This is a genomic window from Bacillus sp. CH_70, assembly GCF_038007045.1.
In the GTDB taxonomy this organism is placed as follows: Bacteria; Bacillota; Bacilli; order Bacillales; family Bacillaceae_G; genus Bacillus_A; species Bacillus_A cereus.
In genome coordinates this window covers 2,705,904-2,763,574 of the sequence record NZ_JBBOWL010000001.1, presented here as the reverse complement: position 1 = coordinate 2,763,574, position 57,671 = coordinate 2,705,904, and the positions used below count along the sequence as shown (strand labels likewise).

Below are 57,671 nucleotides of genomic sequence, written 5' to 3'. Positions count from 1 at the left end.
TACCGTCGGCAACTTTTAAAGCTTGCTCTGATGTAAATGAATTACCATAATCAATGTGATATACATTAGAATTTTTGACAAATGAGCCTTTATATAAATCGTCTTTATTCTTTGTGGTTTGCATTTCTACTAAATTTTGCACAATTTCCTCTTTATTCTCTTTTTTGACAACTGTTTCAAATTTATAATATACAGGGCATTCACCATTTTTATTGTCAACGACTTCCCAAGAACCGTATATATCGTTATTGCTGCATCCACTAAGTAGGATGATTAGTATAGGAATTGTAAGTAGAACCTTTTTCATTTTGTGCTCCTTTCTTTTAAATTTGAATAAACGTGCGAATACGATAGGGATATTATAATAAATAAAGTTTAAATTTTTTTAAAGAATTATTTAATTTCATATAAAAATTTAGGAGAAATTAAATAAGCATGAATCTAGTGTAAAGTCAGATTCATGCTAGTACCATAGCCTATGTTATGTCTTTTTTGAGGATAAATAAAGAGGAAAGCAGAAGCACTATTCCATTTAATATATATACGCTTGCGATCATAAAGGCTAACGTACCTGCGCCAAATCCTGCTTTATCGAATATAGAAGCAAATGTTGCGATAGTCAAAAAGATAATGGGAGTCAGTAGTAAAAATATGAAACCTGCCACGATTCTTTTTTTAAAACTATGTCCAGATAAGGAAATGGCTAAAAAGTTTAGGATGCTAAACAGCGCAATTGCAAAGAGCAGGACAATAAATACTTCAATGCCATCAGACATTTTACCACTCCTTTTATAAAGAGTCCTCTTTATAATCTATTCGAAATAAAAGAGGGATACTCCTTTAGGTAATTTCAATAAACGTAATAAATAGGCGTATTATAAAACAAAGAAGTATGGCTTCAATATTATATCCATACTTCTTTGTTTATTTTATAAATTCGCAGATTGCGAATGCTGTTTTTCATAATGTTTCTGCTTAGAAAGGGAAATAGAAATAATCAATAATGAAACGACTCCGAAGATGAGAACCATATATTGTAACCCAATTGTATCTAAGAAGAACCCTGTGCCAAGTAAGACGATTTGGAACATAACCCTTTCAAACATATTACGGAATGAGAAGAGGCGACCATGATAACTTTTTTCAACTTTCGTTTGGAAAATCGTCGACATAATAGGGAAGAAGCAGCCAACACTAAACCCAAACAAACCAAATGATGTAAGAGCCATCCATTTTATATCGCTAAAGAACAATGATAGGTGTGCAAAAGCAGTACAAACTGCGAAGAAATATAGTAATTTTTCAGGTTTGAAATGATCAGATAGACGTTTAATTACGAAGGCACCTAACATAAATGCGACACCTTCAATTGTATATATGAACCCTTTAATCGTAGGATCATGTTGCATTTCGCTAATGTTAATAACCATTAAATTAAACCCAGCTATAAATAATAGAGGGATAATACTTAATATAAGTGCTGTAAAAGCAATAGGAATTCCTTTTAAAATACGAAATACTTCCATAAAGCTATTATCTTTTGCAGCTTGTTTACTTGGTGTTGTTGATTTCTTATCTTCGAATTGTAGGAAGAAAGTCGAGAGGAATAATAAGGCGTATGCTGCCATTGAGAAGGCATACATGTACTGTAAACTCATCACAACTAAAAGAATTCCACCTAGTGAAGTACCCGCAATACGAGCGATTGTACCAACATTCATATGTACACCGTTCATTTGTAATAACTCATGCTCACTTACGATGAGTGGAATCACAGATTGTAATGCAGGGAAATAAAATGCTGCTGAAATTTGAAGAGCAACCATAAATGCAATCATAAATGCGATACTTTCAAATTGAATAGCGAAAAACATAAAAATAACACTTAAAACTCGACCAAACCCAGCGTAAAGAAGAACTTTTTTCTTCTCATACTGATCGATGACACGGCCAGCCATAGGTCCAACTAGAACACCGGCTAATAGTCCGATAAATAATATAACTGATTTCATGAAATCAGAAGGGACATATTTTTGCATAAATTCAAGGTTGCCAAGAATACCAAGCCATAATCCTAGACCTGCAATAAACTCCCCAATTAAAACAATCCAAACGTTTTTATTACGCCACATAACATAAAACCTCTCCGTCTTTTAAAATGAAAAACTCGTATATAAAACCTCCTTATTTATGTATTATTTTCATACGAACTTTTTTAGAGTCAGAGTCTATATTACGTGTTTCATAATTGGATTTCAATCTTTTTGATTTGCCGAAAATTTGATTCGTTAATTGATGAAATAAGCAATTAAAATGTAAAAGACATATGGTTAAAAATAGGGAAAATAAAAAAGCAAGAACGTATAACTACGTCTTGCTTTTCTCAAGTGCAAAATTAAAAATTAATTTCACTTAGCAACATTTACGCTCTTGTCCAATAGCTAAAGCGCTAAAAGATAGTGGGCCAACAACTTCTGCGCTTGCACCACTAGTAAGGTTTTCTACAGTTAATGAATATTCGTGTGTTCCACTGCCAACGTTTTGATCTATAGCTTGAAATGTTTGTACATAAAATTGTTCAGAATCTGTAGATTCAATACCTACTTGTGCATTAAAAATTTCAATGTTATCACGGAAAATTCGGAATAAAACTTGTGAAGTCCCAGTTATACCTTCTACACCAATTGTAGCGATTAATTCTACTCGATTATTACGTGAATCTCTACTTGAAATTCTCAATTTCAAATTTGCTAAAATTGCTTTATTTGGAGAAGAGGGGATTGCAAAAGTTGTTTCACCAGTTTTACTTATAGGTTGAGTAGCTTGGTAATCAATGATATGAGTCATATTCGTCACCTCCTCATATACTAGAATATGAGGAGGTGACGAATTAGCTTGGAAAAATACTAGATTATTTAATAGAGTCAACAACAATTGTTGAAAAGAAGCAATTTACATAAAAGCATTAAGAATATATCACAATAAGATGATATTTTTCTTAATGCTTTTTGTAATTAAGCGGAATATTCTTCTTTACGTACTTCAAAAAATTCATTACGTCGTAAGTAATTATAGATTTTCTCTGAAACCTTTTCTTCTTCAGACACTAAGAAACGATGATCAAAAGCGTAGAATGATTGACCTTTAATTAATTTTACGTAATACATATTAAACGCCTCCTGACACTTGATTATTACTTGCTTCATATTATGATGGCCTATATGTCTGCTAAAAATACTTGGAGTTTCAAAGGGGGGAAAGTAAAGGGATGAAAGAGCTTACAATTCTGTAAGGTTTATGTCACCTTTTTCGATAGTTTACATTCACCAATTTCTTCTATACTACAAATAAGTTACATAAAATAAGGGGGTAAAAAGATGGATGAAGTAATTGGAGAAGTTGTAGCAGGTATTTGTGAATTTGTAGTGGAAGTAACAGCAGATGCTATAGGAAGTTTAGTTTCTGGAAATGATGAGGAAAAAGAAACATTATAATAATTTGTAAAAGTATAAAGTTGATCAAATTATAAAGGCTGATTTCTAAAGGGAAGTCAGCTTTTTTATTTTTTACATTATATTAATCTGATTTGAATATTCATTTGTTATTATATTGAAGAGACCTATATAAGGAGGTGAATAAACAAATATGTCGAATTCGGGGGCTGATTTATCTGTTTCTCGTTTGATTGTGGCAAATGTAGAGGAAAAGGAATATCATTTTATTGTTCGTGAACATCCGATTGTAGGGAAATTTATATCGCTATTTGAAAATGGAAAAGAATATGGTTTACTAGATAAACAAATCGCTAATAAAGATAAATTTATTACATCGGAGCTTACTAAATTAGATTATTTTAACATAGATGTTTTATATCATACACCTGGATGGATATGGATTGGTATGGATCAATTTGGATTACATGCTCGTGAGGCTACTTATAACGAAGTAGATGTTATTATGAAGTTGAAAGAGGATTTATATTATATAGACGTATATGAAGAAATAAAAATGTAATAAATATTTAATCAGGTTAGGGGAGAAGTTCCCGTAGCCTTTTTTGTTTAATAGTAAAAGTAAAATTTATATTATGTTGATGATAGGACAGCACGATAAGAAGTGAGATGAAAAGAGGATTTGAAAATACATGAAGAGAATTGTAATAATTATATGAATCGTATATGTAAATTACAATAGAAAGAAGATGATAAAATGAGTAAAGAGGAGCTTGTGAAAAAACAGTTTGGCAGTAATGCAGATAAGTATGTGAATAGTAAAATACATGCTAAAGGACAGGACTTACAGCATGTAGTTCAACAAGTTGAATCTCGCCATAATAATCGTCTTCTTGATGTTGCTACTGGTGGCGGACATGTTGCGAATATGTTAGCACCTATGTTTGAAGAAGTAGTTGCACTTGATTTAACAGAACAAATGTTAGAAAAAGCAAAAAGTTTTATAAAGCAGAATGGTCATGAAAATGTGTCTTTTGTAGCAGGAAACGCAGAGGATTTACCATTTGCAGATCATTTTTTTGATACAATTACATGCCGGATTGCAGCCCATCATTTTACGAATCCGGCTCAATTTATTTATGAAGTAAATCGTACGTTGGAGGATAATGGATTATTCATCTTAATAGATAATGTTTCGCCAGAAAATAATGAATATGATACATTTTATAATTTTATAGAAAAGAAGCGGGACCCAAGTCATGAACGAGCTCTAAAAAAGACAGAATGGCTTACTTTATTAGAAAAAAACGGTTTGCAAATGCAGTCATGTCTTACTTTTGATAAGAAGTTTGATTTTGACTGGTGGTGTAATATGATGGATGTCCCTGTACAAAAGCGTGAAAAATTAACAGAATGTATGATGAAAGCACCAAACGAAATGAAGGAATATTTTAATATTCAACTTAAAAATAATAAAGTAGATTCGTTCTATACTGAAATGGCTATGTTTATATGTAAAAAAAGTACAACATTAAAAAGATAAATGTGTTGCAGTCTTTCTGAAGTACGATATACTTAGTACAGAGAAACTGTGAATTGAGGAATAGTTATTATGATTCGTGTACGCATTGAAGGTACTGAGGAAGAAATGCTTGAATTTATGGGGAAAATGCCAGACATTCCTGGATTTGAAAAGACACATATGAGAGAGCCAAGAAAAGGAAATAACCCGAAATACGATTCAAGTAAAAATGTACTAGCATATTTGTCTTATAAAAAGATTGAAGTCGCCAATAAATAGGCGGCTTTTTTAGTTTGCGCTGTTTCACCGCCTTGTCTTTTTCACATAATAATAATAGTAGATTATTCTGAAGAGGGGTGAGAATAGTTAATAAGAAAATCATCTTTTTTGGAGACTTTGGTATTGATGACGCCGTAGCGTTAATTTATGCAAATAAAACATGTAAATTAGATATTCTAGGTATTGTTGCAGAGTACGGGAATGTATCACGAGATATCGTTACGGAAAATGTTTATTTTTTAGAAAGGTACTATGCTACACAAGTGAAAATTATTGAAGGTGCGAGTAGGCCGATGACAGCTGAAGAACCTTTGTTTTTCCCTGAAATCCATGGGGATCACGGTTTAGGTCCTATTATTCCACCTGAAATGAGAATTTGTAAACGAGAAAATTTTTGTGAATTAATCAAATTAATCGAACCTTGTCCAGAAGATATTATAATTGTGGCGACAGGAAGACTAACGACGCTTGCTACGTTATTTTTATTGTATCCAAATATAATGGATCGTATTTGTTCGTATTATATAATGGGCGGTGCTTTCCTATTTCCAGGTAATGTTACACCAGTATCTGAAGCGAATTTTTATGGTGATCCAATTGCAGCAAATATTGTTATGAAATATGCGAAAAACGCTACTATATACCCGTTAAATGTAACACAGGGTGCGCTTATTACGCCTGAAATGGCCAATATAATAGATAAACAAGGAACTGGACAGGCGAAACTCATTAAACCAATGATTGATTTTTATTATGAGAATTTTTATAAAAAAGAATATCCAGGTATTGGTGGAAGTCCCATACACGATTTACTACCGTTTGTCTCGTTTATAAACGATAGTATTTTCGAATATAAAAAATCGGCAGTGTGGATTAGTACGACAAATGATGTTACTAGGGGCCAAAGTGTAGCTGACTTTAGAAAAATAGCTGAACCAACAAGGTTTGATGATCGGCCGATTCAGAGAATTGCTGTTGGTTTTAACTATCCTGCTTTTAAAGAAGAGTTTATGCGAACAATATTGAAGCCAGATTGTCCTTAATGTGTGTAATAACAAGTCGGATAAATCGTTAGTTCGAAAAATAGTTTATCGGTGTGTATTATTCTCAAAAATCTTATAGTTGAGCAGCATGAATAACTTATGAAAAATGTCACATAACTAATGGTAAGCAATTGTTTCTAATTATATTTTGATTGGTTAAATATAAAGGAGGTTATTATATGATTTGGTCTTTAATTGTTGGTGGTTTATTAGGATGGTTTGCAAGCTTAATTACTGGAAGGGATGTACCAGGTGGTGTAATTGGTAATATTATTGCTGGTATTATCGGTTCTTGGATTGGTACGAAATTACTTGGTAGTTTCGGTCCTGTAATAGGCGGATTTGCAATCATTCCTGCTTTAATTGGTGCGGTTATTTTGATCTTCATTGTGAGTTTTTTACTACGAGCAATGCGGAAATGAATGTAGCAGGACTGTTTACATTTGTAAGCAGTCCTTTTTATATGTTATGCTAGTATTATACAATCAGGAGGTGTCAGCATTGAAATCATTTACAGTAAATTTCCATCAAGAAGATAATGCAAAAGCGACAACAGTACATAAATTAAGTGAAGAGGACTTCAATAAAGCAACTGAAAAAGGTACTCGTCATTTATTTGATTTAGACACAAACGTTGGCTTCTTCGTATTCTTTGATGCAGAAGATGCAGAAGGAAATGATCAATACTTAATGTTACAATATGAAGGAGATCATGAAGAACCAACTGCGTGTTATGGATTTGATTTAAAACTATACTATCAATTTTTAGCACTATACTTAAATGATCTGGAATACCAAGGTGAAACAGATGAGGAAGAGGAAGAATATGGTCCAATTCATCATTTAGCTCACTTACTTTATCATATTGTTGAAGACGGTAAGTCAATCGAAGTGTAATATACATATTTAAAGCTGTCCTTTTGGGGCAGCTTTTTTATATGACATTGAAATGGTGTACTTTGAGCTAAATAAAGTGAAGCTTTAATCAGTGGGGGGTTCATCCCCGCTGATTATTAGCCCTACCAATCGGGCTTTTACGGGCAGCCCTTACCCCCATCTAACTTCTTTGCTTCGACGTGGGGATCTTACTGCCCGGCAAATAGCGGGATAAATTAATAATAGAAATTTATTTATTAAGTAGGATTATTTATTACTTTCATGTTAGTATCGTAAAACACCTGTTATAATGATTGTAATTAAATTCATGGAGGCTAATTCTATGCTTGTAGATGTAAAAGCTTTTATTAAAGCTGCAGGTTTAACATGTATTTCATCATTAAGTGGAGATAATACATTTGCTTATCATTTTGAAACTGTAAAAAGCACTATCGCTACATTTTTTAAGAAACTAAGATTTACCGTTTAATTTCATTTCAACCAGTAGGAAAAGAGCAATCACTTCCTACTGGTTTTTTTCTGTTTCAAGGAGCTGTTGTGACGGCATATTTTCAGCTATAGATAGAGGATATTATCATTGAGAAGAGAAGGTTTAAATAAGGAGATGAATACAGTGATTAACAATATAATTCCAAGTTTTTTAAAATTATGGGAAAGTGACGATTTAGAATTAGAACTCCTTAATCGATACTTTACTTCGCATTCAGAGATATTTGAAGAATACTTTAAGTATCATTGTCCTAAAACGAAAGAACGTCTTTCTAATGCCATTAAACAATATCCCGCAAAAATAGAAGATATTCGTATTATTGCAGAATCATTACCAATCATTATTCAAGAGGTAACAAATGAATATCGTAATAAATATAACTTTGATGTAAATATGAAATTCCATTTATTCGTTGGAGGATTTGGTTCAAATGCATTTGTAGAAAGGGAAATCATTGGAGACATATTTTTTGCGGCAGAAAAATTATCTCCAGATTTGAATCATCTTCGTGTTATTGCTGCTCACGAAATAGGTCATATATATCATAATGTTATGCTACAAAATACTGGAATGGATTGGACTAGGGCTGAATGGATCGATGCGTCGGTAAGTTTGTATCGTGAAGGTGTTGCAACTTATTTATCAAAAAAAATCGTTAAAGATTTAAATGAGTCTGTTTACTACTCATATAATAGTGACGGTGATCCATGGCTACAATATTATAAAGAAAATGAAGAGAAAATAAAGAAACGTTTTTTAAAAGATTATGTTGAAGGATGGACAGATGAAAAAGAGAAAGAATGGTTCCGTTTATCAGGAGGTAGTTACTTCGGATATAACAGACTTGGTTACTTTTTAGGAACAGCTTTTGTAACATATTTTGTACAAGCCTTTGGAGAGAATGAAGCACTGACTTTTTGGAACAAACATAATTTGAAAAGTAGTGTAATGGGTTGGTTATCGAAATGAATAAGATGCAATAGGGGGGAAATGATGAAAGGGTATTTGAAAATAGTCATGTTGTTTTTGGCTTTAGCATGTATGTTTGCGCTAGCAGCATGTAATGGGACAGACGAAAAAAAGGAAACAAATCCAACCTTGGAAAATAATAAAAATGAACAAAGCAATTCTTCAGAAGAACAGAAAAATCCTGAAGCAAAACCAAGTAATGAAAAAACAAGAAAACCATCACCTGAGCCAGATTCGAAAGATAGAACACTTAATCAAAAATCAATTAACCACGTTAAAGATTTGTTTGAACTAGCAAAAGAAGGAAAAGTACCTAATATACCATTTGGAGCCCATACAGGGGATATTGAAGAAATTGAAAAAGCGTGGGGGAAAGCAAATAAAATCGAATATGCAGGGAATGGAATGTATGCAACTTTTACAAATAAAAATGTTGTTTTCGGATTTAATAAAGGGTCACAAGTTTTTGATGTACGCTCATATCATGCAGAACTAAAATCGATTACATTACAAGAAATTGAAAAAGCGTTAGGAAAACCATCTTCAGTTAAAGGGAATGGTGAAGACAAAATATATGTATACAAAGTAAATAACCAGTATGAGTTAAAATTTGTCATTCCAAAATCGACTGGTAAGGTAGATCATATTTCCGTGTTTTCACCAGAGGATAGTATTAATAAAATGGCAGGATAAGAAATTAAGTGATTTCAAAAACACCTCACTTTCTTTAAGTGAGGTGTTTTTAGTTGTAAACAAGGAACGTTTCCTTTCATATGTGAAATACTTCACTTTTATTTTTTAGCATGCATCCAATAAGAAATGTTGATCTACTGAAAAAGTAGTAACTTATAAATTGTGTGTAGGATGGTTCACGATTTTTTTACGTTCCAAATGTTGAACGAACAGTGCTTGAACGATGCCTCCAACTAATAAGAAGCAAGCGCAAATATAAAAAAGCATACTACCACTTAGTTTACTTAATAAAACTGCACCAATAACTGGTCCACACGTTCGAGATATATCCCAGTGTATACCGTAAATTGAAAAATATAAACCACGTTTATCATGAGGTGCAATTTCTGAAACGAATCGTAATAAATGGTTTAGAGCAATACTTTCTCCAATGACTAAAAAGAGTAAGGTGAAGAATAACGACAATATCGTCGTTGAATAACTAAAGCCAACTGCAGCTATTGTAAAGCAGGTATAAGAAATAAGGATGATTTTCGCCATAGAAAATCGTTCAGACCATTTTACGAGGAAGATTTGTAGAATGATTTCCAAAATGGCTTTGCATGTTGAAATAAATGCGAGTATGAATACGAGATTAGGAAATACATGTTCTGCAAAAATACGATAATTCGTCTCAGTTTGTGCATAAAAAAAGCTAATAGGAAGTGTAGAAAACATAAGACCGAATATGGCGTAATGTTTAAAAACAAATTGCTTTGGTGAACTTGCCTCAATTGTTTGTTTCGTCTTACTTATAGTCGGAACGGTTTCTGGGAGCTGGGTCCAAACAACAACGGCATATATCGTAAGGGTTACACTTTGCACGATAAATAAATATTCTGGGTGAGTATTATAAAAACTTGCACCGATTAAAGGGCCGATTACGGATCCAATTGCTCCCATCGTTTGTAGAAGAGCAAAAATTTCTGCTTGCTGCTCTTTTTTTGTTAAATCAGCAATTTGTGCACGTTGAGCCGGAATATATAAGGAACGGCCAATGCCATTAATGACATATAACAGTGCAAATATAAAAATGGATTGAGCGAAAACGAAACTACCGATTGCAACACTTTGTAGCAATAAGCCGAGTAACATAATCTTTTTTCGGCCATATTTATCAGTAATTCCTCCAGCAATAAGTGTAAATAAAATGTCTGAAAGTGGCTGTAATCCGAAAATCAGCATAGTTATTATTACATTGCCGTTTAACATTTTATTAACGTAAATAATCATAATGATAGCTAACATAGATTCAGTCGTTCGGGTTAATAATTCACCACACAGTCTAATAAAAATAGGTTTATTGTAACGAAGTAAGAGATAATTCAATATTAATTCCTCCTTTCTATATTGAAATGATAAGATGAAAGAAGAATTGGAAAAAGGGTAGAAACAATAGGGAGTATTTTTCACCTTTTAGGGGGATTATGATGTTTATTTTAGATCAATATATTGAACTATGGATTGCTTATGGAAAAGGGAAAAAAGAGGGAGAACGATTGGAAGTAACAGTGCAAAATATATCTGAAACATTATTTTGTACAGAGCGTAATAGTAAATTAATTATAAAAAAATTAGATGAGTTAAATTGGATCAAGTGGTTTCCAGGTCGCGGCAGGGGAAATCGTTCTAAGTTAATATTTCAAAAGCACCCGATTTCTTTAATTTTAGATAGAGGAAAAGAAATAACGAAAAAAGGGGATGTGAAAAGCGGAAGCATATTTGTGGAACGCTATAGCTCACATTTTCCGTCAGTAAAGGGAGAATATCACTGCTGGGTAGATTCAATATTTGGTCATAAGATTGAAATGACATCTGAAGGGAGAAGAGATGTACTCCGGTTGCAAGTACAAATGAATTTAGATATCACATTAGATCCTGTATACGCTACAATGCGTTCAGAATGTCATATGGTAAAACATATATTCGACACACTCGTGTATGTAGACGGTAATACAAACATTATAGAGCCAAGACTTGCATTTCACTGGGAATATAATGACGCTGAAAAAATATGGACGTTTTATTTACGAAAAGGAGTTCACTTTCATAATGGAAAACAACTTACTGCACATGATGTTATATACTCATTGAATCGATTTATGAAGCTGGAAAATAATGCACACGCATGGATGTTACAACACGTTGAAAGTATCCGTTCAGTGGATGACTACGTTGTCGAAATTCAATTACATACGGAAAATAAAATGTTTTTACATATGATAAGTGCAGAACAGTGTTCTATCGTGAATGAAGATGAAGCAGGAGAGCTAATTGGAACAGGGTCTTTTCAATTATATAAAAGTAATGAAAATCTGTTCATTTTAGAAGGTCATCCTTTATATTTTCGTGAAAGACCTTTTTTAGATCGTGTTGAGTTGTGGAATGTAGAACAAGGTGTAAGTACATACGATGTTTTAGTAAAGGCGCAGTATAAAGATAAAGAAAAACATAATAAAGAATTGTCTCGGCTTGAGTCGAACGTGACATATATAACATGTAATCTTACGAAAGAAGGACCAATGCAAGATGAGTTATTTCGGAAAGCGTTATATAAAATCATTCATGGTTATACAATCGTTCAAGAACTCGGCGGAGAACGTGGAGAAGTGGCAAAGAAACTAATATTAGCAGGTGAAAGCATTGTAGAGATTGAGGAAGATGTAGAAAGTTTAATTAAAAGGAGTACTTATCATAATGAAGTGCTACAGCTCTACACATTTACAGGACGAGATCATGTTGAAGATGCACAATGGATACAAAAAGAGTGTGCGAAGTACGGGATTCGTGTAGAAAATAATTTTCTTGATATAGAAGAGCTATTGGAAGTAAGTACGATACAAAAGGCTGATATGATGCATGATAGTGCCACAATAAGCGAACGAATAGAAGATAGTCTATTATATATGTTTCTTACAAAAAATAGTTTTATTCATGGACAAAGCAACATGGACTTTTATGAAAAGTTGTCTATTTATTTTAAACAAGAAGAATTAGAGAAAAGAGTTACATTGTTACGCGATATTGAGGATACTTTGTTACGTCAAATTCATATTATTCCTTTGTATCGTAATAAACAAGAGGTAAGTACACATGAAAAAGTCCAAAATATAATGATTAATTCACAAGGTTGGATTGATTTTTATAATATTTGGTTTAAATCTTGATATATAAGGGCTTTTGCGCATTTTCATAAGATGTGTAAGAGCCTTTTTTGTATGTAGGAATAGGTTTCTTTTACACATTGTTACGCTACTTGTGATAAAAGTCTATTTACAGCGTAACAGTGTTATGTTACATTGATATCAGGAAGGAGTGTTATACAGTTGAGTACAGATTTGATTTCAAAAAAAGATTTATTAGAACTAACTGGCATTTCATACGGACAGTTATATAGGTGGAAAAGAAAAAATTTAATACCGGAAGATTGGTTTGTACGAAAGTCAACATTCACGGGTCAAGAGACATTTTTTCCGAAAGAAAAGATATTAGAGCGTATTGATAAAATCCAAACGATGAAAGAGGATTTATCACTTGATGAACTAGCGAATATGTTTTCACCGAGTGTGAGAGAAATTCTTTTAACAAAGGAAGACATTTTACGTAAGGGGATTGCATCAGAACCAGTTTTACAATTTTTCATAGAACAAACGAATAAAACAGCAGAGTTTCAATTTGTAGATATTCTTTATGTGTACATGTTAGAAGAATTATTACAATCGGGAGATATTAGTTTAGAAGAAGGAAAAATGGTCTTGCAAGTTTTACGTGAAAATTATGAAGCAATTAAACATAAAACTTGTGATTTAATCATTGTACGAAAGTTAGGGATTTCTACATGTTTATTAGTTTCAAACGTGGAAGATTTAATTTTTGAAAAAGGCACTAAAATCGTTTTACGCGAAGCGATTATGAAATATACCGAAGCATTAAAAACGAAATTGTTGTAGTGGAGGAGAAAGTATGCGTACAGATAATTTGATTATAAATGGTTACGGTTCATCGAATGGTGGCGAGTTTCATAAAGTGCAATTAAACGGAAAAGGTACTGTGAATGGAAATGTTGAATGTGACCAATTTGAATGTAACGGTTACGGTGCCGTTACTGGAAATTTGAAAAGTAGCAATGCAAGAATTAGTGGATCAGGTAAAATCGACGGTACAGTTCATGCTGAAACGATGCGAATTGATGGAAAAGCAACAATTACGCAAGATGTGAAGGCAAACAGTTTGAAAATTGCAGGAAAAGGTACGGTAGGTGGAAATGTCACTGGTGAAGAATTTAAAGTCAATGGTCAAGCGACAATTGATGGTAATTGTGAAGTGGATACGTTTTCTTCAGAAGGACAATTTACAATTGGTGGATTACTAAGCGCTGATGAAATAAATATTAATATTCACGGTACATGTCGAGCGAAAGAAATTGGTGGTCAAACGATTAAAGTAAAACATAGACTAAGTACTTTTAGTAGGCTGTTTAAATCAGTATTTGGTATGCAATTAGAGGCTGAACTATTAGAAGGTGACAATATCGATATTGATTATGCTCACATAAGAACGGTAAGAGGAAATAATGTTACGGTAGGACCGAACTGTGAGATTGAACTGATCGAATATACGGGTGTTCTTACTGTTGATAAAAGCGCAAATGTAAAAGAAATGAAGCAGATTTAATGGAAGGGAGAAAATGATATGGAACATCAACATAGTCTTACTGTTAATGGTTCTGGTAGTTCAGCAGGCGGAGATTATAATAAAGTGAAGATTCGCGGTGAAGGAACGATTTCTAATGACATGAGCTGTAATGAATTTAAAACGTACGGCACGAGTGAAGTGTGCGGTAATATGAAAGTGAAAAGTTATGTCGTGTATGGAGATAGTGAAGTACAAGGAAATGTAGATGCGGAATATGTAAAAGTATACGGAAATACACAAATGCATAGTGATGCTCATATTGAAAAAATAAAAGTAAGAGGTATGATAGAAGTTAAGGGGAAATTAACTGGTGATTTCGTAGATGTGAAAGGCGCTTTAAATGTAAAAGGAGATATTGAAGTTGAAGAACTGTCACTAACTGGTGGCCTTGAAAGTGATGGATTACTTAATGCTGAAAATATTGAAATTTCACTTCGTTATGAAGGTAGCAAAGTAAGAGAAATTGGCGGTAAGAAGATTACCGTTCGTAAAAAAGCGAGATTTATTCCATTTACAAATCATGCTGGAAGCCTCCAAACGTCTATCATTGAAGGAGATGAGATTTATTTAGAGCATACGATTGCTGAAGTAGTAAGAGGAAATAATGTTACAATTGGTCCCGGATGTGAAATTAGTGTTGTAGAATATCATACTAGTTTTAATCAAAAAGGTAATGCAGTCGTAAAGGAACATAAACAAATATAAGTAGTACGAGGGAGAGCAAGGTTATGGTTGAAAAGAATAATAAGCTCGGCTTTGTTGTAGCGGGCTTATTGCTAGGTATTTTAATGGCATCAATGGATAATACCATTGTCGTTACAGCGATGGGAACAATCGTTGGTGATTTAGGAGGCCTTGAAAACTTTGTATGGGTCGTTTCTGCCTATATGGTCGCAGAAATGGCAGGTATGCCGATATTCGGAAAACTATCAGATATGTATGGCAGAAAGAGGTTCTTTATTTTCGGTTTAATCGTCTTTATGATTGGTTCGGCACTTTGTGGTACTGCTGAAAATATTACACAGTTAGGAATTTATCGTGCCATTCAAGGTATTGGCGGCGGGGCATTAGTGCCAATCGCGTTTACTATCGTTTTTGATATTTTCCCTCCTGAAAAGCGCGGGAAAATGGGTGGTTTATTCGGAGCAGTATTTGGTTTATCGAGTATTTTTGGTCCGTTGCTTGGTGCGTATATTACAGATTACATAAGCTGGCACTGGGTATTTTATATTAACTTACCGCTTGGCGTTTTAGCACTTATTTTTATTACATTCTTTTATAAAGAGTCACGAGTTCATAGAAAGCAAAAAATTGATTGGTTTGGCGCAATTACTTTAGTTGGTGCAGTAGTTTCTTTAATGTTTGCGCTTGAACTTGGCGGACAAAAGTATGATTGGGATTCTAACTTTATTTTAAGTTTATTTGGTGGATTCGTTATTTTAATTATTGCATTCATTTTTATTGAACGTAAAGTAGAAGAACCGATCATTTCATTTGAGATGTTTAAACAACGTTTGTTCGGAATGAGTACAATTATTGCTTTATGTTACGGAGCTGCATTTATGTCAGCAACTGTATACATTCCATTATTCATTCAAGGTGTATACGGTGGCACTGCAACAAACTCAGGATTATTACTTTTACCAATGATGTTAGGCTCAGTCGTAACAGCGCAGTTAGGTGGTTTTTTAACGACAAAGCTTAGCTATCGAAACATTATGATCATTTCTGCGGTTATTATGCTAATTGGACTATTTTTATTAAGCACATTAACGCCAGAAACAAGTCGTGCATTATTAACAGTGTATATGATCATTATCGGATTTGGAGTCGGTTTCTCATTCTCTGTACTAAGTATGGCAGCTATTCACAACTTCGGTATGGAACAGCGCGGATCCGCGACTTCGACGAGTAATTTCATTCGTTCATTAGGTATGACACTTGGTATTACAATCTTCGGAATGATTCAAAGAACAGGTTTCCAAGATCAATTAGAAGAAGCATTTAAAGGTATGAGCGGGGGAATGAATACAAACACATTAAGGGATTCAAGAGCCATTTTATCAGAATCGGCAAGATCTCAAATCCCTCCGCAAATATTAGATAAGATTATTGATGCTCTTTCTAGTTCAATTGTTCAAACATTCATGTGGGCATTGGTACCAGCTGGATTAGCATTCATATTCATTTTCTTTATGGGAAATGAGCGCATGGTAATTAAGAAACAACAAAAGAATAAAAAGAGCGAAACATCAAAAGCGTAATGAAAAAGCTCCTTTCCAATTGGAAAGGAGCTTTTTCGTATGTATGGTGTTAGATTAGCCTTCGATAATTTCGTATTCTTCGTCTGCAAGTAATAAAATTTGTGTTTTCTTACCTTTGTTTTGAACTTCGATTACATCGTATGCACCTAAGTCTCTTACTTTGCTTTGAGAAGCGTTAACCATAACTTCCATAGAATCGATTAAGATATCTTCTTCAATGTATGATTCAGGCAATGCCATATCTTCAGTTTCTAATACACATGCATATAGATTTTGTAAGTTTTCAGCAGTTGGGTTTTGTTCCTCAACATCAATGATGTTTTTTACTGCTTCCATATTTTCTTCTTTTACTTGGTATACTTTAATTTTAGCCATTGTTTTAATCTCCTTTATAACGTAATCGTAGAGGCTACACTTCATTATAACGTTTTTTTCATGAAAGATGAAATTGTTATATGTATTTATAGTAAAAATTATGTGTTATTACTCATTATTGGTGTAATTCCCTTACTAATATTATGAATAGGTAACGATATTCCTACGTTAAAGTTATATTGTCCAAGCTTTTTTGTTTTCCTTTCATATATATGTATTAGTTATTCTATATAGAGAAGGGATGGAGTGTAAGTGGATTGTGAGCCGAAACGTGATTGTGGATGTTGCCAAAATAGTATATGTGAATTTTTACAAAGTCTAGAACCGTATACTAAAGTTGAAAGTATTGTAATAGCAGGAAACGAAATCGTTGTATCCTATTTTCTTTCGTTTAATGTGATGAAAGGGATTGTATCATTTGTACAAGAAGACAATGAGGTTATTTTTGTAGATTGCTCAAAAATTGATGCAATCCGAATAGGAAAAGTTTGTAGTTGCAAATCGAAAGTTAAATATATTGAAGAGGACTTTAGCTTGCTAGGAAATGTTTGCCCGCAATGTTTAACAGAGGGGAGTACAATCTTTTTCGATTTTAACAATCCTGAATTAAATGTGTCTTTCCAAGCAACAACAATTAATCCACCTAGATGTACTGAATTTACAGATGAACTTGGGAATGTAGTAAAGCAAATTACTATAGTAGGTGAAGCGAGAGTTTCTAGAGATTTTGTTCAAGTACCTGAACTGGTAGGTTTTCGATTACTTTTATCACATCCAGCTGGAGATTCTTTAAACTACGGATTATTATTTATTAATTTTCCTGATACGATTTTTATTTTTATATTGGCATCAAGCGGATACCTTTCCATTTCGAACTGTTTAAAAATAGAGGGCGGAACTGGTGATGCCGAAATAGAAGAGATGAAAAAAATGATAGAGGATGACGTTAACACGTACAAATCAGTTGTTAAATTGACTAAAGTATATAAGAACGGTGAGACGGAATCTTTTATTTATAAAAATGAGTTATAATACATGTATTTAAATGCACCCTCAAACTATTGTTGAGGGTTGTTACATAATTAATTATGTTGATCATTTTATAGTTAGTAGATGTTATAATCATTTTATGTTTACTGATATTTTATAAATATTCGAAGTTTTAATTTAATAGTCAATTGCTTTTATGATGAACAGGTGGGTATGTATATGAATACGAATTATGGAGCGCTCATGAAAATGTTAAGAGTAGTTGATTCTAAAGAAGGCGGGAATGTAAATGATATATGAAGCGAATATACATACAAGAAAAAAACTAGTTTCTATGTTTAATGATTTCAATAACGTTGTTTTACTTTCTTATTTACAAGGGCATATGGGTACTGCTTGGGTAAATGATCTTGAAAATCCAACAGTAGCACAAGTTACGGTAGGAATTTTCACATTTTACGCTGGAGACCCAAACGTGCAAGAAACAGAAGAGTTATTACGTAATATTCCAGAAAGAATTTTAGTTATCGTAAATAGTGAAGAGTGGAAACAACGCCTAGAAACATTCCATGAAAGAAAAATAGATAAGTTTTTACGTTATAAATTCAAACGAAATCTAGAAGTTTTTAATCGTTCAAAATTACAATCTTTTATATCAACACTTCCAAAAGGATATGAGTTAAAAAGAATAGATAAGCATATCGCAAATAGCCCTACATTACATAAGATCTCCGAAGATTTTACAAGTCAATTTCAGTCGGTAGAAGATTATATAAACCGTGGTATAGGTTATAGCATTTTATATAACGGAGAAGTTGTATGCGGTGCATCCTCGTATAGTATTTATAATGATGGCATTGAAATTGAAGTTGCGACTGATCATAATCATAGAAGAAAAGGTTTGGCAACTGTAGTTAGTGCAGCTCTTATATTGGATTGCTTAGAAAATGGAAAGTATCCAAACTGGGACGCAGCGAATACTACATCTGCTAACCTAGCAGAAAAGTTAGGATATGTTTTTGATAAAGCGTATGATACTTATTTTGTGGATAATAGATGAGTGAAGGAATTACATACTAAAAAATAAATGCGCCCTAGTACGTAAGTCTAGGGCGCATTTATTAGTTGGTAAATATCTTCATAACAATCTTATCACATTTTATCTTTTGAATGTTTGGAATTAAAGATATTTATGTGACTTTTTGAAAAAATAAAAGAGCAGCTAGCAAAAGCTTACTGCTCCTCTCCAAGGGAGAATGGAGAAATACAATCATGTTACCTATAGTATTGACAGAACATTAAGTTTTAATCAGCCATTTATAAAAGGAGAGATAAAATATCTTTAATTAATCCTTAGGCTCCGATTAGGAGTACTGATAGAAAAACGATTGAGAATATACTTTGTTATCCCGCATTAACGGGCAGTAAAACCCCCACTGATTAAAGTTTCGCTTTATTACATTTACAATTTAAATAGTAGAACGTGTTTTTCGTAGTTCGCCAAACACCAATTATATTTTTTTAGAATAATTGGATGGACTGCTTCTTTCGTAGTATCGACTTCAGTATAGCCATATTTCTTATAAAAGTTTTCTAATTCCTCAAAAGGAAGACAATATACATCTTGTATTTGTGATTTTCTCGCAGTTTCTACTAAAAATGAAACAAGCTCACCAGCTAATTGTAGCCCTCTAAATTGAGGCAGAATAAAAATTCCACCCATTTCTAAAGTATCTGCATCTATTTGGACTAATCGTCCAACACCTGCATACTCATTGTTATATGTAATAATTGCAACTTTCTCTCTCTTTAAATCACTTCGTACAAATCCTATCGATTCATATTGACTATTAATCCATTCTAAATCATTAGATGTAGCTAGTTGAATACTCATGTGCATCCTCCTTTGGCCAACTTGCGCTATTTTCATTATATAGAAAATAATTTTAGGAAAAAAGTAGTTGGAATCGCATAATTTTCATTAATAGTTCAAGTTTTGAAGAATAGTGCATACAATATAAAGTGTTTTCCTTTCTTCATTTAAGTTTTACGTATATAATTTAAAAGTACTATTTTTATTTTATTATTTTATATTTATAACAGAATAGAGGTTTAAAAATGGGTGTTAAAATCATTACGGATAGTGCGGCGGATTTACCAGTAGAATTGCTGCAAGCATATGATATTGATTTAATTCCACTCCGTGTATATGATGAAGCAGAAACAGAGTATTTAGATGGAGTAACATTAGAGTCAGTTACATTATTGCAAAAAATGAGAGAAGGCGCTGTTTATAGAACGTCATTGCCTTCACTTGAAACTTTCCAAGAAAAATTTGTTTCTTATGCAAAAGAAGGTAATCCTTGTATATATTTAGCTTTTTCATCTGAACTGTCTGGTACATATCAATCATCAGTTGTCATTAAAGAGGAAGTAAAAGAAACATATGCAGATTTAGATTTAGAAATTATTGATACGAAATGTGCTTCGCTTGGTCAAGGTCTTGTCGTTTTAGAAGCTGCTAAAATGGCAAAAGACGGCGCATCAAAAGAAGAGATTTTAAACCGTGTCGCTTTTCTAATGAACCATATGGAGCACATCTTCACTGTAGCTGACTTACAGTACCTTGTTAGAGGTGGACGTTTAAGTAAAGTAGCTGGTTTTATCGGTGGTTTACTAAACATTAAGCCGATCTTAAACGTGGAAGAAGGAAAACTTGTACCACTTGAAAAGGTACGAGGGAAAAAGAAAGTATTAAGCCGTATTGTTGATATTATGGAAGAGCGTGGTAAAGACCTTAAAGGTCAAACAATCGGTATGACTCACGGTGACGATTTAGAAACAGCTGAAGCATTAAAAGCATTAATTACGGAAAGATTTGGCTGTGAAGTATTTATCGTAAATACAATTGGTGCAGCAATCGGAGCACATACAGGTCCTGGCGTTATAACGTTATTTTTCTTAAATGAAGTAGAGTAAAGGATTGATCTTTTGATCAATCCTTTTTTATTTTTTAATCGGTGATAATCGGTCGATATGGTATTGATGAAGATAAAATCTTTGAAGTTTTCCTATATCAAATGCAATCTTGTAGAGGGAGTATTTTTATATGTGGAATGATACTTAATGGTAGAAGAAAAGAGTATAAATAAGAATGTATTTATAGGAATCTGAATATTTAATGATATCTAAATTTTTTCATTTCATATATAATTGTGTAGGGAGAAATATCTGTAACTATTTGTAAAAATAGGAGGCGGCTATAAAAATGCAAGAAATTGCTAGATGGGATTTAAATCGACTGTATTTGAATGAGGATATTCTATTTCCGATTTTGGAGTTGAAAGAGCAATATTTTGTAACAAAAGATGTAGAGATTCTTTCAAAGCTTATACAAGCTATTGAAAAAGCAGAATACTATTTGTACTGTCAATCGGTTGAAGAAAGTGTTTCATCTGACCTTACTAAATTGACTGTGAAAGTGAAGGAACTAAAAAGTGAAGTACAGCAAGTAATAAAACATAATGAAGTGGAAACTTCAGATAATACTAAGTTAATAAAAGATGAACTTAATGCGTGGGAAAATATGTACATACAATTACGGGATAGGATAGAAATAGCGCACAATAACAAACAATTATCATTTGGACAAGCAAATAACATTGCAATGAATAGTGATAATGAAAAGGAAAGATTAGAATTATTCGAGTTACTTACAAATGCATTAAATAAAGAAAAAGAAATCTTTGCTACTGTATTAAATCAAATAGGGAGATTACGTAATATAAAGAGTAATGAAATAGAAGATAGAGAGATTTTAACACAATCTTTTCATGCGAATGGCATTTCAGAAACTGTATTATTACAAATGTGGAATGTGACAGAAGAAAACCTTGATAAATTAGTAAGTGCTTTAAACGTGTATAAGAAAGGGAAAGCTTCGATTACATGGCATGAACTTATGACAGTAAAGGAAAGTAATGAGGTTACTATTCCTTTTTCAGTCGCAGTACAAAACGTTTATGATGCATGTAAGAATATTGACGAAGAATTAGCAGAATTTGCACGTAATGCGATAGAAAGTGGATGGGTAGATGCTGAACCGGGAGAGAATAAACCACCAGGTGGGTTTTGTGCTCCATTTTTCAGTGAGAAAGAATCTCGAATTTCAATGCGTTATGATGGGAGTATAGATAGTGTAAGAGTGCTCGCTCATGAATTAGGACATGCTTGGCATTTTTATAATATGAGTTTTGAACAATCTACATCTTTTTTAGATGATTATTTGCCGATGAGTACGGCTGAATCAGCATCTATTTTCTTTGAAACGGTACTCTTAAATTATCTAATTGAAACAACGGATAGTAAAGATATGAAAAAGGCTTTGCTTAGCTGGAAAATAAGAAATAGTTTTAATTATGTAATGGCAATACGAGCATCGTATCAGTTTGAAAAAACATTTTATGAAAAATGTAAAGAGGGTCCATTAAGTGCTGATGAAATTGAGAAATTATCTATAATGGCACAAAAAGAAGCATATGGAAATGCTTTAAGTGAATACCAGCCGTTTGTATGGATGAAATATATTCAATTTTATATAGCAGATGTTCCTTTTTACAATTATCCATACACATTTGGATATTTAGTAAGTTTTAGTTTATTAGAAATAGCTCAAGAAAGTAAAAGTACTTTTCATCCGAAATATAAAGAGTTTTTAAGAGAAACAGGAAAGGCTCCAGTAGAGGAGCTTATGAAAAAATATTTTGAAATAGATATAAGAAATTATGAATTTTGGAATAAGGCTTTTATTCAAATTTCTAAAGATATTGATGAATATTTGCAGCTTATGTAAGGGGAGAGTATAGTGGATCAACAGTTTATAAAAGGTATACCTTTTTCAACTTTAGAATATGCAAAAGCTATAAGTTTATTAAAAGGTTGGATACATGAACAACAAGAGAAACCAAGGTTTGTAGTAACTGCAAATCCTGAAATTGTTATGTCTGCAAAGGAAAATACGGAAAAATCAAAGCAGTTTAAAAAGATGTTACTATCTACGGATTTAATAACAGCGGACGGGATTGGTGTCATAATTGGCTCGAAAATATTAAAAGGAACTTTGAAAGAACGTGTTACTGGGGCGGATTTAACTCACGATTTAATAAAATATTGTAACGACAATGAATATCGTGTCTTTCTTTTTGGAGCCGCTCCAGAAAGTAATAAAAAGGCATTAGAAAAATTAAATGAGCAGTTCCCAGGAGCACAGTTTAAAGGACAGCATGGATTTGTAAATGGTGAAGAAATAGAAAAAATAAAAATAAAAATTAAGCAATTCAAGCCGCATTTACTACTCGTAGGACTAGGTTCACCAAAACAAGAAGAGTTCATCTATGAAAACATACAAACATTAAACGTTCCGCTATCTATTGGTATCGGAGGCATGATTGATATAATATCTGGTACTGTAAAAAGAGCACCGAAAATGATGAGGGATACTGGAACTGAATGGCTGTATAGGTTACTCTCACAGCCGAAAAGATTGAAGAGGCAACTTGTACTTCCGAAATTTTTATTGTCGGTTATGTTAGAGAGAGTGAAAGGAATGCCAAGCTAAGAAAGGATAAGTAAGATGATAGAGCCGTTATCTAATGAAAAAGCTACAATGATTTTTCAAGAGCTGAAAGTAGAATGTGAAACTTTATTTGAATTTAAAATTCGAAATGCAATACCTATTCATCGTGGTTGGCTAAATTTGAAGTGGAAACTCGAAACGGATGCAGGGGATTTTGTATTAAAGCAATATAATCAAGAACGGTACAAAATGTATAACTCAGACCTTTTAATACAAGCATTACAACAACAGCAAAGATTACATAATAATGGTGTAAGTTGTCCAAGGGTATTAATTTATAAAAATAATGTAATGCATATATCAAAAAGTGATGAAAGATTTATAGTATTAGAACATAAGGAAGGTAGCTTAGTTTCACCAGGAAAAGTGAATCAAAAGGAAATTCACTCTCTTGGTCAGACGATAGGTTATATGCATAACTTGTTAAATGATGGCTCTTTAATAAAAGGAGAAAATCCTAAATTTGTTCCACCTACTAAAGAGGCGAGATTGAAACATTGGGAAGAAAAAATGAGAGAAGTAGAGAAGCTAGGAAAAGAGCACATTCTCTCTTATATAAAATTACAGCAAGAAGCAACACAATTGGTAAATACAGAACAATTTCATAATAGCCAACGGGGATGGGTGCACCGTGATTTATGGGTAGATAATTTCTTGTTTCTTAATGATAAAGTATCAGCGATTCTTGATTTTGATCGCATGGATTACGATTATGTAGAGTTAGATATTGGCCGTGTAGTTATATCGTGCGCATTAAGTGACGGAGTATTAAATAAGAGTCTTGTTGCATCATTTTTAGAAGGGTACCGCAATGAAGTAGACTTTCCAGTAGGGAATATTGTTCAGGCAATTCAAATGCTTTGGTACATGGAGAGTACTTGGTGGATCCATGCCAATATGGATCAGCATAGTGTACCACCTTCACGCTTTGCAGATGAAATGAATTGGATAGCTGAAAATTATGGTGTATTACATAATATATTGGCCGACTTATAAATAAAGAGGAGACTACATACATGAACAGAATCGGCATTATTGGAGCAATGCAAATTGAAATAGATTTACTTTTAGAAAAACTAGTTATACAAGAGGAACAGACAATAGCGGGAATGCCTTTTTATATTGGAGAATTCATGGGAATAGAAGTAATTATTACACGTTCTGGTGTAGGGAAAGTAAATGCAGCTGCATGCGCGCAAACATTAATTCATAAATTTGATGTAGACTCTATCATTAATACGGGCGTTGCTGGCGGATTACATTCAGATGTAAAAGTCGGCGATATAGTTATTTCAACGAATGTTACTCATCATGATGTAAGTAAAACTCAAATGAAAAACTTATTTCCGTTCCAAGAGGAATTTATTGCAAGTAAGGAATTGGTAGAGTTAGCACGTAAAGCTTGTATTAGTAGTAGTTTACAGATTGCAGTTCATGAAGGAAGAATTGTCAGCGGTGAATGTTTTGTTGAAGATTCAAAGTTAAAGGCGAAATTAATAGACGAATACGCACCTCATTGTACAGAAATGGAAGGGGCAGCAATTGGACATGTTGCCTATATAAATGATATACCGTTTCTCATTATAAGATGTATTTCTGACAGCGCAGATGATGAAGCTCAAATTTCTTATGATGACTTCGCGCAAACTGCTGCGAATTATTGCTCAGAAATTATTATTGAGATGCTTAAAAATATAACGAGTAAAACTGTACTATAGTTCAAAAGGAGAGAATGAGATGTTACAAGCATTAATTTTTGATATGGACGGAACATTATTTCAAACAGATAAAATTTTAGAATTATCGTTAGATGATACTTTTGATCACTTAAGATCACTACAATTATGGGATACAGTAACACCAATTGATAAATATAGAGAAATTATGGGTGTGCCGTTACCGAAAGTTTGGGAAGCTTTATTACCGAACCATTCTATTGAAGTAAGAGAACAAACAGATGCATATTTTTTAGATAGACTTATTGAAAATATAAAAAGCGGAAAAGGTGCTTTATATCCAAATGTAAAAGAAATATTTACATATATAAAAGAAAATAATTGTTCCATTTACATTGCTAGTAATGGTTTGAAAGAATATTTACGAGCAATCGTAACTTATTATGCTTTAGACAAGTGGGTGACTGAAACGTTTAGTATTGAACAAATACAATCGCTAAATAAAGGTGACTTAGTTAAAAGTATTATGAACAAATATGATATAAAAGAGGCAGCCGTAGTTGGTGACCGGCTATCTGATATAAATGCAGCGAAAGACAACGGTTTACTTGCAATTGGGTGCAATTTTGATTTTGCGCAAGAAGATGAACTTGCTCAGGCTGATATAGTAATAGATGGTTTAATGGGGTTGAAGGGAATATTGCCTGCTGTACAGAGATAAATAAAGTGTGTGCATTTTTTCCAAGTCCTATATGTCTTATTTTATGGAGGGAATATGTTTAAAAATAATTTTAAAATTAGTAATATTCCCGCGGTCTTGTGGGGAGATAAGAGTGAAAAAATTTTTATTGTAGTACATGGAAATATGTCAAATAAGGAAGATGCAGTTATTCAAATATTAGCAGAAGAAGCCAATCGAAAAGGTTATCAAGTATTAAGCTTTGATTTACCTGAGCATGGAGAAAGAAAAAATGATAACACTCCTTGCAAAATACAGATTTGTGTTAGTGAATTATCTATAATTATGAATTATGCAAAAGAAAATTGGAAAGAAATAAACGTGTTTGCATGTAGTATGGGAGCGTATTTTAGCCTTTTAGCTTATCAAAATGATGTGGTAGAAAAGGCATTATTTTTATCACCAGTAGTTAATATGGAAAGAATTATCGAAAATATGATGAAATGGTTTAATGTAACACCAGAGCTTTTGCAAAAAGAAATGACTATAGAGACACCTATTGGTCAAAAGTTATATTGGGATTATTTATGCTATGTAAAAGAACATCCTATTAATATATGGAATATAGATACATATATTATGTACGGAGCCAAGGATGAACTGTGCGAATTTGAAACTATTAACTATTTTACAAAAAAACATCGTTGTGAATTAGAAGTTATGGAGACGGGTGAACATTACTTTCATACTGAAGAACAGTTAAAGATATTTGAACAGTGGTTACACAAACATATCGATTAACAAATTACAATTTATTTTGAACCTGTTAGAGAAGAATGAGAAATATATAAACTTATTGTATATTTGAGAGAATTTATAAATGGTGAATGTATACACTTAAACAAACACATGCTTTAATTCAATAAGAATTAAACAATTTTAAAGAGCCTTATCACACACTAGATTGTAGCAAGGCTCTTATATTTTCATAATAAAATTAATCAACTGTATTATCGGTTTAGATATGAAGTGAAGAATACGCACGCTATGAATTAAATAAAGTAACAACCATAAAAATGCTCAGAATAAATGATTCTCGAGCATTTTATATATTTTCGTACTTAGGGGGAATGGACTTGAAAGATATACATATTCAACAAATAGAAAATTTAATGGGATATGAATTCAGTCATCTCGTTCAAGACAGTGAAGAAGAAGGTTTTAATTTCCTTATAAGGCTAATAAGTGAATATAAAAACGAAATAAATACATTCAATAAAACTGGAGAATGTTTATATGGTATTTTTCAAGGTGATATGTTAATTGGAGTTGGAGGTTTAAATGAGGATCCGTACACAAAAGACAATAAGATTGGGCGGTTAAGGAGATTTTATATTTCAAAGGATTTTCGGCGTATAGGGTTAGGGAACTTATTATTGAACCAACTATTATGTCATGCGGAAAAGTATTTTGAAGTGATTGTATTACATGCTGACACGAAGCAAGGAGATGCGTTTTATACTGCAAATGGATTTGTAAAAGAGGGATTATATAAGGGGTCTAGTCACTACAAAGTATTATCGAGGTAGCTACCAAAAGAATAGACGGACAGGTTTTTTGTTGGTAAATCGATATATCTTAAAAATCGCTGATATATGAAGTTGCGATCCTTATATTAAAAACCAACTTTTATAATTTCATTTACTGAATTGTTATTATAAAAAAGAGCACCTTAGCTTTTAAAATTTAGCTTATAAGGTGACTCCTTTTCAGTCAATTACGTTTTAACGTTCATTTGTTTCAATAATAATCCTGGTTTACCTTTTACATAATAAAAATGCGGATTATTTTCATCATCATAAAGCATAATATAAGGCTTTTCATTTAGTGGGAGCAGTATAAGTACTTCGTCTATTGTAGTGTGTAACCATTGATTAGTAATAGAAACCGGCTTAGATAATGGGATTTTTATCATATAGCCATCTTTTGGAACGACATTTAAGTTTTTAAATGGACCAGTAATTGCTTTAGCGTATTGAACTGCTTCTTTTTGGACTATTGGATCTAAAGATTGTTTTTGAATGACCATTTCTTTTTGACAATCAAACACTTCAATTTGTTGATTTGTATTTGCTAATGCATTTGTTGATAATAGAAATAAAAGAAGAGAAATGACCCCGATTTTTTTTATCATAATACAACACCTCACCATTACTATCCCCTCAAAAGCTTTAAATATTTTTCTGTCACATTCATGTAACAAAGATGTTGTATGATACAATTGGTTTTTGTTTAAAAGCAATGGAGGAAAAAATATGAAAGTTTTAATTGCAGATGACGAACAAGATATGTTAAGAATTTTAAAAGCTTATTTTGAAAAAGAAGGCTTCGAAGTTTTATTAGCAAAAGACGGAGAGGAAGCACTTCAAATATTTTATGATGAAAAAATTGATTTAGCTATTTTGGATTGGATGATGCCAAAACATAGTGGTATTACTGTCTGTCAGGAAATAAAAAAGAATTCAAGCGTAAAAGTATTAATGCTTACGGCGAAAAGTGAAAGTGAAGATGAATTAGCAGCACTTCAAAGCGGGGCAGATGAGTACGTGAAAAAACCATTTCATCCAGGAGTACTAATTACGCGAGCGAAAAAACTTATTCAGCATGATGATATTATTCAAGTACAAGATGTAAAAATAAATTTCGCCAAAAATAAAGTATATAAAAATGATATAGAGTTAGAAATTACAAAAACAGAGCTCGAATTAATAAAATGCTTTTTAAATCATAAAGGAACGATTTTAACTCGTAAAAAATTGCTAGATATTGTATGGGGATTTGACTATTTTGGAGAAGAGAGAACGGTTGATACACATGTAAGAAGGCTGCGTAAAAAAATTGGAGAAAATATTATTAAGACGCATCGCGGGCTGGGCTATAGTTTGGAGGAACAAAGTGAATAAACTTGGGAAAAAGTTATTTTTAAGTATTTCTGCAACTGTTATTCTCATCTTTATGATTTCATTATTATTCATTAACAATCTCTTACCGAACTATAATATTTATAAAACACGTGAAAACTTAAATAAATTTACAACACAAATACAAAATACAACAGTGGAAAATATAGAGGATGTTATTCATACAATTGAAAGTGAAAATAACGTTACAATTGCGTATACGCCAATTAATCAGTCAGAAGATGCTATGAACGAAGCGTTACGCATGCAACTTACGAAAAAGAAAGTAACTTTAAATAAGCTTTGGATTACGAAAGACGAAGTTATGAAAGTGAAGACGGAAGGGCAATCGAATAAACTGTACGATCAAGGAAAGGTAAAAGCGAGTTTTTTTGCTAAATATATTGCGAAAGATGATACGATAATTTTAATTGGGACTTCCATTGCGAATTCAAATGAAATTATAAATACGTTAAATACATTTTACTTATACATCGTATGTTTCTCGCTCCTTCTTATTATTTTACTTGTGTGGATACTTTCAAAAATAATAACGACGCCACTGAAGGAGCTAAGTGATGTGGCTCAGGATATTTCACATTTGCAGTTTAAAAGAACGAAAGTGAAAACGAATGATGAAATAGGAGAGTTGGCCAATAGTATTAATATCATGAGTGAAAAACTACATGAAGCACATCAAGACTTAACTAATCGTAATGAACATTTAAAACGATTTATGGGTGATGTAACGCATGAATTAAAGACACCGATCGCATTAGTAAAAGCATACTCTATGGGGATTAAAGATGGATTAGATGATGGGACTTACGTAGATACAATTATTAAACAAACAGATCAAATATCAAACTTAATTGAAGAACTATTACGATTTTCTAAACTAGAAAGAGATATTTTACAAAAAGAAGAATTCCCCATTGAACCACTGGTCCAGAGTATATTAGATAAGCATCAGATTGACCTGGATTCGAAAGCAATTGACTTACAAGTAAACTGTAATACGGGTGATACAATCGTTTATGCAGATTTAAATAAAATGAGAATGGTATTTCAAAATTTAATTTCTAATGCAATAAAATATACCGCAAATCAAAGCATAATAATTACTTTAGAAGATAGAAATAAAAGTATATATTTTCAAATAAAAAATGGCATTCATACGGATAAAATTAAAGATATCGAGAAAATTTGGGAGCCTTTTTACGTACTAGAATCTTCTCGTAGTAAAGAAAAATCAGGTACAGGATTAGGACTAGCGATAGTGAAAAGTATTTTAGAAAGACATGGTTTTGAATATGGAGTTTCCTCTATAAATGGAGAAATTCAATTTTATATAAATGTGAAAAAGGACAAATGAAAATTTAGTCCTTTTTGCAGCTTTAGAGGTTATCGATACAGGATGAATCACCATAATTTTCAAAATTGATGTATTAAATGGAGAATTAGCAAATGTTCTACTTTCATTAAATTCACGTGAAGTTCACAGGGAAACGTTATATTTACATAGTTACATTTGAATTTAATGAAGTGAGGTATTCGGATTTGAAAAGAAAGAAATTAGTAATTGGTAGCATTTTAATGGGGATGACGTTATCTTTATCTGCATGTGGTTCATCAGATAATATTGTAACTACAAAATCAGGAAGCATTTCAGAAAGTGATTTTAACAAAAAATTAAAAGAAAACTATGGTAAACAGAATTTATCTGAAATGGTAGTAGAGAAAGTATTAAATGATAAATATAAAGTTACGGATGAAGAGGTAACGAAACAACTGAAAGAATTAAAAGACAAGATGGGCGATAATTTTAATACATATATGGAATCTAATGGTGTGAAAAATGAAGATCAGTTGAAAGAGAAATTAAAGCTTACTTTCGCTTTTGAAAAAGCTATTAAAGCAACCGTAACGGAAAAAGATATTAAAGATCACTATAAGCCAAAGCTTCAAGTTAGCCATATTTTAGTGAAAGATGAAAAGACAGCAAAAGAAATTAAAGAAAAATTAAATAGTGGCGAAGATTTCGCGGCATTGGCTAAACAATATTCAGAGGATCCAGGTTCTAAAGAAAAAGGTGGAGAACTATCTGAATTTGGACCAGGTATGATGGTGAAAGAATTTGAGGATGCTGCATATAAGTTAGAAGTTGGTCAATTGAGTGAACCTGTTAAATCTTCTTTCGGATATCATATTATTAAGTTAACGGATAAAAAAGAGCTTAAACCGTATGAGGAAGAGAAAGAGAATATTCGTAAAGAATTAGAACAGCAACGTATACAAGATCCTCAATTCCATCAACAAGTTACTAGAGATCTGCTTAAAAATGCAGATATAAAAGTATCTGATAAAGACTTGAAAGATACCTTTAAAGAGTTAGAAAAATAATAAATGGAATGTAAGACAATCGATAGAAATATCGGTTGTCTTTTTCTCTATTTTTCCGGCTATTTGCCGGGCAGTAAGACCCCAAAACTCAAAATTCAGCGGAAGCAAAGAAGTTAGGTGGGGGCCCCGCTGCCCGTAAACGCCCGATTGGTGAGGGCTCACTTTATATAGAAGCTGGGAGTGGGAAAATACTTTCACACCTGCATTAAATTTTATTTAACAAGAAATCTTTGAGTTTCTCAACTATTATAACAAAATAAAACTGAATTTTCAGTTATTTTGTTATATAGTAAAAGAGAACGAATAAGGGGAGGGAACATTTTGAGTAAAAAGAAAATGGCAATTACACTGTCAGCAATGCTATCTGCAACAATTATACCTAGCTTTACTATGGATGTGCATGCAGAGAAGAAAGAAGAGACTAAAAATACGAAAATTGAATTAGAAAACGGGATGACAAAGCCGATTTATTCTCTCGATGAAGCTATTATCGAAAATTTATATGTAGAGACAGAAGTTGATAGTGATCGCGACGGTAAGAAAGACAGAGTATCGATAAAAGTTATGCGTCCAAAGACAGATTCGAATGTGAAGGTTCCTGTTATTTATGAAATGAGTCCATATCGATCTGGATTAAAAGATGTTCCTGTATATAATGTAGATGAAGAATTGTATGCGTATGAAGGAAAACCGTATGGAGCGGTTAATCTTGGTTCGTATGGGAACTATTACGTGCCAAGAGGTTATGCAGTTATTCTAGGCGAAAGTATCGGTACTGGAAAATCAGATGGATGCCCTACAACTGGAGATGAACAAGAAATACTCGGTACAAAGTCTGTTATTGATTGGGTAAACGGTCGCGCGAAAGCATTTACAGAACAGGGTGAGGAAGTTCAGGCAAATTGGTCTACAGGAAATGTAGGTATGACTGGAGTTTCTTATAATGGTACACTACCAAATGCTGTTGCGACTACTGGAGTTGAAGGTTTAAAAACAATTATTCCAATCGCAGCAATTAGTAGTTGGTATGATTATTATCGTGCAAATGGTGCAGTAATTGCGCCAGGCGGATATCAAGGAGAAGATACAGATAATATGGCAGAAGCAGTACTGACAAGGGAAAATCCTGAAGTTTGCGGACAAGTTATAAAAGAGTTAACGGCTGGACAAGACCGAAAAACAGGTAATTATAATGATTTTTGGGATAAACGCAATTATGTAAAAGATGCTAAAAATGTAAAAGCAAGCGTATTTGTTGTTCATGGTTTAAATGATTGGAATGTTAAGACGAAGCAGTTCGCGCAATGGTGGGATGCACTCGGAGAAAATCATGTACCTCGTAAAATGTGGCTACACCAAGGTGGTCATGGTGGGACATCAAGTAATAACTGGCAGCAAACACAAAATAAATGGTTAGATTATTGGTTGTACGGAATTGAAAATGGAATTATGGATGAACCAATGGTTGATGTGCAAAGAGAAAATAAATCGTGGCAAAAGATAAAAAATTGGCCAGATCCAGCGGCTGTACCTTCAAAAATCCGTATGTATTTAAGTAATAAATCAGTCAATTTTCCACTAAGTATGGGATCGGCTAATAAAGTTTTCTCATTCTTAGATGATGCACAAATGAAATCAAATCAATTAGTAGCAAACCCAGAATTAGAAGTAGCCAATCGATTAGTATATACAATGCCTGTACTGCAAAAAGATACACGCATAAGTGGTACACCAAAGATTTCAATTACAGGAAATATTGATCGATCTGTATCAAATTTAACAGCATTACTTGTTGACTATGGAGGAACGAAGCCGGAAATCGTAACGAGGGGCTGGATGGATCCACAAAACTTGAATAATATAGAAGATTCAACAGCGATTCAACCGGGCAAAGATTATACATTTATATGGGACATGCAGCCAGATGATTATGTCTTTAAAGCTGGACATCAAATAGGGGTCGTTTTAATTGCTAGCGACTATGATTATACAATTAGACCGAAAGCGGGCACGAAACTTACAGTGAAATTAAGTGAAGTGACATTGCCGATTGTGAAATAAATATTTTTTCCAAAGAGCTTACTAAAGTAAGCTTTTTGTTTTGTAGTCTGAATTTTTAATTTTATATTTCAAATTGGAAGGTTATGTAATACAATATCATTATATTCTATGGAAAGTGAGTGATATATTATGACAGTCAGCTCTTTCGAAAGCGCATTAAATTTAGAGGTACAGGAAGATTAGTTGAATTGGAATCTTCCGTACGTAAAAACGGAGGAGAAAATAAATGTTTAGTTTTTATAGTACACTTTGTACGGAACTGTATGATTACACAAAACCAGTCGGTTATTCTTTAAATGGTGATATTGAGTATTACAAAGAACGTTTAAAAGATTGTAGAGGTAGAATTCTCGAAGCTGCAGTAGGTTCAGGGCGTGTCATCATTCCGCTTCTAGAGGCTGGTTTTAAAGTGGATGGGATAGATTATTCACCTGAAATGCTTGATTCTTGCCGTAAGCGGTGTAAAGAGAGAGGCTTACATCCTAATTTGTATGAAGGAAGCTTGCAACAATTTTCAATTCCGCATAAATATGAGGCAATTATCATTCCTACTGGATCTTTTTGTTTAATTGAAAATCGTGTGGATTCTATAAACGCATTGAAATGTTTTTATGAACATCTTAATCCAGGCGGACGATTAATCGTAGATATTATGCTTCCGCATGACTGGAAGACTGGGGAAATTCATACATCGACTTTTTCTTTGCCGAGTGGAGACGGAATCACATTAGAAAATAAATCAATTGAAATAGATTGGCTGAACCAAGTTACTGTATCATATTTGAAATATGAAAAGTGGAGTAAAGGACAGCTAGTACAAACAGAGTTACAACGTTTTGCGCTGCGCTGGTATGGAATAGTAGAGTTTAAACTCCTTTTAGAAAGTATAGGTTTCTCTAACATTACTTGCTCTGCTGAATATGTTTATGAAAAAGAACCGTCAAATGCAAAGCAAATGATTACTTTTGAAGCTCTGCGAAACGAAAAATAGAGAACTATCTATGGAAACAAGGCAGTCAATACAAAATCGACTGTCTTGTTTCCATTGTCCAAGCATTCTCCTACTAACTACATATACTATTTATGTTAAAATCGGTCACTATTTTAAACAGGACTGCTATTTTAATATATATAACTATTCAGGGAAGAGGGGAGAATAAATTTGGAAAACGAAGAACAAGGTAGAATTGAAAATCAAGTGTATTCAAATCGTGTAGTAAGATCAGAATTTGATGCGAATTGGGAAACTTGTATATCAAAGAGTGGTTATGTAATTTATATAGCAACAAGTAATAATGCTGAAGTAATAGTACTTCTTGCAGATGGTTCAAGTAAATTATTAATTTTCGAAAAAGGCGGTAAAGTAGTTGTAGGTGGCGGTGGAACAAGTCATTACAGTAAGCCGCATATTGCAAGAAATATTTAAGGTAAAACATGTTAATTGAGAAGAAGCTGGAAGACGGTTAGTCATTCATATTTAGAGAATGACTAACCGTTTTTAATGTAGTTTTTGAAGAATTATATGTTATAGTATAATAGTGTTTTAAAACAATGTTATTTTAATATATTTCAAATTTTGTTATGTATTATTTTTATATTAAATTAGCACCTAAAGTATTTTTTATATAAGGAGTAGTAATTAGAGAAATGAAAAATATAGACTTTATACTAGAAAGTGATGAGGCATTAAAACCGTCTGAACGATTAGTACTATTATTATTAGAGAAGCATAGAATGTTATATACGAACGATCTATTGGCATTATCGAATTTATCATATAAAACATTAACAGATTCATTAACGGCGCTTGTTTTAAAATCGTATGTGTTAAAGGAAACAGGTAAGGGAAGAAGACAGAATTGCTATAGATTAGTATGATAAGGCAGCTGTTTTAGAGATTTTTACATATGTTTTTTAATCGTAAGGCGAAAATGTGTTTTTGGTTTTCAAACGAAAAACTTACTATAAGAGGGGCTAAGATAGTAGTATTTCATTTTTGTAAGTGTAATTATTTCGTCATTGAAAATACTAAAATAAAATAAACCGCATAAAACAGAAATAAAAAAACAATCCATTTTAAAAATGGATTGTTTTTTTATTGGAATAATATTATTTGATATGTTGAAAGCATGAATAGCAGAATAAACATTACCTGTTATAGTTCATGTAACTGAACGAATATGATGAAAACTATGTGTATAGTTTTTTTAATTGCTTTTTTCAGTAACTCTAATGAAATCATAGTCTTTATTGTTTAAAGGTATTATTTTTAACATTATTGCTATTCAACATTTAGTACAAAAGTGTTTTATAATATTATTATGTAAACTTAAGTTTTTAAAAGGAAAATGTAATAATTAATAGAACATGTAGAAGGGGATGCTTAAATATTTTGAAGGATAGGAGATTATTATGGAGCATTTACAATCAATAGCACAAGCTGTTTTAAGTGGTCATAAGGAAAAAGTAGTGGAGTTTATAAAGGCGAGTCCAAGTATTGTTAACGAATGTAGTGAAGATGGATGGACACCACTTCATTTAGCAGCTTATTTTGGACAGAAAGAAATAGCGAGTTTTCTTTTAGAAAGCGGTGCAGATATACATAGTAGAGCGAAAAACGAAAATGAAAATACGCCTTTGCAAGCAGCAATTGCGAATAAGCAAAGTGAACTTGTTGCTTTCTTAATTGAAAAAGGATCAGATGTAAATATTATGCAAAGTGGTGGCTGGACAGGACTTCACGAAGCGGCATTATTAGGAAATGAAGAAATAATTATGTTACTCCTTAAAAATGGAGCTAATAAGATGATAAAGAAATATGATGGGAAAACAGCGTATGATATTGCATTAGAAAAAGGATATGATCATCTATTACATCATTTGAAACAGGAAGTGAACTTATGATGAATAAATGGAGTGTTGGTATATTTTTATTTAATGAAGTAGAAGTGTTAGACTTTGCAGGGCCATTTGAAGTTTTTTCTGTAACTGAGGTGAATGAAGAAAAACCATTTACTGTTTATACCGTTAGCGAGAATGGGGAAATGATTACAGCAAGGAACGGATTGAAGGTACAGCCAGATTATAGTATTGAAAATTTACCACCAGTGGATATTTTAATAATTCCGGGTGGGCTAGGTGCTAGAGAATATGAAATAAAAAATGAAATAGTAATAAAATGGATTCGCCAACAAATGAAAGAAGTAAAGCTGATGACTTCAGTTTGTACAGGAGCGCTATTACTGGCGAAAGCAGGTTTACTGGAAGGTTTAAAAGCAACAACACATTGGGCTAGTATTGAAAAGTTTAAAAATGAGTTTCAAAATGTTGAAGTTATAGAAAATGTAAATTTTGTAGATGAAGGACATATTATAACATCTGCCGGAATTTCAGCTGGAATTAATATGGCATTTCATATTGTGAAAAACTTGTTAGGTATGCATGTTGCGGAGGACACAGCGAAGCGAATGGAGTATGATATTAGTTTGCCAAATTAAAAAGCCCGGATTGGGCTTTTTATATTGAATGAATATAGTTAAGCTCTTCATCACTCAAAATAGGGCGAACAGATGCATTTGCATTTTCTTGTGCTTGCATTCCGGTTTTGGCACCAGGAATTACAACACTTACTGCCGGATGAGAGAGTACATAGCGAAGTGCAAGTTGCCCTAGGGTCTGATTTTTATTTGAGAGCAATCGAAGTTTTTCTACGGTTTGTAAGTCTTCTTGAAACCAAGTTTCATTTGGCCATTCTTTGCGTAAATCTCCATCTGGAAAAATTGTTTTATTTGTGAATTTTCCAGTTAAAATGCCCATTTTTAATGGACCACGAATAACAGCTCCTAGATTTTTCTCTTGTAAGAATGGTAATATATCTTTTTCTGGTTTTCGATTTAATATATTGTAATCAAGTTGTACGATATCAATTTCGTTGTTGTTATTGAAATGATGAATGTATTGTAAATCATGAGTCGAAACACCGACTGCCCTTACTTTTCCATCACGTTTTAATATGTCAAATGCACGTAGAAATGCTTCTGTTTCTCTACGATTATGCCACCAAATATGACAAAAATAAAGATCAATATAATCTGTTTGAAGACGTTGTAAACTTGTTTCAAATACGGCGATGATTTTTTCGGGAGTATCATATACAGGAACTCCATTAGGGTCGTAGTGGTGTCCGATTAAACCACCTTTCGTTGATAGGATAATATCATTACGATGTCCTTTAATCGCGGTAGCCACCAACTTTTCACTATGTCCTAAACCATACACATCTGCAGTATCAATAAAATTCACACCACACTCAATTGCTTTTTTTATAGCAGTTATAGATTGTATATCGTTAACAGGTCCCCATTCATCACCACCGATTGCCCATGCCCCAAAACCTATTTCAGAAACAGTTATTCCAGTTTTACCTAATGTGCGGTAATGCATATTTCCCCTCCTTGTAAGCATGTTATAACATGGATATGTGGGGAAGGAATTTTGTGTGTAAAAAAACTCTTCTACAATAGTAGAAAAAGAATTACAGAAACTACTATTTTATAGCAGCATGTATAAAAAAAAACGGTGTAAATGTAGAAATGTCGTCGAATGCTATCTTTAATTGGTTAATTTATGGGATATTTTTGTGAAGGAGTTTATTTTATAAGAATAGAATTTAGTTTAGTAAGAAAACGTGCCGATGGTAGTGAAAAATATGGGTTAGGGGGATTTGAATGAGGAAACTCAAACGAGTAAATGTTCCTAATATACCAGAACAATCATCACAACCTAGTGACAAGCGTAAGATAAATAAAAAGAAGTTAAGGCGTCTTATTTTAATGGTCCTTTTTATTGCGGCAACTACTCTGTACGTTCAATATATTTTAACGAAACAACAAGAAGTAATTGATAAAAAGAAAGATACGATTACGGATCAAAAGAAACAATTAGTATCTTTAAAGAAAGATAAAGGTTCTTTAAAGACTAACATAGAAAATTTAACAGACGATGAAGAAGAAATTTTGAAGTTTGCGAGAAAAGAGTATCAATTTTCTAAGTCAAATGAAACTATATTTGTGATGCCAAAGTAATAAAAAAACAGTTAGCCATTGAACTGCACCTCCAATTGTTAGACACCGTCTAACAATTGGAGGTGCAGTTTTTTATGTATGAATGTCATGGTACAAGGAACAATCACATATTGTAAAAATGAAGAGTTTAAGGTATTTGCATAAATATGGAATATGCACTAAAATAAATGTTGTTAAAATTCTGTCAATTATATTATAATACAAGGTAAGCGGATACATTTTTTAATCAACGTTGAGTTCCTCGCTCATACGACTATTAAGAAACCCGTTATCCTCGTATAAGAAAGGAAGATAGCTGTGTACGCTTCAAATACAATTTATATCGTAGGGGATGCGAAAGCACCTCAAAATAATCCCATTACTGAAAAGTTTAAAAGCTATTTCGTAGCATTTGTACTTGTTAAGGATACAGGGGAAATTGTAGATGCAGACTGCTCAGCGACAATTGCATTAACATCTCGATTTGTTAAATATTTATTTCTACATAAAAATATAAATGACCCGGCGTTAGTAATGGAAGTAAAGAACCGATATTTCGGCTCTTCTCAAAAAGCGTTACTTGTAGCGCTAAAAGATGCACAGAAAAAATATAATCAGATTGCTGCTTTGTCTACTCAATCATAGACAAAATCCAGCCGTAAGAATCATTCTTATGGCTGGATTTTTTTATTTCACATTATCGTTCTACATCAAAAGTAAACGAAAACAAAGTAGAGAGATAGGAGAATAAATGCTCAATAGGTTTACCTAATAATTCGTGGGTATAAATCTCCGGTGGATTAAGATTTCACTTCATTGGAGAACGAAAGGATGAACGAAATGAAAATTACAGATGTAAAAGTAAATCGTAGACGTATAAAACTTCATACACCGTTTAAAACCGCCCTTCGTACTGTAACAGAAATTGAAAGTATAGATGTTTATATTCATACAGACGAAGGAGTGATTGGTAAGGGGGCTGCAGCCGCAACGCCAGTTATTACGGGTGATTTCACCAGTGGAATGGAAGAAGCGATTTTAGGACCGATGCGTTCATGTGTAATTGGTCAAGATATCATTCAGTTTCAGCAGTTACTACAGCGCATTCAAATGAGTTGTATTGGAAATTCAAGTGCGAAAGCAGCGGTAGATATCGCTCTATATGATGTATATTGCCAATATCAAAATGTGCCGTTATATGCATTGTTAGGCGGGAAGAAAGAAATTTATACCGATATTACAGTGAGTGTGGATGAGCCTGTATTAATGGCAAAAGAAGCGAAGAAACATATAGAAAAAGGATTTCAAACATTAAAGATTAAAGTGGGTAAAGAGGCGCATTTAGATTTGGAACGTATTGAGGCAATTCGAAATGTGGTACCAAGAAATACGACATTACGTTTAGATGCGAATCAAGGTTGGAGTCCAAAAGAAGCGATCTCTATCATTCAAGAGATGGAAAATCGTAATTTAAATATAGAATTTATTGAACAACCAGTACACGCGAAAGATTGGGATGGGTTAAAGTATGTCAAAGATCGTGTGCAAACGCCAATTATGGCCGATGAAAGTATATTTTCAGCAAGTGATGCATTAAAGCTCGTTCAAGGAAGATACGCAGACTTAATTAATATTAAATTAATGAAATGTGGTGGCATACGTGAAGCATGGCGTATTGCAGATATCGCAGAAACGGCTGGTGTGAAGTGTATGGTGGGAAGCATGATGGAATCTTCACTTTCCGTTAGCGCTGTTGCACATTTAGCGGCAGCACATCCTAATATACATTATTTTGATCTTGATGCACCGCTTTGGTTAATGGAAGAGCCAGAAGGAATGACTTATTCTGGATCAAAGGTAAACCTTCAATCAACAGTGAATAGTAAGTCTTAGGAGAAGAGACTAGTAAACTATTTTTTTAAGGGGGATATATATGAAAAAAGCAGGAACTGCATTTTTAACAACTTTATTTATATTTTCATCGTTTACATCGGCAAATGCTGAAGAAAAGAAGGATAATAAAGCATTTATAGATGTATCTGCTGCAACGTTATGGACAGCACCTGATTCATTAAGGTCAATCGATACACCGAGTGCAACAAATCCAGTGGATCTTTGGAAATGGACGAAATCAATGACACTTGACGAGAAACTATGGTTAACAAATGCAAATAAATTAGAAACACAAGCGTTACTCGGTCAAGAAGTAACTGTTATTGATAAGAAAGGCGAGTGGGTGAAGGTATTAGTGCATGGACAGCCAACACCACGAAATGAAGAAGGTTATCCGGGCTGGATGCCTGAAAAGCAATTAACATATAATCAAGAATTTGCAGATAAAACAAATGAACCTTTTGTGTTAATAACAAAGCCAACAGCGATTTTATATATAAATCCTTCTGAAAAACATAAATCACTTGAAGTCAGTTATAATACAAGACTGCCGCTATTAAGTGAAGACACAATTTCATACCGTATATTGTTGCCAAATGGTCAGAAAGCATGGCTACGAAAAAATGATGGAACAGTTTACCGTTCTCAAACTGATATTCCAAAACCGACAGCTGATGATTTAATTAACACAGGGAAAATGTTTTTAGGTTTACCGTATATATGGGCTGGTACAAGTGGTTTTGGATTTGATTGCTCTGGCTTCACGCATACGATCTATAAATCGCACGGCATTACAATTCCGCGAGATTCTGGACCGCAATCAAGAGCAGGAATTGCAGTTGATAAAGAAAACTTACAAAAGGGAGATTTAATCTTCTTTGCACATGATCAAGGGAAAGGTAGTGTCCATCACGTTGCAATGTATATTGGTGATGGCAATATGATTCACTCACCAAGAGCTGAAAGGTCGGTAGAGATTATACCGCTAAATACACCAGGATATATAGAAGAATACGCTGGTGCACGTCGTTACTTACCTTAAAAATAGAGGGGGTTTTCAAATGAAAAAAATTGTTCGTTACTCATTAGTTAGTACTCTATTAGCTTCTTCATTTTTAGTTGGCTGCGCAAAAGAAAAAACTGCAACAAAGCCGAAAGATGAGAAGAAAGTATTGCAGTTACTAGAAATAGGTGAAATTCCGTCGTTAAATTCAGGAAAAGTAACAGATGCAGTCTCGTTTAACGTTTTAAATAACGTAATGGAAGGACTATTCCGTTTATCGAAAAATGATGAAGTAATTGAGGCAGGCGTACAAAAATATGAAGTGAGTAAAGATGGAAAGACATATACATTCCAATTGCGTGATGCGAAATGGTCTAACGGAGATCCAGTAACCGCTCATGATTACGTATACGCTTGGAAGCAATTGATTAATCCAGATACCGCTTCTCAATATGCATACATTGCGTACGATGTGAAAAACGCTGAGAAGATAAATAAAAAACAACTAGGTCTAGATGAATTAGGAGTAAAAGCGAAGGATGATAAAACATTCGTCGTAGAGCTAGAACATCCTGTACCGTATTTTACGAAATTATTAATTTTACCATCCTTCTATCCAATTAACGAAAAATATGCGAAAGAGCAAGGTGATAAATACGGATTAGAAGCAAATAAAGCGGTATATAATGGACCATTTACATTATCAGAGTGGAAGCATGAAGCTAGCTTTACAATGAAGAAAAACGATAAGTATTGGGATAAAAAAGAAGTGAAGTTAGATGAAGTAAACTATCAAATTGTAAAAGAAATTTCAACTGCGGTAAATTTATATGAAACAGATAAAGTTGATAGAGCTGTTATTTCTACAGAATTCGTAGATAAATATAAAAATAATAAAGAGCTAAAACAATACACAGATCCAGTTATGTACTTCTTCCGATTTAATGAAAATGTACCGATTCTTAAAAATAAAAATGCAAGGCTTGCGCTAAGTACAGTTTTTGATAAGAAAGGACTCGCAGATTCATTTTTAAATGATGGTTCGGTTGCTGCAAATTATTACGTACCAAAAGGATTCTTAAAAGGCCCAGATAAGAAAGATTTTAGAAGTACGGCTGGTGAGTTTAATAAGACGAATGTAAAACAGGCGAAGGAATATTGGGAGAAAGCAAAACAAGAGACAGGTACAAATGAAGTGACGTTAGAACTATTAAATTATGACTTAGAAAACTTTAAAAAAGTCGGAGAGTACATTAAAGAGCAGCTTGAGAAAAATTTACCTGGATTAAAAGTGAATGTGAAATTACAGCCACATACGCAAAAATTAGCACTTGAGAAGAAGAAAGAATATGAAATGTCGTTATCACGCTGGTTACCGGATTATCCAGATCCAATGACTTACTTAGAAGTATTCCTTTCTGGAAGCAGTGTTAATAATACAGAATATGCAAACCCAGAATATGATGCGTTAATTAAGAAGATTAAAACAGAATTAGGTAATGATGAAAAGGCTCGCTGGAAAGCAATGCAAGATGCTGAAAAAATGCTACTTGATGATGCAGTAATTGCACCGGTATTCCAGCGTGGATTATCTTACTTACAAAAACCATATGTGAAAGATTTATATGTACATCAATTTGGTCCATCTACAAGTTTAAAATGGGCAGATGTACAAAAATAAAAGAATGGGGAAACAGACTTCACGTGTGTGATAGTCTGTTTTTTGTACAGTTCCGAATGAAATATAGACATTTCATATGTTTTTTCACGACTTAAAAATAAAATTATTACTAAAATTCCAGTGTGAAATTTATGTAGAATCTTGTATAATTAACGTGTTTCTATGGAAACATTTTCTGGCGCTATTTATATAGGGCTTAATAGAACAAGGAAGGAAATACATACATGTATATAATAGATAAATAGAATGGAACATGTATAGAGAAAAAGGAGAGAAAAGATGACGTGTCAAAAACAAGGGTTACAAGTTAATAACGATAGAAAGAGGGACAGAAGATGAAAATGAAGCATGCTTTTGGTCCTATAATTTTAGCGTGTGTGCTGTTTTTCATTATCATTCTAATCCCATCGAAAAGTTTGGTATCGCTTATTAGTGATAAAAAGGTAGAAGATGCGGCAACTTCTTTACAAAAAGAGAAATTACAAAGTGCTTTCTTACAGCAAAAAATGTTAGATAATTCACAGTATTTACCGATGTACGGTTCATCAGAATTTTTACGAATGGATGCATATCATCCGTCTAATTATTTCAAAGTAAATCCAGCTGGTTTTACACCGTTTTTAATTGGAACTGGCGGTACACAAAGTTTAGCTCATATTTTAAATATGACATCTACTATGGATGAATTAGAAGGTAAAAAAGTAGTCTTTGTTCTTTCACCACAATGGTTTACAAAGACTGGTGTTTCACAAGGGGATTTCACTAATAATTTCTCCAAACAACAAGCATATCATTTTATTTTTAATGATGAGATAAATCCAGAAATGAAGAAGCAAATCGCGAAACGGCTATTAGATTATAAAGTTGTTCAAGAAGATGATATATTAAAAAATTCATTAGAAGGTATTGTATATAATGATACGAAACATAACATAAAAGCAGGTTTAGTTAAACCACTTGCTTATATGTATCGAAATATTTTAGATCATAGAGATTTATTTAACTCTTTATTTAAAATCGAACCGATGAAAGAGAAAACCAATAGCGGGCTTCGTTCAATTTCTTGGGAAGACGCACGTAAACACGCAGAACAAGAAGGGAAAGCTGAGTCTACTACAAATACATTCGGAATTGAAAATCCGTATTATCATAAGAATAATCTGAAGAAAAAACTAAAAGGTTTAAAAAACTTTAGAGCAAATGAAACATATGATGAATCACCAGAATATGATGATTTACAAATTATTTTAGATTTATTTAAAGAGAAAAATGTCAAACCACTCTTTATTTCTGTACCTGTAAATGGGCCTTGGTATGATTATACTGGCTTCCCGAAAGAACGCCGTGAAGTGTATTATAATAAAGTTCGAGAACAGGTTGAGAAAGCAGGATATCCAGTAGTTGATTTCTCTGGTCATGAATATGATAAGTATTTCTTAAAAGATACGATTCATTTAGGCTGGAAAGGTTGGATTTATTTTGATGAAGCAGTGCAGAAATTTTATTCTGAGAAATAAAGTATAGAAATCGGAATGGCTATGAGCCGTTCCGATTTTTTTAGTATAGAGGATTTTGGTGAGGACAATTTGGGAATGCATGTATATCTTGAACCTGTCTATAATCATAATGTTTCATTGCGAACTGGGCTTGATAAAGGTATTCATACACATATAATTGCCCATCATGCGCTGAACATAATACACCTGAAGTTCCTTGCCCATTTATGAAGGAAATACCGATAGGGCGTCCGATTAAGTATGGTATTTTTTGCTGCCAATGCATAGGGGAATCACTCCTTTTTGAGATAATATACGAAAGGAATGATCGAATGGTTGCTTATCCATGTAAATGTAGATGGAAAGGTGTTATATAATTCCTGGAGATTAATTCATATATAAATAGAAAACCGCTATAATTCCGAATGAATTTATAGCGGTTTTTATTATATTCTTAAGCAAGATTTTTGCGCTTTTTTGTCCATTTTTTTATAACGAAGTATAAAAGTATAAGTACGACGCCACCAATTGCAAATGATTTCACATACGGACCAGCAATATCGTTTATATTCTCCCAGTTTTCGCCTAGTTTTTCACCTAGATAAATGAAAATGATGGACCAAGGGATGATTGCGAGTGCTGTTAATGTAGTGAAACGTAGTAAAGGCATTTTTGTAATACCAGCAGGAATTGAAATCGCATGACGCACTACTGGAATGAAGCGTGCTGTAAAAATGACGCCAGTTCCGTAACGATTAAACCAATCTTCTGCAGCATCTATTTGTTTTTTATGTATGAAAATATATTTTCCATAACGTTCTAATATAGGTCGTCCGCCGTATCGTCCAAGCCAATAAATAAAGATTTGGGCAATAACACCGCCAATTGTACCGAATACAACAGCACCTATAAATGAGATACTTCCATTGAATACTAAGTATCCTGCATAAGCAAGGACAATTTCACTTGGGATAATCTCAATCATAAGTCCAAGCATAATGCCCCAATAACCTAATCCTTCAAAAAACGTTAATACTGAATGAATAAAACTACTTAACATTGTTGCACCTTCTAGTTTATGAATTTTTGAGTATAAGAACCATTTATTTAATGACATAAAAGGTTCACTATATGTAGATTATACCTTATTTACATAGGGGATTGCTATTTCAATTCTTTTATGTCTCTTATAAGTATTATAGTAAAGGATATAAGCCGCGTTTTCATGAAGGGTTAATGAAAAGGTTATTAAAAATTTCTCATAAAAAAATAGAAGCATTTCTGCTCCTATTTTTTTAAGGCTTCACATCTAAGTTCTGTAAAAATAAAGTTGCTGTTACGTAACGTTTTGCTAACATTTGTACATATGCGGTATGTACAGAAAGGGTCGCAATAATAATAGCGTTACGAATTGCTTCGCGTTGTTCGTTATTAATTTGATCGAACTTGCTTGCGATTTTATCAGCTTTTTCTTTTACGATGTTTTCAATTGTATGAACGGTATCTGTTGCATTTAATTGTAAGCAATTCCCTTGATTGAGTTCTTCAAATAGAGAAGAGTATGCTACATATAAATGAACAGGATTGATTAAATCATCACTTCGATCGGCTGGGTCATTTACAATAAGGCGTAATAGCTTACGAATGGATTCAAAATCAAGTGCTGTTTTTAAATCTTCGACAATAAATAGTAAGGCTGCTTGTTCAATTGAATATTTTTTCCCTTTTTGAGGAGAGCCAATCATTTCTTTTATATCTCGTTTCACCCAGTTTTGCATAGCAGTTACAGAGAAACTTGTGTTTTCAATCTGATTGCCAAGCGCAACTATTTCATTTAAAGAAAAACCGACATCAGTATCGTCAATTTTAATCAGCTTTTCAAAAATAGGTGAAAGTGCGGTAGTAATAAAAGCTGTAACGCTTTGTCCGCTTTCAATATCTTTTTTATGTGACTTTGCCCAAGCTTCTTGTAAAATACCGAGAGGCTTTTTCGTATTCCATCCTCTTAGTGATAGAAGAAGGGTAGCCATTTCGTTTCGTGTGAGATGAAATGTTTCCATCTTTTCACCTCCAAAATAATAAAAAGTTCTTATGAACTTATAATATGTTTTGTTTCATTTAAAGTCAATTCTGTTTTGCTTAAATTTTCCTTTGTCACCAAACTGTCGGAAGTAAATAATACTTGCATATTTCGACAAAAGTTCATATAATAAGTTCATAAGAACCTTTAAAATGTTCTTAAAAACAAATCTATCATTCTGAATTTACTAGAAAGATAGATTTCACATATATCTATATAAAAGGAGAATGGATATAATATGTTGAAAAAACTTGTAGCAGTAATGACAGCATTTATGGTTATCTTTGGGGCTAGCAGCTTTATGTTCGTAGATCATGCGGCAGCGAAAAGTTACAAATCTGGTAAAAAATCATTTACACCAAGTTCAGGTCAAAAGTCAAAAGTTGATTTAAACAAAAAAGACTCAAATGTAAATTCTCAAAAAACGACTCCAGATTCAAAAACGAAAGCAACAAACACAGCACCAAAAAGTAATAAAGGAAGCTTTATGAAAGGTTTATTACTAGGTGGTCTTGGTGGTTTACTAATGGGTAGCTTATTTGCAAATATGGGAGCTCTTGGTTCTGTATTAGCGTTTGTGGTAAATATGTTAGTAATGGCTGGTATCGTAATGTTAGCAGTTCGTGCATTTAAATACTTCAAAGACCAACGTAAAAAGAAGGCAGATGAAGTAGCATGGAAACAATAAAAATTTCTGAACAAGAATTAATAAATGCGCTTTGCGTATATATAGCTGAAAAAAGACAAGTGGGTCCAGAAGAAGTGTTAGTTGAACTCATGTATGACGATGACTACGGTTTCTCTGCGGAAGTAGAGGTAAATGGTCGCCAGCAAATTTTAATTCAAGCAAACTTAATCGAAGCATTACGCTTATTGCTTGACAGAGAATATAATGTCAATTCATTCGCAGCGAGATTACTACTTGAATTAGATGATGAAGAAGGTATTTACGCATTAGCGAAATTTAATAGTGATGAACAATAAGACTGTTAGGGCTTTATGCTCTAGCAGTTTTTTATTTTAATTTCTATTTTTAGTATGTTTCCTATTTTAGGATAAAATTCAATTTTTAATAAACTGATGAATTGGTAAAAATATGTTATTCTTATTAAGAATGTTTTATATTAATAGGAGGATATTATGAAAAAGAAATTATTAGCAACAATTGCTGCGGTATGTTTATCTTTAACTGCTTGTAATTCAACAGAAGAAACAAAGAATGTAAAGGCGAAAGAGAAAATGGAGAAGAGTGTAGAACAAAAAACTGACACAGCAAATCAAAAAGTTAAGGAAGTAAAATCAGCAAGTACAGTAGAACAGTTATCACAAGACCATAATGTGTCAATAGAAGGAGATGGTAAAAATTCATCTGATTTCTTTGAGTTGAAATCTGGTTTTGTAATTGCTGATGTAGAACATACAGGGAAAAGTAATGCAATCCTTCATTTGAAAGATGAACAGGGAAATGATGCGGGAACACTTTCTAACTTTATTGGAAATGGTAAACAAAAAAAATTAGTTGTTATAAAAGAGAGTGGAAAGTATTTCATTGATGCACTAGCAGACGGACACTGGAGTGCTAATATGTCTCAATCTATTCCGATGGATAAAGTAGTGACGACTCCAGGGGTAGTAAGTGGGCATGGTAGTGATGTTATATTTGTAAAATTAGAAAAAGGTTTAAAAGAATTTCATGGGGTACATAATAATGGGAAAAGTAATTTTATCGTTCATCTAAATGATAACACTTTATTTAACGAAATCGGAAACGCTGATACTACAAAAAAAATGCCTGTAAAAGAAAACGGTATACATATATTTACTATTCAAGCTGATGGTGATTGGACAATTGAAGTGAAATAATTTGAAAAGCTCTCCTTATGTTTTTGATAAGGGGAGCTTTTTGACAAATAAGTCTTATTAAATAATTTCTTGTTGTTTATAGAAATCTTTATCATTTGTTTGGAATTTATGCCATAAATCATTCATTTTTCGTCTACCGATATCTACCATCGGATTAAACTGAATTGTAGCTTTCTGACGAACAAAGTGAACGTTTTGAATGGCGTGAGATAAATGTTGGTCGACTATATCACGTTTTTTACTTGCATATTTAGCAATAGATAGACCTGCAACTGTTCCTTGCGCCATCGCAATTTTTCCGCTTTCAATGCCTGTAATATTGCCAGCTACAAATAAACCAGGAAGAGGAGTTTCCATTGTTTCAGAATGGAGAGGAACGTGTCCGCCTAATTCTGAAATGTAATGGAAGGGACAACCGGCTACAGCTGCAAGTTCGGCAAGTGGGTATAATCCCCCAGCAATACAAACAAAATCTGCTTCATATATTTTCTCTGATCCATTAATAACATTTCCTTTAGAGTCAATATTAGCAATACGTACACCTTCAACTTGATCTGTTCCGATAATTTCAAGAGCTGCTTTCCGAAGGTGAAGTGGCGTTCCGTTTATTTTCATTCCGCTGTTTGGATAGAATGTTAATCCAGCTTTTCGAATCCAATCATATTTCATAAAGTGGCTACCTATTCGTAAAATAGCAGAAGGAGCGAGATGTGCTGCATTTAAAAGAGAGTTTAAAACTTCTTCAGGTTCACCAGCTTTTTGACTTAACTCGCTTTTTTCAGGGAGTACAATATGATCTACTTTAATTCCCGCTAATTGCAATTCACTTAAAATGGCGAAAGACAAAATGTTAGCACCAATAATGATTCCTTTTTTTCCAACTTGCACGCGATGAACATTTGTCATAACTTGAGCTGCTCCAATTGACATCACTCCTGGAAGTGTCCAGCCTGGAAGGGGAATAGAATATTCCGCAGCACCAGTAGCAAGTAGTACGAACGGTGCTTCTAACGTACCGATATTAGTATGTACAAACCAATTGTTTTCATCTTTATCTAAATTATAGACCGAAACACCGCACCTAATATGTACTGAAAGTGATTCTGCTTCTTCATGAAGTCGCTTCGATTCTTCTATTCCGTTCCACCATTCTCCAGTAGGCTCTTGATGCAACTGTCCTAACAATCTCCCACCCGGCTTCATAAATTCATCAATAACGAGCACTTTTAGTCCGAAACGAGCACAAGAGATAGAAGCAGATAATCCCGCTGGTCCTGCACCAATGATAATTACATCACTCATCGTTTTTTCACCATCTCTCTCACGATATTCGGATGCTGTTTCCCGCTTTCAACAACCATGTTTTCTTCTACAACAGTTAAGCATGCACGTACATTTGTTTGATTATTTACTGTTACGCGGCATTCAGAACAGTGCCCGATATTACAATAAATACCTCGCGGTGTCCCGCTATCTTCATGAACTCTTAATGTCCGTATTTCATTTGCTAACAGGGCAGCAGCTATCGTTTCATGTTCATATGCTTCGTATTGATGACCGTTAAATTGAAAAGTAATACGCTCACTACTTTGTAAAGTACCTAAAATAGGGTGATGTGTAATTCTACTCATTTACTTTCACCTACCGATCCAAAAGTAACTGCACGTATTGGTGGTTGATATTTTAACGGTAGTTCATTAAGAGTTACGTCAGGATTCGCATTTTCAATCATTCGATCTATCATTATTCTGCATGTACGACCACCGCAAAATCCCATGCCAGCACGTGTTCTTAGTTTTAATTCTCTTGCCGAGCAGTTATATTCAGCAATTGTCGATTGAAGTTGTCCGTATGTAACCTCTTCACAACGACAAACGATTAAGTTGTTTTTATTTGTCATGTGTATTCCTCCTCTAGTTCGGTTTGCACAAATTATATATGCAAAAATCATGCCAATATAGAGGAAGGAGAGAGCTACCTGTAAACGCCTAATCGGTGCATACTGCTTCTTTATTGAAGTCCAAGTTTTTTTAAACGGTTATATAAAGTAGCCCTTGTTACGCCAAGTTGTTTTGCACATTCTAATTTATTCCCATTTAAAATTCGTAAAGCCCTTTCAATAACTTTTTTCTCATGCTCATCCATCTCTTCTTGTAAAGAAAGGATTGTATTATTGTTGCTGAGTAATAGGGAATGAGCTGTATGGTTGTCTAAAGTTTCAGTCGTATGAAATGGTAAATATTCTTGTTTTATAATTCCGTCTGTTGCGAATACCACAAGTCGTTCAACAACGTTTCGAAGTTCGCGAATATTACCTGGCCAATTGTAATGAAGCAGTTCATGCATAATGCTTGAAGGTAGGTCACGAATTGGTCGGTTATAGTTGATCGAAAAATCGTTTAAGAATGAGTATGTGAGTTCGATAATATCCTCTCGTCTTTCACGCAGCGGTGGAATATGCAGGCTAACTACATTTAAACGATAATATAAATCTTCTCGGAAAGTTCCTTTTCTCATTTCTTCTTGTAAATCCCGATTTGTAGCAGCGATAATGCGGAAATCAATATTAATTTCTTTTTCTCCGCCAACTCGGTAATACTTTCGTTCTTGTAGTACACGTAACAGTTTTACTTGCATATCGAGCGGCATTTCGCCAATCTCATCGAGGAATAAAGTACCGCCTTGTGCGAGTTCAATTTTACCTTTTTTCCCTTTACTATTAGCTCCAGAAAACGCCCCACGCTCGTAACCGAATAATTCACTTTCAAATAACGCTTCTGGAATTGCCCCGCAGTTAATCGAAATAAAAGGCGCCTTCGCTGCTTCACTTGCTTCATGAATTGCTTTCGCAAATACTTCTTTTCCAACTCCGCTTTCCCCAAGTATTAAAACAGTTGATTTCACCGAACAAACTTTTCTAGCTAATTGTATCGTTCTTTGTATAACAGGACTTTTTCCATTCATCGCAAGGAAAGGGTCAGATTCATCTTTATACTTTGCCACTTCTTGTTCTAAACGGTGCATTTCATGTGACATATTAAATAGTTTTTCATTTAAAGCGACTTGATTTGTAACATCTGTTTCTGAAACGACTGCTCCTATAATTTCATCATTACAATAAACTGGATTTGAATTAATTAATACGAATAAATCGGGACGAGGCTGATGGAACTGAGCGACTATGCTTTTTCCATCATGTAAAGATTGTAAAATTTCCAAGTCTTTATAATCAAAAAAACGAGTAATCGGTTGCCCAATAATTTCATTATGGTTGACTGAAAATATTTTTTCAGCACCATCTGTCCAAGTTCGAACGCATTCTTTACTATCAATGACTGTAACAGAAGAGTCAGTTGTTAGTATTACGGTGTCATAAAATGCCTGTAGTTCATTGTAGGACTTATAAAGAAATGGAATCATTTGCTGAGAAGTTATACAGCATATCGGCTCATCGTTTTCGTTAAGGATGATAACAGCTAATTCATAAGAAAAAGCGTCAATTAGTGCAGTGAATGAGTCATCTACATAAATAATGGCGCAATTATATTCTTCTGTAGTAGAAGGGAGATAATAAAACCTTTCGTTTACTTGCTTAATGTGATTAAGGCTACATGTATGATCGATTAAAATACTTTCCAAAAACTCTTGTATAGTCGGAAATGAAAATGCCATAATATCCTCCTGTTATGTATAAAAATTTTGACAGTGATAAAAAAATAATACACCTATTTACTATAAATTTGAATTATTTTTACAAATAAAAATATTGTTTATAGAAATTGTATATGTGCAGAATTGGCACGTCAATTGCATAAAAGAAAGTGAGAGGTTTAGGGAAAGGAGGAGTATATTGTGAGGCACTGCGACGTTTTAATTATAGGTGGTGGAATAATAGGGTGTTCTATCGCTTATTACACTTCAAAATACGGAAGAGACGTAACAATCATTGAAAAAGGAGAATTTGTCAGCGGGACGTCTTCACGGTGTGATGGGAATATTTTGGCCATTGATAAAGACCCAGGGTTTGATAGTCAAATGTCTTTAGTAAGTCAAAAATTAGTAACTGATTTAAGTGAAGAATTAGAGCATTCATTTGAATATAGGGCACCAGGAAGTATTCTCGTATGTGAGTCAGACGAAGAGATGGAGGCTGCACAGCAATGGGTAAATCGGCAAAAAAAAGCTGGATTACCGTTTCGAATGCTTGATAGGCAAGATATAAGAGAAGAGTCGCCTTTTTTTGCTGATGATTTATTAGGCGGTTTAGAATGTGCGACGGATTCAACTGTGAATCCATATCTCCTTGCTTTCTCGCTTCTGTCAGAGGCACAAAAGTTTGGCGCAAAAGCCTTTAAGCAGACCGAAGTAAAGAGTATGAAAATAGAGACGAATGGTTCATTTGTTGTAGAAACTACGAATGGTACTTTTACAGCAAAACAAGTTGTAAATGCAGCCGGTGTGTGGGCTCCTAAGATTGGTCAGATGTTGGATATAAATATACCAATTGAACCGAGAAAAGGGCATATTATAGTAGCATCAAGGCAACAACATGTAGGGTGCCGTAAAGTAATGGAATTCGGTTATTTAATTTCTAAATTTGGCGGAAAAAGAAAAGTAGATGTTTTAACTGAAAAATACGGGGTTGCGCTCGTATTTGAGCCTACTGAAAGTCAAAATTTCTTAATTGGAAGTAGTCGTGAATTTGTAGGGTTTCATACGAGAATAAACAATGAAGTCATTAAATGTATCGCAAATAGAGCGATTCGCTTTTATCCGAAAATGGCAGATATGATGGTAATTCGTTCTTACGCTGGTTTACGTCCGTGGACAGAAGATCATTTGCCGATTATTTCACGAGTGGAACATATTCCGAATTATTTCATTGCCGCTGGACATGAAGGGGATGGGATTAGTCTTGCAGCAGTTACTGGGAAAGTAATTGAAGAGTTATTAAATGAAAAGGAGACAATTATTCCTATTGAACCACTTCGTTTGAGTCGTTTTACAGAAAGGGTGTTAAACGGATGAGGTCACAAAGAGTCTTTACGACTATTGATACACATACGGGCGGGAATCCAACGAGGACATTAATTAGCGGACTTCCAAAGTTGATTGGAGAGACGATGGCAGAGAAGATGTTACATATGAAAAAGGAATATGATTGGATTCGAAAATTGTTAATGAATGAACCGCGTGGTCATGATGTAATGTCAGGGGCATTATTAACAGACCCATGTCATCCTGAGGCTGATATAGGTGTTATATACATAGAGACAGGTGGATACTTACCGATGTGCGGTCACGATACAATCGGTGTATGTACAGCGTTAGTTGAATCAGGTTTAATTCCAGTAGTTGAACCGATTACTTCTTTAAAACTAGATACCCCGGCTGGCTTAGTGGAAGTAGATATTGCTGTTCAAGATGGAAAAGCAAAAGAGGTATCTTTCTGTAACATACCAGCTTTTTTATTGAAAAATATTACTGTACAAGTTAAAGACATTGGAACTGTAGAGGCTGATATTGCGTATGGAGGGAATTTTTATGCCATTATTGATGCGAAGTCAGTAGGCCTAGAATTAGTACCAGAAAATGCATCTACAATCATCGATAAGGCGATTCATATAAGAAACACAATTAATGAGAAGTTTGAAATCATTCATCCAGAGTATTCGTTTATTAGAGGATTAACACATGTTGAATTTTATACAGATGCTACTCATGAATGTGCGCATGTGAAAAATACAGTTGTTGTACCACCAGGCGGAATAGATCGATCCCCATGCGGTACAGGAACATCTGCGAAGCTAGCTGTATTATACGCTCAGAAAGAAATCAAAATTGGTGAAGAGTTCATTCATGAGAGTATCGTTGGTTCTTTATTTAAAGGATATGTCGTGAATACGACACATGTTGAAAATATTGAAGCTGTCATAACGAAAATTACGGGATCAGCTTGGCTTATGGGTATGCATAAATTTTTTTACAATGAAATGGATCCACTCAAAGAAGGATTTTTGCTAATTCCGCCGATGGAACATGAAACGGAGGATATAAAATGAACATTCAAAAAATGTATACAGCAGTAGACGTACATGTAAATGGCGAGGCATTTCGTGTAATGAAAGACGTACCATGCAAATACTACTACAGTTTGGAGCAATTAAATGAACAATTTTCAGGTGAATTAGCAGAAGAGATGAAGCTTTTATTAAATGAACCACGTGGTTTTATTGGTTTGAATGGGTGTATTGTTGTTCCATCTATCCATAATGAAGTGGATGCAGCTGTATTATTTTTTAATTATGAAGGTTCGATTCCGCTTCATTATGGGGGCATTGTTGCGGTAATAACGATGTTACTCGAAAGTGGGTATTTAAAAAAGAGAGAGTCCAATCAATACAAAATTGAAACGTTATCTGGAATATTTTTAGTTCATGCGTATGTAGAGAATGATGAAGTTATATCTGTTTCGTTTGAAAGCAAACTTTGCTATTTGATTGAGGAAAATTTACAGGTTGGTAATGTAAGTTATTCTCTCATACAAGCAGATAAAGTATATGCAGTTGTAGAAAAAGGTGCGTATTCGCCAGAAATTCGTGTTGAAAACATTTCAGAATTGAAAAGATGGGGAGAAGCTACACTGCAGGCTATACAAAAACAGTCGCTAATAAAAAGGCTTATTTTAGTAGATCCTTCGCAAAAAGAAAAGAACCATATAAAGTCGATTACATTTCATGAAGATAACTTTATCGTACGTTCGCCAGGTTTTGTTTCTACTATCGTTTCCTATGTTCATGCATTATTTAAAAATGATTATATGGCGGATAAACCTTTTAAAAATGAAAGTATATTTAATAGTTTTATAACTGTGGAAAAAGTGAAGAAGGAGGAACTAGGATACATTTTCCGTTTTGAAAGTAGAGGATTTATTACAGGGATGCAGACGTTTCTATTAGACCCTACGGATCCGTTTCCGGCAGGATTCTTATTAAAATAAAATGTGATAGGGAGAGATAAATATGCAAAAAATTAAAGGGGCATTTCCAGTATTAATAACACCGATGGATGAATTTCAGGAAATTAATTGGGATGGGGTAAAACAAAATGTAAATTACTTTATCGAACAAAAGGTTGCAGGTATTATCATTAATGGAAGTACAGGAGAGTTTGTAAGTTTATCAAAAGAAGAACGATTTAAAATGGTAGAAACTGTGTTGAAAGAAATTGATGGCCGTATTCCAGTCATTGTTGGAACTGCAGCAGAGACCACAAAAGAAACAATTGAATATACGAAACATGCAGAAGCGCACGGAGCGGATTGTGCATTAATTATAAACTCTTACTATTGTAAACCGAAGGAAGAGGAGATTTATTTTCATTTTAAAGAAATCTCAAACTCTGTAAATATACCAATTATGCTATACAATAACCCATTTACTTCTGGTGTCGATATGAGTACAGAGCTAATGCTCCGTATTGGAAAAGAGTGTGAAAATGTTACACATATTAAAGAATCTAGCGGAGATATTCGAAAAGCGAGAGATTTAGTAAGACAAAGTGAAGGGGCTTTCCAAGTCTTCTGTGGTTCTGAAGATTTAGTTATGGAATCATATTTAGTTGGTGCTTCGGGATGGGTTTCAGTAGCAGGAAATATCGTTCCCGGTCTCGTTACAAAAATGTATGAGCATTTTCAAAATGGTGAATTAGAAAAGGCGTGGGAAATAAACGATGCTATTTTACCACTTTGCGAGTTTCTTGAAGGATCAGGGAAATATGTTCAAATCGTTAAACGTTCCATGGAATTACATGGGCAAGCGGGAGGACCTTCTCGCTATCCAAGACTAGGATTAACTGTTGACGAAGATCAAAAGCTTCAAACGATTTTATCAAATATTGCAGCTCATGCAGCTGTTTAAATAAGGAGGAGAACATAATGTTAAAGACAAATATTGAGCTGAAACCAAAAGTGGAAGCGTTTTTAAATGAAGAAATTAAAATGTTTATTAATGGCGAATTTGTTTCTGCTATTGGCGGAAAGACGTTTGAAACATACAATCCAGCAACAGAAGATGTTCTAGCAGTCGTATGTGAAGCGCAAGAAGAGGATATTGATGCTGCAGTAAAAGCAGCAAGATCTGCATTTAAATCTGGTCCGTGGGCAGAAATGACTACTGCTGAAAGAGCGCATCTTATTTATAAGTTAGCAGATTTAATTGAAGAACATAGAGAAGAATTAGCGCAACTAGAAGCTTTAGATAATGGAAAGCCATATCAAGTAGCACTTGATGATGATATTTCAGCGACTGTAGAAAATTATCGTTATTACGCAGGATGGGCTACAAAAATTATTGGGCAAACAATCCCAATTTCAAAAGATTACTTAAATTACACGAGACATGAACCTGTAGGTGTTGTAGGTCAGATTATTCCGTGGAACTTTCCGCTCGTTATGTCTTCTTGGAAAATGGGAGCTGCACTGGCGACAGGTTGTACGATCGTATTAAAACCAGCAGAGCAAACACCTTTATCCTTACTATATACAGCAAAACTCTTTAAAGAGGCTGGATTTCCAAACGGTGTTGTAAACTTTGTACCAGGCTTTGGTCCTGAAGCAGGAGCAGCAATTGTAAATCATCATGACATTGATAAAGTTGCTTTTACAGGATCTACTGTTACAGGAAAGTATATTATGCGTCAGTCTGCAGAAATGATTAAGCATGTAACGTTAGAGCTTGGCGGCAAATCACCAAATATCATTTTAGAAGATGCGGACTTGGAAGAAGCAATTAATGGTGCATTCCAAGGTATTATGTATAATCACGGTCAAAATTGTAGCGCAGGATCACGTGTATTTGTTCATCGTAAACATTATGAAACTGTAGTAGATGCACTTGTGAAAATGGCGAACAACGTAAAACTTGGAGCAGGTATGGAGAAAGGAACGGAAATGGGTCCACTCGTATCTAAGAAACAACAAGAGCGTGTGTTACATTACATTGAGCAAGGGAAGAAAGAAGGTGCTACAGTGGCGGCTGGTGGCGAACGTGCGCTTGAAAAAGGTTATTTCGTTAAACCAACTGTATTCACAGATGTTACAGACGATATGACAATCGTTAAGGAAGAAATATTTGGACCAGTTGTTGTTGTACTTCCATTTGATTCGACAGAAGAAGTAATTGAACGAGCGAACAACTCATCTTATGGCCTTGCTGCGGGTGTATGGACGCAAAATATCAAAACGGGTCATCAAGTGGCAAATAAATTAAAAGCAGGAACAGTGTGGATTAATGATTATAACTTAGAAAATGCAGCTGCACCATTTGGTGGATACAAACAATCTGGTATTGGCCGCGAATTAGGTTCATATGCGCTTGATAATTATACAGAAGTGAAAAGTGTTTGGGTAAATATAAAGTAATAGGGTGTTTTACTGACAAAAATTGAGGGATGAAATAATGAAAGATGCG

Annotated in this window: 64 protein-coding genes (1 of these 64 only partly in view); 47 read left to right on the top strand and 17 right to left on the bottom strand. The window is 33.6% G+C overall.

Annotated elements, in window-relative coordinates; translation table 11 throughout:
• The 5 genes from N2V79_RS14060 to N2V79_RS14040 form a co-directional block, all read right to left on the bottom strand.
• Positions 1-307, bottom strand: partial view of a hypothetical protein gene (locus N2V79_RS14060; RefSeq protein WP_242806249.1) — the 5' portion only. Its footprint begins 56 nt before the window's first position; the window shows 307 of its 363 coding nt (coding positions 1-307); it begins with the start codon at positions 305-307; its stop codon lies beyond the left edge, outside the window.
• A gap of 169 nt (positions 308-476) precedes the next feature.
• On the bottom strand, positions 477-776 hold the full coding sequence (locus tag N2V79_RS14055; protein ID WP_078401196.1) for a hypothetical protein: 300 nt from the start codon (positions 774-776) through the stop codon (positions 477-479).
• 153 nt (positions 777-929) lie between these two features.
• Positions 930-2,132, bottom strand: coding sequence for an MFS transporter (locus N2V79_RS14050; RefSeq protein ID WP_000269265.1), 1,203 nt, complete (start codon positions 2,130-2,132; stop codon positions 930-932).
• A gap of 280 nt (positions 2,133-2,412) precedes the next feature.
• Positions 2,413-2,847 (bottom strand): exosporium protein ExsC, encoded by a 435-nt coding sequence (gene exsC, locus N2V79_RS14045; RefSeq protein WP_000148807.1) that lies wholly within the window; start codon positions 2,845-2,847, stop codon positions 2,413-2,415.
• Positions 2,848-3,014: 167 nt separating this feature from the next.
• On the bottom strand, positions 3,015-3,167 hold the full coding sequence (locus N2V79_RS14040) for a YqbF domain-containing protein (RefSeq protein ID WP_000291907.1): 153 nt from the start codon (positions 3,165-3,167) through the stop codon (positions 3,015-3,017).
• 478 nt (positions 3,168-3,645) lie between these two features.
• Between N2V79_RS14040 and N2V79_RS14035 the strand changes: the two genes are divergently transcribed.
• The 9 genes from N2V79_RS14035 (at position 3,646) to N2V79_RS13995 (ending at position 9,345) form a co-directional block, all read left to right on the top strand.
• Positions 3,646-4,014, top strand: coding sequence for a hypothetical protein (locus tag N2V79_RS14035; RefSeq protein WP_095690694.1), 369 nt, complete (start codon positions 3,646-3,648; stop codon positions 4,012-4,014).
• A gap of 195 nt (positions 4,015-4,209) precedes the next feature.
• A complete protein-coding gene (locus tag N2V79_RS14030) occupies positions 4,210-4,995 on the top strand; it encodes a class I SAM-dependent methyltransferase (RefSeq protein ID WP_000031312.1) in 786 nt (261 codons plus the stop codon).
• A 69-nt stretch (positions 4,996-5,064) separates the two neighbouring features.
• The gene (locus tag N2V79_RS14025; protein ID WP_000621885.1) at positions 5,065-5,253 is read left to right on the top strand and encodes a DUF3970 family protein; all 189 of its coding nucleotides are present in this window, start codon (positions 5,065-5,067) and stop codon (positions 5,251-5,253) included.
• A 77-nt stretch (positions 5,254-5,330) separates the two neighbouring features.
• Positions 5,331-6,296 (top strand): nucleoside hydrolase, encoded by a 966-nt coding sequence (locus N2V79_RS14020; RefSeq protein WP_001223685.1) that lies wholly within the window; start codon positions 5,331-5,333, stop codon positions 6,294-6,296.
• A 179-nt stretch (positions 6,297-6,475) separates the two neighbouring features.
• Complete coding sequence (locus N2V79_RS14015; protein WP_000638310.1) at positions 6,476-6,718, top strand: GlsB/YeaQ/YmgE family stress response membrane protein; 243 nt, start codon at positions 6,476-6,478, stop codon at positions 6,716-6,718.
• 79 nt (positions 6,719-6,797) lie between these two features.
• Complete coding sequence (locus tag N2V79_RS14010; protein ID WP_000834885.1) at positions 6,798-7,193, top strand: hypothetical protein; 396 nt, start codon at positions 6,798-6,800, stop codon at positions 7,191-7,193.
• A gap of 322 nt (positions 7,194-7,515) precedes the next feature.
• Entirely contained in the window at positions 7,516-7,662 is a 147-nt protein-coding gene (locus N2V79_RS14005; protein ID WP_340719976.1) for a chorismate mutase, read from the top strand.
• A 135-nt stretch (positions 7,663-7,797) separates the two neighbouring features.
• Positions 7,798-8,652: an Hsp33 family molecular chaperone HslO gene (locus N2V79_RS14000; RefSeq protein WP_144465356.1), complete on the top strand. Its 855-nt coding sequence runs from the start codon at positions 7,798-7,800 to the stop codon at positions 8,650-8,652.
• Positions 8,653-8,673: 21 nt separating this feature from the next.
• Complete coding sequence (locus tag N2V79_RS13995; protein ID WP_141241039.1) at positions 8,674-9,345, top strand: YjgB family protein; 672 nt, start codon at positions 8,674-8,676, stop codon at positions 9,343-9,345.
• A 153-nt stretch (positions 9,346-9,498) separates the two neighbouring features.
• Here the strand turns inward: N2V79_RS13995 and N2V79_RS13990 are convergent, their stop codons facing one another.
• Positions 9,499-10,713 carry an MDR family MFS transporter gene (locus tag N2V79_RS13990; RefSeq protein ID WP_098127925.1) on the bottom strand — a complete coding sequence of 405 codons (1,215 nt, stop codon included), beginning with the start codon at positions 10,711-10,713 and terminating at the stop codon, positions 9,499-9,501.
• 101 nt (positions 10,714-10,814) lie between these two features.
• Here N2V79_RS13990 and N2V79_RS13985 point away from each other — a divergent pair, with 101 nt between their 5' ends.
• The 5 genes from N2V79_RS13985 to N2V79_RS13965 all read left to right on the top strand — a co-directional run bounded on the left by N2V79_RS13985 (position 10,815) and on the right by N2V79_RS13965 (position 16,343).
• Positions 10,815-12,551: an ABC transporter substrate-binding protein gene (locus N2V79_RS13985; RefSeq protein WP_226606956.1), complete on the top strand. Its 1,737-nt coding sequence runs from the start codon at positions 10,815-10,817 to the stop codon at positions 12,549-12,551.
• A gap of 159 nt (positions 12,552-12,710) precedes the next feature.
• A complete protein-coding gene (locus tag N2V79_RS13980; RefSeq protein WP_000102246.1) occupies positions 12,711-13,334 on the top strand; it encodes a YhbD family protein in 624 nt (207 codons plus the stop codon).
• A 13-nt stretch (positions 13,335-13,347) separates the two neighbouring features.
• Positions 13,348-14,058: a bactofilin family protein gene (locus tag N2V79_RS13975; RefSeq protein ID WP_001258371.1), complete on the top strand. Its 711-nt coding sequence runs from the start codon at positions 13,348-13,350 to the stop codon at positions 14,056-14,058.
• 18 nt (positions 14,059-14,076) lie between these two features.
• Entirely contained in the window at positions 14,077-14,784 is a 708-nt protein-coding gene (locus N2V79_RS13970; RefSeq protein WP_000401031.1) for a polymer-forming cytoskeletal protein, read from the top strand.
• A gap of 23 nt (positions 14,785-14,807) precedes the next feature.
• On the top strand, positions 14,808-16,343 hold the full coding sequence (locus N2V79_RS13965) for an MDR family MFS transporter (protein ID WP_000229636.1): 1,536 nt from the start codon (positions 14,808-14,810) through the stop codon (positions 16,341-16,343).
• Between the two features lie 54 nt (positions 16,344-16,397).
• Here the strand turns inward: N2V79_RS13965 and N2V79_RS13960 are convergent, their stop codons facing one another.
• Positions 16,398-16,718, bottom strand: a complete 321-nt coding sequence (locus tag N2V79_RS13960) for a hypothetical protein (RefSeq protein WP_001062742.1) — start codon at positions 16,716-16,718, stop codon at positions 16,398-16,400.
• A gap of 252 nt (positions 16,719-16,970) precedes the next feature.
• Between N2V79_RS13960 and N2V79_RS13955 the strand changes: the two genes are divergently transcribed.
• Complete coding sequence (locus N2V79_RS13955) at positions 16,971-17,750, top strand: BC_2878 family exosporium-associated protein (RefSeq protein ID WP_340719975.1); 780 nt, start codon at positions 16,971-16,973, stop codon at positions 17,748-17,750.
• 247 nt (positions 17,751-17,997) lie between these two features.
• Entirely contained in the window at positions 17,998-18,768 is a 771-nt protein-coding gene (locus N2V79_RS13950; protein ID WP_340719974.1) for a GNAT family N-acetyltransferase, read from the top strand.
• A 402-nt stretch (positions 18,769-19,170) separates the two neighbouring features.
• Here the strand turns inward: N2V79_RS13950 and N2V79_RS13945 are convergent, their stop codons facing one another.
• Positions 19,171-19,602: a GNAT family N-acetyltransferase gene (locus N2V79_RS13945; RefSeq protein ID WP_340719973.1), complete on the bottom strand. Its 432-nt coding sequence runs from the start codon at positions 19,600-19,602 to the stop codon at positions 19,171-19,173.
• 224 nt (positions 19,603-19,826) lie between these two features.
• Here N2V79_RS13945 and N2V79_RS13940 point away from each other — a divergent pair, with 224 nt between their 5' ends.
• From N2V79_RS13940 to N2V79_RS13905, 8 genes are all read left to right on the top strand, one after another.
• Positions 19,827-20,687 carry a DegV family protein gene (locus tag N2V79_RS13940; RefSeq protein WP_089171258.1) on the top strand — a complete coding sequence of 287 codons (861 nt, stop codon included), beginning with the start codon at positions 19,827-19,829 and terminating at the stop codon, positions 20,685-20,687.
• 289 nt (positions 20,688-20,976) lie between these two features.
• A complete protein-coding gene (locus tag N2V79_RS13935; protein WP_182812894.1) occupies positions 20,977-22,560 on the top strand; it encodes a M3 family metallopeptidase in 1,584 nt (527 codons plus the stop codon).
• Positions 22,561-22,572: 12 nt separating this feature from the next.
• Positions 22,573-23,325 carry a WecB/TagA/CpsF family glycosyltransferase gene (locus N2V79_RS13930; RefSeq protein WP_340719972.1) on the top strand — a complete coding sequence of 251 codons (753 nt, stop codon included), beginning with the start codon at positions 22,573-22,575 and terminating at the stop codon, positions 23,323-23,325.
• A gap of 15 nt (positions 23,326-23,340) precedes the next feature.
• Entirely contained in the window at positions 23,341-24,339 is a 999-nt protein-coding gene (locus N2V79_RS13925) for a phosphotransferase (protein WP_053564203.1), read from the top strand.
• Between the two features lie 20 nt (positions 24,340-24,359).
• On the top strand, positions 24,360-25,061 hold the full coding sequence (locus N2V79_RS13920) for a 5'-methylthioadenosine/adenosylhomocysteine nucleosidase (RefSeq protein ID WP_340719971.1): 702 nt from the start codon (positions 24,360-24,362) through the stop codon (positions 25,059-25,061).
• Positions 25,062-25,080: 19 nt separating this feature from the next.
• Positions 25,081-25,740, top strand: coding sequence for an HAD hydrolase-like protein (locus N2V79_RS13915; RefSeq protein ID WP_340719970.1), 660 nt, complete (start codon positions 25,081-25,083; stop codon positions 25,738-25,740).
• Between the two features lie 54 nt (positions 25,741-25,794).
• Positions 25,795-26,499: an alpha/beta hydrolase gene (locus N2V79_RS13910; protein WP_340719969.1), complete on the top strand. Its 705-nt coding sequence runs from the start codon at positions 25,795-25,797 to the stop codon at positions 26,497-26,499.
• Between the two features lie 335 nt (positions 26,500-26,834).
• Positions 26,835-27,287 carry a GNAT family N-acetyltransferase gene (locus tag N2V79_RS13905; protein ID WP_053564206.1) on the top strand — a complete coding sequence of 151 codons (453 nt, stop codon included), beginning with the start codon at positions 26,835-26,837 and terminating at the stop codon, positions 27,285-27,287.
• Between the two features lie 188 nt (positions 27,288-27,475).
• Here the strand turns inward: N2V79_RS13905 and N2V79_RS13900 are convergent, their stop codons facing one another.
• Positions 27,476-27,892 carry a hypothetical protein gene (locus N2V79_RS13900; RefSeq protein WP_000591776.1) on the bottom strand — a complete coding sequence of 139 codons (417 nt, stop codon included), beginning with the start codon at positions 27,890-27,892 and terminating at the stop codon, positions 27,476-27,478.
• 121 nt (positions 27,893-28,013) lie between these two features.
• Between N2V79_RS13900 and N2V79_RS13895 the strand changes: the two genes are divergently transcribed.
• The 9 genes from N2V79_RS13895 to N2V79_RS13855 all read left to right on the top strand — a co-directional run bounded on the left by N2V79_RS13895 (position 28,014) and on the right by N2V79_RS13855 (position 36,619).
• Complete coding sequence (locus tag N2V79_RS13895; protein ID WP_000865979.1) at positions 28,014-28,661, top strand: response regulator transcription factor; 648 nt, start codon at positions 28,014-28,016, stop codon at positions 28,659-28,661.
• Entirely contained in the window at positions 28,654-30,033 is a 1,380-nt protein-coding gene (locus N2V79_RS13890; RefSeq protein ID WP_340719968.1) for a sensor histidine kinase, read from the top strand. Before N2V79_RS13895 ends, N2V79_RS13890 begins: the two co-directional genes overlap by 8 nt.
• Before the next feature lie 185 nt (positions 30,034-30,218).
• Positions 30,219-31,061, top strand: coding sequence for a peptidylprolyl isomerase PrsA (locus N2V79_RS13885; protein WP_001987511.1), 843 nt, complete (start codon positions 30,219-30,221; stop codon positions 31,059-31,061).
• A 321-nt stretch (positions 31,062-31,382) separates the two neighbouring features.
• Complete coding sequence (locus N2V79_RS13880) at positions 31,383-33,122, top strand: Xaa-Pro dipeptidyl-peptidase (protein ID WP_063245521.1); 1,740 nt, start codon at positions 31,383-31,385, stop codon at positions 33,120-33,122.
• 226 nt (positions 33,123-33,348) lie between these two features.
• A complete protein-coding gene (locus tag N2V79_RS13875; protein WP_000490904.1) occupies positions 33,349-34,113 on the top strand; it encodes a class I SAM-dependent methyltransferase in 765 nt (254 codons plus the stop codon).
• A gap of 171 nt (positions 34,114-34,284) precedes the next feature.
• Positions 34,285-34,548 carry a hypothetical protein gene (locus tag N2V79_RS13870; RefSeq protein WP_000426646.1) on the top strand — a complete coding sequence of 88 codons (264 nt, stop codon included), beginning with the start codon at positions 34,285-34,287 and terminating at the stop codon, positions 34,546-34,548.
• Between the two features lie 221 nt (positions 34,549-34,769).
• Positions 34,770-35,000, top strand: coding sequence for a hypothetical protein (locus N2V79_RS13865; RefSeq protein ID WP_000789031.1), 231 nt, complete (start codon positions 34,770-34,772; stop codon positions 34,998-35,000).
• A 534-nt stretch (positions 35,001-35,534) separates the two neighbouring features.
• Complete coding sequence (locus tag N2V79_RS13860; protein ID WP_000400688.1) at positions 35,535-36,026, top strand: ankyrin repeat domain-containing protein; 492 nt, start codon at positions 35,535-35,537, stop codon at positions 36,024-36,026.
• Entirely contained in the window at positions 36,023-36,619 is a 597-nt protein-coding gene (locus N2V79_RS13855; protein WP_071732093.1) for a DJ-1/PfpI family protein, read from the top strand. The genes N2V79_RS13860 and N2V79_RS13855 overlap by 4 nt, the downstream gene beginning before the upstream one ends.
• 19 nt (positions 36,620-36,638) lie before the next feature.
• Here N2V79_RS13855 and N2V79_RS13850 read toward each other — a convergent pair whose 3' ends face one another.
• On the bottom strand, positions 36,639-37,565 hold the full coding sequence (locus tag N2V79_RS13850) for an aldo/keto reductase (protein ID WP_071732094.1): 927 nt from the start codon (positions 37,563-37,565) through the stop codon (positions 36,639-36,641).
• A gap of 284 nt (positions 37,566-37,849) precedes the next feature.
• On the opposite strand from N2V79_RS13850, the gene N2V79_RS13845 reads away from it, so the two are divergent.
• The 6 genes from N2V79_RS13845 (at position 37,850) to dltD (ending at position 44,279) form a co-directional block, all read left to right on the top strand.
• Complete coding sequence (locus N2V79_RS13845) at positions 37,850-38,206, top strand: FtsB family cell division protein (RefSeq protein ID WP_001228739.1); 357 nt, start codon at positions 37,850-37,852, stop codon at positions 38,204-38,206.
• A 297-nt stretch (positions 38,207-38,503) separates the two neighbouring features.
• Complete coding sequence (locus N2V79_RS13840) at positions 38,504-38,830, top strand: DUF3870 domain-containing protein (protein WP_071732095.1); 327 nt, start codon at positions 38,504-38,506, stop codon at positions 38,828-38,830.
• Positions 38,831-39,016: 186 nt separating this feature from the next.
• Positions 39,017-40,078 (top strand): dipeptide epimerase, encoded by a 1,062-nt coding sequence (locus tag N2V79_RS13835; protein WP_340719967.1) that lies wholly within the window; start codon positions 39,017-39,019, stop codon positions 40,076-40,078.
• A gap of 40 nt (positions 40,079-40,118) precedes the next feature.
• Complete coding sequence (locus tag N2V79_RS13830) at positions 40,119-41,120, top strand: C40 family peptidase (RefSeq protein WP_340719966.1); 1,002 nt, start codon at positions 40,119-40,121, stop codon at positions 41,118-41,120.
• A gap of 19 nt (positions 41,121-41,139) precedes the next feature.
• Positions 41,140-42,762 (top strand): peptide ABC transporter substrate-binding protein, encoded by a 1,623-nt coding sequence (locus N2V79_RS13825; RefSeq protein ID WP_000725187.1) that lies wholly within the window; start codon positions 41,140-41,142, stop codon positions 42,760-42,762.
• A 335-nt stretch (positions 42,763-43,097) separates the two neighbouring features.
• On the top strand, positions 43,098-44,279 hold the full coding sequence (dltD, locus tag N2V79_RS13820) for a D-alanyl-lipoteichoic acid biosynthesis protein DltD (RefSeq protein WP_098127586.1): 1,182 nt from the start codon (positions 43,098-43,100) through the stop codon (positions 44,277-44,279).
• A 40-nt stretch (positions 44,280-44,319) separates the two neighbouring features.
• Here the strand turns inward: dltD and N2V79_RS13815 are convergent, their stop codons facing one another.
• The 3 genes from N2V79_RS13815 to N2V79_RS13805 all read right to left on the bottom strand — a co-directional run bounded on the left by N2V79_RS13815 (position 44,320) and on the right by N2V79_RS13805 (position 46,318).
• Entirely contained in the window at positions 44,320-44,544 is a 225-nt protein-coding gene (locus N2V79_RS13815) for a hypothetical protein (protein WP_000558692.1), read from the bottom strand.
• A 168-nt stretch (positions 44,545-44,712) separates the two neighbouring features.
• Positions 44,713-45,318 (bottom strand): DedA family protein, encoded by a 606-nt coding sequence (locus N2V79_RS13810; RefSeq protein WP_000952913.1) that lies wholly within the window; start codon positions 45,316-45,318, stop codon positions 44,713-44,715.
• A 235-nt stretch (positions 45,319-45,553) separates the two neighbouring features.
• Positions 45,554-46,318: a DUF1836 domain-containing protein gene (locus N2V79_RS13805; protein ID WP_000447231.1), complete on the bottom strand. Its 765-nt coding sequence runs from the start codon at positions 46,316-46,318 to the stop codon at positions 45,554-45,556.
• Positions 46,319-46,576: 258 nt separating this feature from the next.
• On the opposite strand from N2V79_RS13805, the gene N2V79_RS13800 reads away from it, so the two are divergent.
• From N2V79_RS13800 to N2V79_RS13790, 3 genes are all read left to right on the top strand, one after another.
• Positions 46,577-47,026 carry a hypothetical protein gene (locus N2V79_RS13800; protein WP_340719965.1) on the top strand — a complete coding sequence of 150 codons (450 nt, stop codon included), beginning with the start codon at positions 46,577-46,579 and terminating at the stop codon, positions 47,024-47,026.
• Positions 47,014-47,322, top strand: a complete 309-nt coding sequence (locus tag N2V79_RS13795; protein ID WP_340719964.1) for a YxcD family protein — start codon at positions 47,014-47,016, stop codon at positions 47,320-47,322. Before N2V79_RS13800 ends, N2V79_RS13795 begins: the two co-directional genes overlap by 13 nt.
• A 156-nt stretch (positions 47,323-47,478) precedes the next feature.
• Positions 47,479-48,201 carry a hypothetical protein gene (locus tag N2V79_RS13790; RefSeq protein WP_242806265.1) on the top strand — a complete coding sequence of 241 codons (723 nt, stop codon included), beginning with the start codon at positions 47,479-47,481 and terminating at the stop codon, positions 48,199-48,201.
• A gap of 57 nt (positions 48,202-48,258) precedes the next feature.
• Here N2V79_RS13790 and N2V79_RS13785 read toward each other — a convergent pair whose 3' ends face one another.
• From N2V79_RS13785 to N2V79_RS13770, 4 genes are all read right to left on the bottom strand, one after another.
• Positions 48,259-49,503: an NAD(P)/FAD-dependent oxidoreductase gene (locus N2V79_RS13785; RefSeq protein WP_242806266.1), complete on the bottom strand. Its 1,245-nt coding sequence runs from the start codon at positions 49,501-49,503 to the stop codon at positions 48,259-48,261.
• Positions 49,500-49,832, bottom strand: coding sequence for a (2Fe-2S)-binding protein (locus N2V79_RS13780; RefSeq protein WP_000087063.1), 333 nt, complete (start codon positions 49,830-49,832; stop codon positions 49,500-49,502). The genes N2V79_RS13785 and N2V79_RS13780 overlap by 4 nt, the downstream gene beginning before the upstream one ends.
• Positions 49,829-50,101, bottom strand: coding sequence for a (2Fe-2S)-binding protein (locus N2V79_RS13775; protein WP_000182619.1), 273 nt, complete (start codon positions 50,099-50,101; stop codon positions 49,829-49,831). The genes N2V79_RS13780 and N2V79_RS13775 overlap by 4 nt, the downstream gene beginning before the upstream one ends.
• Before the next feature lie 110 nt (positions 50,102-50,211).
• Positions 50,212-51,873 carry a sigma-54 interaction domain-containing protein gene (locus tag N2V79_RS13770; RefSeq protein ID WP_088023696.1) on the bottom strand — a complete coding sequence of 554 codons (1,662 nt, stop codon included), beginning with the start codon at positions 51,871-51,873 and terminating at the stop codon, positions 50,212-50,214.
• A 180-nt stretch (positions 51,874-52,053) separates the two neighbouring features.
• Between N2V79_RS13770 and N2V79_RS13765 the strand changes: the two genes are divergently transcribed.
• From N2V79_RS13765 to N2V79_RS13745, 5 genes are read left to right on the top strand one after another with little or no spacing between them, the layout of a single operon-like run.
• Positions 52,054-53,229: an NAD(P)/FAD-dependent oxidoreductase gene (locus N2V79_RS13765; RefSeq protein WP_088023693.1), complete on the top strand. Its 1,176-nt coding sequence runs from the start codon at positions 52,054-52,056 to the stop codon at positions 53,227-53,229.
• Positions 53,226-54,263, top strand: coding sequence for a proline racemase family protein (locus tag N2V79_RS13760; protein WP_069355759.1), 1,038 nt, complete (start codon positions 53,226-53,228; stop codon positions 54,261-54,263). The genes N2V79_RS13765 and N2V79_RS13760 overlap by 4 nt, the downstream gene beginning before the upstream one ends.
• The gene (locus N2V79_RS13755; RefSeq protein WP_098853081.1) at positions 54,260-55,201 is read left to right on the top strand and encodes a proline racemase family protein; all 942 of its coding nucleotides are present in this window, start codon (positions 54,260-54,262) and stop codon (positions 55,199-55,201) included. Before N2V79_RS13760 ends, N2V79_RS13755 begins: the two co-directional genes overlap by 4 nt.
• Before the next feature lie 22 nt (positions 55,202-55,223).
• A complete protein-coding gene (gene dapA / locus N2V79_RS13750; protein ID WP_001169449.1) occupies positions 55,224-56,120 on the top strand; it encodes a 4-hydroxy-tetrahydrodipicolinate synthase in 897 nt (298 codons plus the stop codon).
• A gap of 17 nt (positions 56,121-56,137) precedes the next feature.
• Entirely contained in the window at positions 56,138-57,622 is a 1,485-nt protein-coding gene (locus tag N2V79_RS13745) for an aldehyde dehydrogenase family protein (RefSeq protein ID WP_000920978.1), read from the top strand.
• The last annotated feature ends 49 nt before the right edge of the window (positions 57,623-57,671 follow it).

Coding starts and splice junctions, on each gene's coding strand:
- N2V79_RS13745 (WP_000920978.1), top strand. CDS start 56,138: ATGTTAAAGACAAATATTGAGCTGAAACCAAAAGTGGAAGCGTTTTTA.
- N2V79_RS14015 (WP_000638310.1), top strand. CDS start 6,476: ATGATTTGGTCTTTAATTGTTGGTGGTTTATTAGGATGGTTTGCAAGC.
- N2V79_RS14055 (WP_078401196.1), bottom strand. CDS start 776: ATGTCTGATGGCATTGAAGTATTTATTGTCCTGCTCTTTGCAATTGCG.
- N2V79_RS14035 (WP_095690694.1), top strand. CDS start 3,646: ATGTCGAATTCGGGGGCTGATTTATCTGTTTCTCGTTTGATTGTGGCA.
- N2V79_RS13810 (WP_000952913.1), bottom strand. CDS start 45,318: ATGTTAAGTAGTTTTATTCATTCAGTATTAACGTTTTTTGAAGGATTA.
- N2V79_RS13895 (WP_000865979.1), top strand. CDS start 28,014: ATGAAAGTTTTAATTGCAGATGACGAACAAGATATGTTAAGAATTTTA.
- N2V79_RS13760 (WP_069355759.1), top strand. CDS start 53,226: ATGAGGTCACAAAGAGTCTTTACGACTATTGATACACATACGGGCGGG.
- N2V79_RS13815 (WP_000558692.1), bottom strand. CDS start 44,544: ATGCATTGGCAGCAAAAAATACCATACTTAATCGGACGCCCTATCGGT.
- N2V79_RS13785 (WP_242806266.1), bottom strand. CDS start 49,503: ATGAGTGATGTAATTATCATTGGTGCAGGACCAGCGGGATTATCTGCT.
- N2V79_RS13865 (WP_000789031.1), top strand. CDS start 34,770: ATGAAAAATATAGACTTTATACTAGAAAGTGATGAGGCATTAAAACCG.
- dltD (WP_098127586.1), top strand. CDS start 43,098: ATGAAAATGAAGCATGCTTTTGGTCCTATAATTTTAGCGTGTGTGCTG.
- N2V79_RS13915 (WP_340719970.1), top strand. CDS start 25,081: ATGTTACAAGCATTAATTTTTGATATGGACGGAACATTATTTCAAACA.
- N2V79_RS13935 (WP_182812894.1), top strand. CDS start 20,977: ATGCAAGAAATTGCTAGATGGGATTTAAATCGACTGTATTTGAATGAG.
- N2V79_RS13875 (WP_000490904.1), top strand. CDS start 33,349: ATGTTTAGTTTTTATAGTACACTTTGTACGGAACTGTATGATTACACA.
- N2V79_RS13960 (WP_001062742.1), bottom strand. CDS start 16,718: ATGGCTAAAATTAAAGTATACCAAGTAAAAGAAGAAAATATGGAAGCA.
- N2V79_RS13965 (WP_000229636.1), top strand. CDS start 14,808: ATGGTTGAAAAGAATAATAAGCTCGGCTTTGTTGTAGCGGGCTTATTG.
- N2V79_RS13825 (WP_000725187.1), top strand. CDS start 41,140: ATGAAAAAAATTGTTCGTTACTCATTAGTTAGTACTCTATTAGCTTCT.
- N2V79_RS13845 (WP_001228739.1), top strand. CDS start 37,850: ATGAGGAAACTCAAACGAGTAAATGTTCCTAATATACCAGAACAATCA.
- N2V79_RS13975 (WP_001258371.1), top strand. CDS start 13,348: ATGCGTACAGATAATTTGATTATAAATGGTTACGGTTCATCGAATGGT.
- N2V79_RS13775 (WP_000182619.1), bottom strand. CDS start 50,101: ATGACAAATAAAAACAACTTAATCGTTTGTCGTTGTGAAGAGGTTACA.
- N2V79_RS13900 (WP_000591776.1), bottom strand. CDS start 27,892: ATGATAAAAAAAATCGGGGTCATTTCTCTTCTTTTATTTCTATTATCA.
- N2V79_RS13985 (WP_226606956.1), top strand. CDS start 10,815: ATGTTTATTTTAGATCAATATATTGAACTATGGATTGCTTATGGAAAA.
- dapA (WP_001169449.1), top strand. CDS start 55,224: ATGCAAAAAATTAAAGGGGCATTTCCAGTATTAATAACACCGATGGAT.
- N2V79_RS13850 (WP_071732094.1), bottom strand. CDS start 37,565: ATGCATTACCGCACATTAGGTAAAACTGGAATAACTGTTTCTGAAATA.
- N2V79_RS13940 (WP_089171258.1), top strand. CDS start 19,827: ATGGGTGTTAAAATCATTACGGATAGTGCGGCGGATTTACCAGTAGAA.
- N2V79_RS13950 (WP_340719974.1), top strand. CDS start 17,998: ATGATATATGAAGCGAATATACATACAAGAAAAAAACTAGTTTCTATG.
- N2V79_RS13995 (WP_141241039.1), top strand. CDS start 8,674: ATGATGAAAGGGTATTTGAAAATAGTCATGTTGTTTTTGGCTTTAGCA.
- exsC (WP_000148807.1), bottom strand. CDS start 2,847: ATGACTCATATCATTGATTACCAAGCTACTCAACCTATAAGTAAAACT.
- N2V79_RS13855 (WP_071732093.1), top strand. CDS start 36,023: ATGATGAATAAATGGAGTGTTGGTATATTTTTATTTAATGAAGTAGAA.
- N2V79_RS13910 (WP_340719969.1), top strand. CDS start 25,795: ATGTTTAAAAATAATTTTAAAATTAGTAATATTCCCGCGGTCTTGTGG.
- N2V79_RS13925 (WP_053564203.1), top strand. CDS start 23,341: ATGATAGAGCCGTTATCTAATGAAAAAGCTACAATGATTTTTCAAGAG.
- N2V79_RS13860 (WP_000400688.1), top strand. CDS start 35,535: ATGGAGCATTTACAATCAATAGCACAAGCTGTTTTAAGTGGTCATAAG.
- N2V79_RS14030 (WP_000031312.1), top strand. CDS start 4,210: ATGAGTAAAGAGGAGCTTGTGAAAAAACAGTTTGGCAGTAATGCAGAT.
- N2V79_RS13920 (WP_340719971.1), top strand. CDS start 24,360: ATGAACAGAATCGGCATTATTGGAGCAATGCAAATTGAAATAGATTTA.
- N2V79_RS13770 (WP_088023696.1), bottom strand. CDS start 51,873: ATGGCATTTTCATTTCCGACTATACAAGAGTTTTTGGAAAGTATTTTA.
- N2V79_RS13945 (WP_340719973.1), bottom strand. CDS start 19,602: ATGAGTATTCAACTAGCTACATCTAATGATTTAGAATGGATTAATAGT.
- N2V79_RS14040 (WP_000291907.1), bottom strand. CDS start 3,167: ATGTATTACGTAAAATTAATTAAAGGTCAATCATTCTACGCTTTTGAT.
- N2V79_RS13970 (WP_000401031.1), top strand. CDS start 14,077: ATGGAACATCAACATAGTCTTACTGTTAATGGTTCTGGTAGTTCAGCA.
- N2V79_RS13795 (WP_340719964.1), top strand. CDS start 47,014: ATGGAAACAATAAAAATTTCTGAACAAGAATTAATAAATGCGCTTTGC.
- N2V79_RS14050 (WP_000269265.1), bottom strand. CDS start 2,132: ATGTGGCGTAATAAAAACGTTTGGATTGTTTTAATTGGGGAGTTTATT.
- N2V79_RS14005 (WP_340719976.1), top strand. CDS start 7,516: ATGCTTGTAGATGTAAAAGCTTTTATTAAAGCTGCAGGTTTAACATGT.
- N2V79_RS13830 (WP_340719966.1), top strand. CDS start 40,119: ATGAAAAAAGCAGGAACTGCATTTTTAACAACTTTATTTATATTTTCA.
- N2V79_RS13780 (WP_000087063.1), bottom strand. CDS start 49,832: ATGAGTAGAATTACACATCACCCTATTTTAGGTACTTTACAAAGTAGT.
- N2V79_RS14025 (WP_000621885.1), top strand. CDS start 5,065: ATGATTCGTGTACGCATTGAAGGTACTGAGGAAGAAATGCTTGAATTT.
- N2V79_RS13835 (WP_340719967.1), top strand. CDS start 39,017: ATGAACGAAATGAAAATTACAGATGTAAAAGTAAATCGTAGACGTATA.
- N2V79_RS14000 (WP_144465356.1), top strand. CDS start 7,798: ATGAATACAGTGATTAACAATATAATTCCAAGTTTTTTAAAATTATGG.
- N2V79_RS13805 (WP_000447231.1), bottom strand. CDS start 46,318: ATGGAAACATTTCATCTCACACGAAACGAAATGGCTACCCTTCTTCTA.
- N2V79_RS13755 (WP_098853081.1), top strand. CDS start 54,260: ATGAACATTCAAAAAATGTATACAGCAGTAGACGTACATGTAAATGGC.
- N2V79_RS13800 (WP_340719965.1), top strand. CDS start 46,577: ATGTTGAAAAAACTTGTAGCAGTAATGACAGCATTTATGGTTATCTTT.
- N2V79_RS13790 (WP_242806265.1), top strand. CDS start 47,479: ATGAAAAAGAAATTATTAGCAACAATTGCTGCGGTATGTTTATCTTTA.